This window comes from Allobosea sp. GW822-FHT03F07 (genome assembly GCF_058801345.1).
Genome location: NZ_JBXAND010000005.1, coordinates 341,780 through 385,011 on the forward strand (window position 1 = coordinate 341,780; position 43,232 = coordinate 385,011).

General features: G+C 65.3%; 49 protein-coding genes and 1 tRNA gene (1 of these 50 cut by a window edge). 2 read left to right on the forward strand and 48 right to left on the reverse strand.

Translation table 11 applies throughout. The features are described 5' to 3' along the window. Positions 1-557, forward strand: the end of a protein-coding gene (locus tag AC1RMY_RS17225; RefSeq protein ID WP_492866549.1) for a porin family protein. Its footprint begins 727 nt before the window's first position; only the last 557 of its 1,284 coding nucleotides appear in the window; its start codon lies off the left edge, out of view; it ends in the stop codon at positions 555-557. A gap of 181 nt (positions 558-738) precedes the next feature. On the opposite strand, the gene AC1RMY_RS17230 is transcribed toward AC1RMY_RS17225, so the two are convergent. The 48 genes from AC1RMY_RS17230 to AC1RMY_RS17465 all read right to left on the reverse strand — a co-directional run bounded on the left by AC1RMY_RS17230 (position 739) and on the right by AC1RMY_RS17465 (position 42,749). Then, on the reverse strand, positions 739-915 hold the full coding sequence (locus tag AC1RMY_RS17230; protein ID WP_492866551.1) for a hypothetical protein: 177 nt from the start codon (positions 913-915) through the stop codon (positions 739-741). A 95-nt stretch (positions 916-1,010) separates the two neighbouring features. Beyond that, complete coding sequence (locus AC1RMY_RS17235) at positions 1,011-2,321, reverse strand: replication-associated recombination protein A (protein ID WP_492866553.1); 1,311 nt, start codon at positions 2,319-2,321, stop codon at positions 1,011-1,013. After that, positions 2,318-3,733 carry a DegQ family serine endoprotease gene (locus AC1RMY_RS17240; protein ID WP_492866555.1) on the reverse strand — a complete coding sequence of 472 codons (1,416 nt, stop codon included), beginning with the start codon at positions 3,731-3,733 and terminating at the stop codon, positions 2,318-2,320. Before AC1RMY_RS17240 ends, AC1RMY_RS17235 begins: the two co-directional genes overlap by 4 nt. Before the next feature lie 112 nt (positions 3,734-3,845). After that, positions 3,846-4,799: a tripartite tricarboxylate transporter substrate-binding protein gene (locus AC1RMY_RS17245; protein WP_492866557.1), complete on the reverse strand. Its 954-nt coding sequence runs from the start codon at positions 4,797-4,799 to the stop codon at positions 3,846-3,848. A gap of 137 nt (positions 4,800-4,936) precedes the next feature. Then, complete coding sequence (locus AC1RMY_RS17250; RefSeq protein WP_492866559.1) at positions 4,937-5,917, reverse strand: alpha/beta hydrolase family protein; 981 nt, start codon at positions 5,915-5,917, stop codon at positions 4,937-4,939. A gap of 81 nt (positions 5,918-5,998) precedes the next feature. Continuing rightward, positions 5,999-6,415 carry a 50S ribosomal protein L17 gene (rplQ, locus tag AC1RMY_RS17255; RefSeq protein WP_327527009.1) on the reverse strand — a complete coding sequence of 139 codons (417 nt, stop codon included), beginning with the start codon at positions 6,413-6,415 and terminating at the stop codon, positions 5,999-6,001. Positions 6,416-6,527: 112 nt separating this feature from the next. Then, on the reverse strand, positions 6,528-7,544 hold the full coding sequence (locus AC1RMY_RS17260) for a DNA-directed RNA polymerase subunit alpha (protein WP_492866561.1): 1,017 nt from the start codon (positions 7,542-7,544) through the stop codon (positions 6,528-6,530). Positions 7,545-7,632: 88 nt separating this feature from the next. Further along, a complete protein-coding gene (gene rpsK, locus AC1RMY_RS17265; RefSeq protein ID WP_043237079.1) occupies positions 7,633-8,022 on the reverse strand; it encodes a 30S ribosomal protein S11 in 390 nt (129 codons plus the stop codon). 114 nt (positions 8,023-8,136) lie between these two features. Then, complete coding sequence (rpsM, locus tag AC1RMY_RS17270; protein ID WP_327527007.1) at positions 8,137-8,505, reverse strand: 30S ribosomal protein S13; 369 nt, start codon at positions 8,503-8,505, stop codon at positions 8,137-8,139. 237 nt (positions 8,506-8,742) lie between these two features. Next, the gene (locus tag AC1RMY_RS17275; RefSeq protein WP_492866563.1) at positions 8,743-9,327 is read right to left on the reverse strand and encodes an adenylate kinase; all 585 of its coding nucleotides are present in this window, start codon (positions 9,325-9,327) and stop codon (positions 8,743-8,745) included. Continuing rightward, a complete protein-coding gene (secY, locus tag AC1RMY_RS17280) occupies positions 9,327-10,664 on the reverse strand; it encodes a preprotein translocase subunit SecY (protein ID WP_492866564.1) in 1,338 nt (445 codons plus the stop codon). The genes AC1RMY_RS17275 and secY overlap by 1 nt, the downstream gene beginning before the upstream one ends. Before the next feature lie 231 nt (positions 10,665-10,895). Continuing rightward, positions 10,896-11,375 (reverse strand): 50S ribosomal protein L15, encoded by a 480-nt coding sequence (gene rplO, locus AC1RMY_RS17285; RefSeq protein ID WP_492866566.1) that lies wholly within the window; start codon positions 11,373-11,375, stop codon positions 10,896-10,898. Between the two features lie 13 nt (positions 11,376-11,388). Beyond that, positions 11,389-11,583, reverse strand: a complete 195-nt coding sequence (gene rpmD, locus AC1RMY_RS17290; RefSeq protein ID WP_327527003.1) for a 50S ribosomal protein L30 — start codon at positions 11,581-11,583, stop codon at positions 11,389-11,391. Between the two features lie 10 nt (positions 11,584-11,593). Continuing rightward, positions 11,594-12,157: a 30S ribosomal protein S5 gene (rpsE, locus tag AC1RMY_RS17295; RefSeq protein WP_327527002.1), complete on the reverse strand. Its 564-nt coding sequence runs from the start codon at positions 12,155-12,157 to the stop codon at positions 11,594-11,596. 153 nt (positions 12,158-12,310) lie between these two features. After that, on the reverse strand, positions 12,311-12,673 hold the full coding sequence (gene rplR / locus AC1RMY_RS17300; RefSeq protein WP_492866569.1) for a 50S ribosomal protein L18: 363 nt from the start codon (positions 12,671-12,673) through the stop codon (positions 12,311-12,313). A 5-nt stretch (positions 12,674-12,678) separates the two neighbouring features. Next, on the reverse strand, positions 12,679-13,212 hold the full coding sequence (rplF, locus tag AC1RMY_RS17305; protein ID WP_492866570.1) for a 50S ribosomal protein L6: 534 nt from the start codon (positions 13,210-13,212) through the stop codon (positions 12,679-12,681). Between the two features lie 33 nt (positions 13,213-13,245). Further along, complete coding sequence (gene rpsH / locus AC1RMY_RS17310) at positions 13,246-13,644, reverse strand: 30S ribosomal protein S8 (RefSeq protein WP_056714496.1); 399 nt, start codon at positions 13,642-13,644, stop codon at positions 13,246-13,248. 12 nt (positions 13,645-13,656) lie between these two features. Further along, the gene (rpsN, locus tag AC1RMY_RS17315) at positions 13,657-13,962 is read right to left on the reverse strand and encodes a 30S ribosomal protein S14 (protein WP_327526999.1); all 306 of its coding nucleotides are present in this window, start codon (positions 13,960-13,962) and stop codon (positions 13,657-13,659) included. Positions 13,963-13,998: 36 nt separating this feature from the next. Next, entirely contained in the window at positions 13,999-14,565 is a 567-nt protein-coding gene (gene rplE / locus AC1RMY_RS17320) for a 50S ribosomal protein L5 (protein ID WP_492866573.1), read from the reverse strand. Then, positions 14,558-14,875 (reverse strand): 50S ribosomal protein L24, encoded by a 318-nt coding sequence (gene rplX, locus AC1RMY_RS17325; protein WP_043237098.1) that lies wholly within the window; start codon positions 14,873-14,875, stop codon positions 14,558-14,560. The genes rplE and rplX overlap by 8 nt, the downstream gene beginning before the upstream one ends. Continuing rightward, positions 14,875-15,243 (reverse strand): 50S ribosomal protein L14, encoded by a 369-nt coding sequence (gene rplN, locus AC1RMY_RS17330; protein WP_054144259.1) that lies wholly within the window; start codon positions 15,241-15,243, stop codon positions 14,875-14,877. Before rplN ends, rplX begins: the two co-directional genes overlap by 1 nt. Before the next feature lie 210 nt (positions 15,244-15,453). Beyond that, positions 15,454-15,696, reverse strand: a complete 243-nt coding sequence (gene rpsQ, locus AC1RMY_RS17335; protein ID WP_492866575.1) for a 30S ribosomal protein S17 — start codon at positions 15,694-15,696, stop codon at positions 15,454-15,456. An 11-nt stretch (positions 15,697-15,707) separates the two neighbouring features. Next, positions 15,708-15,920: a 50S ribosomal protein L29 gene (gene rpmC, locus AC1RMY_RS17340; RefSeq protein ID WP_492866576.1), complete on the reverse strand. Its 213-nt coding sequence runs from the start codon at positions 15,918-15,920 to the stop codon at positions 15,708-15,710. A gap of 11 nt (positions 15,921-15,931) precedes the next feature. After that, complete coding sequence (gene rplP / locus AC1RMY_RS17345; RefSeq protein ID WP_492866578.1) at positions 15,932-16,345, reverse strand: 50S ribosomal protein L16; 414 nt, start codon at positions 16,343-16,345, stop codon at positions 15,932-15,934. Positions 16,346-16,363: 18 nt separating this feature from the next. Further along, a complete protein-coding gene (gene rpsC, locus AC1RMY_RS17350; RefSeq protein WP_492866580.1) occupies positions 16,364-17,077 on the reverse strand; it encodes a 30S ribosomal protein S3 in 714 nt (237 codons plus the stop codon). Positions 17,078-17,087: 10 nt separating this feature from the next. Then, complete coding sequence (gene rplV / locus AC1RMY_RS17355) at positions 17,088-17,471, reverse strand: 50S ribosomal protein L22 (protein WP_492866582.1); 384 nt, start codon at positions 17,469-17,471, stop codon at positions 17,088-17,090. Between the two features lie 3 nt (positions 17,472-17,474). Further along, positions 17,475-17,753 (reverse strand): 30S ribosomal protein S19, encoded by a 279-nt coding sequence (rpsS, locus tag AC1RMY_RS17360; protein ID WP_492866584.1) that lies wholly within the window; start codon positions 17,751-17,753, stop codon positions 17,475-17,477. 8 nt (positions 17,754-17,761) lie between these two features. Further along, a complete protein-coding gene (gene rplB / locus AC1RMY_RS17365) occupies positions 17,762-18,604 on the reverse strand; it encodes a 50S ribosomal protein L2 (protein WP_492866585.1) in 843 nt (280 codons plus the stop codon). A gap of 15 nt (positions 18,605-18,619) precedes the next feature. Then, a complete protein-coding gene (locus AC1RMY_RS17370) occupies positions 18,620-18,928 on the reverse strand; it encodes a 50S ribosomal protein L23 (protein ID WP_492866587.1) in 309 nt (102 codons plus the stop codon). Continuing rightward, a complete protein-coding gene (gene rplD, locus AC1RMY_RS17375; protein WP_492866589.1) occupies positions 18,925-19,545 on the reverse strand; it encodes a 50S ribosomal protein L4 in 621 nt (206 codons plus the stop codon). The genes AC1RMY_RS17370 and rplD overlap by 4 nt, the downstream gene beginning before the upstream one ends. Continuing rightward, positions 19,545-20,270, reverse strand: coding sequence for a 50S ribosomal protein L3 (gene rplC, locus AC1RMY_RS17380; protein WP_492866591.1), 726 nt, complete (start codon positions 20,268-20,270; stop codon positions 19,545-19,547). Before rplC ends, rplD begins: the two co-directional genes overlap by 1 nt. A 74-nt stretch (positions 20,271-20,344) precedes the next feature. Then, positions 20,345-20,653, reverse strand: coding sequence for a 30S ribosomal protein S10 (gene rpsJ / locus AC1RMY_RS17385; RefSeq protein ID WP_043237115.1), 309 nt, complete (start codon positions 20,651-20,653; stop codon positions 20,345-20,347). Between the two features lie 67 nt (positions 20,654-20,720). Beyond that, positions 20,721-21,911, reverse strand: a complete 1,191-nt coding sequence (tuf, locus tag AC1RMY_RS17390; protein WP_492866593.1) for an elongation factor Tu — start codon at positions 21,909-21,911, stop codon at positions 20,721-20,723. 53 nt (positions 21,912-21,964) lie between these two features. Beyond that, on the reverse strand, positions 21,965-24,040 hold the full coding sequence (fusA, locus tag AC1RMY_RS17395; RefSeq protein ID WP_492866595.1) for an elongation factor G: 2,076 nt from the start codon (positions 24,038-24,040) through the stop codon (positions 21,965-21,967). 36 nt (positions 24,041-24,076) lie between these two features. Continuing rightward, positions 24,077-24,547 (reverse strand): 30S ribosomal protein S7, encoded by a 471-nt coding sequence (gene rpsG / locus AC1RMY_RS17400; protein WP_305691609.1) that lies wholly within the window; start codon positions 24,545-24,547, stop codon positions 24,077-24,079. Positions 24,548-24,619: 72 nt separating this feature from the next. After that, positions 24,620-24,991 (reverse strand): 30S ribosomal protein S12, encoded by a 372-nt coding sequence (gene rpsL, locus AC1RMY_RS17405; RefSeq protein WP_038358286.1) that lies wholly within the window; start codon positions 24,989-24,991, stop codon positions 24,620-24,622. 431 nt (positions 24,992-25,422) lie between these two features. Continuing rightward, positions 25,423-29,619, reverse strand: a complete 4,197-nt coding sequence (rpoC, locus tag AC1RMY_RS17410; RefSeq protein WP_492866598.1) for a DNA-directed RNA polymerase subunit beta' — start codon at positions 29,617-29,619, stop codon at positions 25,423-25,425. A gap of 115 nt (positions 29,620-29,734) precedes the next feature. After that, positions 29,735-33,856, reverse strand: a complete 4,122-nt coding sequence (rpoB, locus tag AC1RMY_RS17415) for a DNA-directed RNA polymerase subunit beta (protein WP_492866600.1) — start codon at positions 33,854-33,856, stop codon at positions 29,735-29,737. A 255-nt stretch (positions 33,857-34,111) separates the two neighbouring features. Continuing rightward, positions 34,112-34,495, reverse strand: a complete 384-nt coding sequence (gene rplL, locus AC1RMY_RS17420; protein ID WP_492866602.1) for a 50S ribosomal protein L7/L12 — start codon at positions 34,493-34,495, stop codon at positions 34,112-34,114. Between the two features lie 54 nt (positions 34,496-34,549). After that, positions 34,550-35,065, reverse strand: a complete 516-nt coding sequence (gene rplJ, locus AC1RMY_RS17425; protein WP_492866604.1) for a 50S ribosomal protein L10 — start codon at positions 35,063-35,065, stop codon at positions 34,550-34,552. Positions 35,066-35,579: 514 nt separating this feature from the next. Further along, positions 35,580-36,278: a 50S ribosomal protein L1 gene (gene rplA / locus AC1RMY_RS17430; protein ID WP_492866606.1), complete on the reverse strand. Its 699-nt coding sequence runs from the start codon at positions 36,276-36,278 to the stop codon at positions 35,580-35,582. A 10-nt stretch (positions 36,279-36,288) separates the two neighbouring features. Then, the gene (gene rplK / locus AC1RMY_RS17435; RefSeq protein ID WP_492866608.1) at positions 36,289-36,720 is read right to left on the reverse strand and encodes a 50S ribosomal protein L11; all 432 of its coding nucleotides are present in this window, start codon (positions 36,718-36,720) and stop codon (positions 36,289-36,291) included. 342 nt (positions 36,721-37,062) lie between these two features. Beyond that, on the reverse strand, positions 37,063-37,596 hold the full coding sequence (nusG, locus tag AC1RMY_RS17440) for a transcription termination/antitermination protein NusG (RefSeq protein WP_492866610.1): 534 nt from the start codon (positions 37,594-37,596) through the stop codon (positions 37,063-37,065). A 14-nt stretch (positions 37,597-37,610) separates the two neighbouring features. Next, positions 37,611-37,805: a preprotein translocase subunit SecE gene (gene secE / locus AC1RMY_RS17445; RefSeq protein ID WP_492866612.1), complete on the reverse strand. Its 195-nt coding sequence runs from the start codon at positions 37,803-37,805 to the stop codon at positions 37,611-37,613. Between the two features lie 232 nt (positions 37,806-38,037). After that, positions 38,038-38,113 (reverse strand) — tRNA-Trp (locus AC1RMY_RS17450). Positions 38,114-38,249: 136 nt separating this feature from the next. Then, complete coding sequence (gene tuf / locus AC1RMY_RS17455; protein WP_492866593.1) at positions 38,250-39,440, reverse strand: elongation factor Tu; 1,191 nt, start codon at positions 39,438-39,440, stop codon at positions 38,250-38,252. Positions 39,441-39,556: 116 nt separating this feature from the next. After that, positions 39,557-40,834 (reverse strand): nicotinate phosphoribosyltransferase, encoded by a 1,278-nt coding sequence (gene pncB, locus AC1RMY_RS17460; RefSeq protein WP_492866614.1) that lies wholly within the window; start codon positions 40,832-40,834, stop codon positions 39,557-39,559. A gap of 46 nt (positions 40,835-40,880) precedes the next feature. Beyond that, positions 40,881-42,749 (reverse strand): TRAP transporter large permease, encoded by a 1,869-nt coding sequence (locus tag AC1RMY_RS17465; RefSeq protein WP_492866616.1) that lies wholly within the window; start codon positions 42,747-42,749, stop codon positions 40,881-40,883. Positions 42,750-42,904: 155 nt separating this feature from the next. Here AC1RMY_RS17465 and AC1RMY_RS17470 point away from each other — a divergent pair. After that, positions 42,905-43,232, forward strand: a 328-nt coding sequence (locus AC1RMY_RS17470; RefSeq protein ID WP_492866618.1) for an NAD(P)-binding domain-containing protein, incomplete at its 3' end; no start/stop codon positions are given.

Sequence of the window (43,232 nt, forward strand, 5' to 3'; positions counted from 1 at the left end):
GCCGGGTCCCCGACGGCGTGGCGCGCCTGACCTACACCATGGGCGACCTGACGCTGCACCTCGCCGGCGCACTGCGCGACGCGCCGGGCTCGCCGCCGAAGCTCGGCCGGGCCGGCATCATCGGCGCGACCTATGAGCTGACGGTCCTCGGCCGCCCCGGCGAAATCACCGCCCAGATCGCGGGGGCGACCGATGCCGCGGCCTATATCGGCTCCACGCTCGATGCGACGATCGCGAGACAGATCCTGACCGCGGCCGATTCGTCGCGCGGCTTCTCGGCCGTTCTCGCCGCCCGTCGCGAATGGACCGACGAGCTGGCGAGCAACGTCTATATCAGCCGCTACCAGATCACGGTGCCGTTCGTGGACGCCAGCAAGGGCAAGCTCCGCATCGACCGCATGACCGCCAACCTCGTCTGGACGCCGGTGGAAGGCTTCAAGGCCGGAATCGAGGGCTCGATCGCATGGTCGCGGGTCGCGTTCGAGAACCGGACCATCCCGGCGACGCTCGGCGGGCGCCTGCTCTCCACCCAGCTGTTCTTTGAACGGACGTTCTAGAGCTTGCTTCGTTTTGATAGAAGCGCGGGTCATCCCAGGCGACCGCGGGGAGACCCGGGATCCATTCCTGAGCTCTGATCGGTGAGGTTCCGGAACGGGTCCCGGGTCAAGTCCGGGACGACCCTGTGTTTCCGAGAATAATCAGCATGCGCGAGCGCCAGCGGACCGCCCCGCCGAGGGGCTACGGCTCGCGCTTCAGCAGCGGGTGGACATAAAGCTCGAAGACGATGGTCAGGGCGACGAAGACGAGCGCGACCGCAAAGGCGACGACCCAATAGGCGACGTCGTCCTTCGACACGAACCAGCCCGCGATCAGGGAGGGCACGATAAGGAGAAGCCGCGCGATGAGAGAGATCATGGTCGCTCCGGTCGAGATGGCTGAGACAGGCTCGGCGGCACGATAGCGCGACGCCCGCGCCCTGCCCTTGCGATCGATCAACCCCGCTTCGGCGCTCAGCCCTCACCGCGCTCCTGCCGCAGCTTCTCCCAATATTCCAGCCGCTTCCTGATTTCGCGCTCGAAGCCGCGCTCCGGCGGATCGTAGAAGAGCTGGCGGCCGAGTGCGTCCGGCCAGTAGTTCTGACCCGAGAAGGCGTCGGGCGCGTCGTGGTCGTAGGCATAGTCCGCGCCATAGCCCTCCTGCTTCATCAGCCTGGTCGGCGCATTCAGGATCGTCTTGGGCGGCATCAGCGAGCCGCGCTCGGATGCGACGCGGCGCGCCGCCTTGTAGGCCATGTAGGCGGCGTTCGATTTCGGCGCGGTCGCGAGGTAGATCACGGTGTTGGCCAGCGCGAGTTCGCCCTCCGGCGTGCCGAGCTGCTCATAGGTCTCGGCCGCCGCGCGCGCATGCACCAGCGCCTGCGGGTCGGCGAGGCCGATATCCTCGACCGCCATCCGCACCAGACGCCGCGCCAGGAAGCGCGGATCCTCGCCGGCATCGAGCATGCGGGCGAAGTAGTAGAGCGCCGCATCGGGATCGGAGCCCCGGATCGTCTTGTGCAGGGCGGAGATCAGGTTGTAGTGGCCATCCTGCGCCTTGTCGTAGATCGGTGCGCGGCGCTGGATCACCTCGGCCAGACCCGCCTCGTCGAAGACCTCGCCGGGCTTGGCGGCGCGCCAGAGTTCCTCGGCCAGCGTCAGCACGGCGCGGCCATCGCCATCGGCGAAGCGCGCGAGCGCGGCCTTCGCCTCCGGCGTCAGCGGCAGTTCGCGATTCTCGAGCAGCTCGGCCCGGCCGAGCAGGAACAGCAGCGAGCCCTCGTCGAGCGACTTGAAGGTCAGCACGCGGGCCCGCGACAGCAGCGCCGCATTGAGCGCGAAGGACGGGTTCTCTGTGGTGGCGCCGACCAGGGTGATCGTGCCGTCCTCCATCACCGGCAGGAACGCATCGAGCTGCGCACGGTTGAAGCGATGGATCTCATCGACGAAGAGCAGCGTGCCCTTGCCGCCGAGCCTGCGCCCGCGCGCCTGCTCGAAGACCTTCTTGAGATCGGCGATGCCGGAGAAGATCGCGCTGATCTGCTCGAAACCGAGATCGACCTGCCCCGCCAGCAGCCGCGCCACCGTCGTCTTGCCGGTGCCGGGCGGACCCCAGAAGATCAGGCTGCCGAGCGAGCCGGACTGCACCAGCCGCGTCAGCGCGCCCTCAGGGCCCGTCAGGTGCTCCTGTCCGGCGACCTCCGCCAGCGTCGTCGGGCGCAGGCGGTCGGCAAGCGGGCGCGGGCCGGATTTGTCCAGCCCGGAGGCGGCGAAGAGGTCGCTCACCCCGGAAAGACCGAGGTCACGCTCTGGCCGCCGCGCGAGATCGTGACCTCCCAGGCCCGCTTGCGCTCCTTCAGCGCGTTCTCGACATCGCGCGAATTGACCATGCGCTCGCCGTTCAGGGCCTGGATGATATCGCCCTTCTGGAAGCCGACGCGGGCCGCCGTGCTGCCCTCCTCGATCTCGGCAACGACGACGCCGTCCGTGCCGGCGTCGATCGCGAGTTCCTCGGCCAGGGCCGGCGACAGGTTCATCACGGTCAGCCCGGCCAGCGGCGAGCGGCCCGACAACGTCACCGGCTCGCGCGGCCGCAGTTCGGGCGCCGGGATCAGCTTGACCGGGACGGTTAGCCGCTTGCCGCCGCGCAGCACGGTCAGGGACGCCAAACCACCGAGCGGCCTGGTCGCGAAGCGGTAGCCGAAGGATTCCGGATCATCGACGGCGACGCCGTCGACGGCGAGGATCACGTCGGAGCGGCGCAGGCCACCCTCGGCCGCCGGCCCCTTCTCGACGATACCCGCGACGACCGAGCCGGCGGGACGGTCGAGCCCGAGCCCGTCTGCGACATCCGCCGTCAGCGCCTGGAGGCGCGCGCCGAACCAGGGCCGGCGAACCGTCTTGGCGCCGCTCTTGGCGCTCTCCATCACCACCCGCACCATCGCGGCGGGGATGGCGAAGCCGATGCCGTGGCTACCGCCGGAGCGCGAGAAGATCGCCGTGTTGATGCCGATCACCCGGCCCTGCATATCGACCAGTGCGCCGCCGGAATTGCCGGGATTGATCGCAGCGTCGGTCTGGATGAAGGATTGCGCGTCGCCGACGCCGATCTGCGTGCGCGCCAGAGCCGAGACGATGCCCTGCGTCACCGTCTGCCCGACGCCGAAGGGATTGCCGATCGCCAGCACGATGTCGCCGATCTCGACCTTGTCGGAATCGGCCAGCTCGATCGCGGTCAGATCCTTGGCGCTCTTGAGCTTGAGCACGGCGAGATCGGTGCGCGGATCGCGCAGCAGGATCGTCGCCTCGACCTCACGCTTGTCGGCGAAGGCGACCTTGACCTCGCTCATACCCTCAATGACGTGGTTGTTGGTCACCACCAGCCCGCTGGCATCGACGACGACACCGGAACCGAGCGAGCGCTGCACCCGCTCCTGCGGCACGCCGAAGCCGCGATCGCCGAAAAAGCGGCGGAAGAACGGATCATCCATGAAGGGATTGCGCGGCTGCTTCTCGACCCGCGCGCCATAGACGTTGACGACGGCCCCGGCACTCTTCTTCACCACCCCGGCGAAGGAAAGCGAGATTTCCTGGCGGGACTCGGGCACCTGCCGCTGCTGCGCCTGCCCAAAGGCGGGCAGCGCCGTCAGCACGGCAACCGCGAGGGCCCCTCGGAAGAAGGTGGCTCGGCCCAGCATCTGGCATCTCCTCTGCGATCGGCACGACTCAAGGGCAGAGATAGGCCGATGGCAGAGCTATTTCCAGCCGCCCGAGCAGGACGAGCCGGCCAGCCTCAGAGCTGCTGCGGCCTCACTTGTCGCTGAGCAGCACGCGGTATTTCTCGATCTCACCGGGCACCATCGCCGCGACGAAGGCCGGCGTCATCTCGTCCGGGCTCGGAACGACGGAGGACAGCTCCTTGAACCGGCCTTGCAGGTTCGCGCTCGCCAGCGCCGTCCGCAGCGCCCCGTTCAACTTGGCGATGATCGGTTCGGGCGTGTTCTTCGGCACGAAGATCGCGTTCCAGCCCTGCGCCTGGAAGGCCGGCAGGCCAGCCTCCGCCGCGGTCGGCACATCAGGCAGGCTCGCCAGCCGCGACGGCGTCGCGACGGCGAGCGCCTTCACCTTCTCGCCCATGACGGCCCCCGACAGCGAGGTCGCCGCATCGCAGACGCCGTCGATCTGCCCGCCCATCAGATCGTTCAGAGCCGGCCCCGCGCCGCGATAGCTCACCAGCGCCACATCGACGCCCGCGGCCTTGATGAAGTTCCGGCAGATCAGATAGTTCGACGAGCCGACGCCGGCATGGCCGAGGCTGACCTTGCCCGGATTGGCCTTGGCATAGGCGACGAACTCCATCAGCGTCTTCGCCGGGAAATCGAGCTTCAGCGCGATCATCGGCGAGGTCTTGGCGACGAGGCCGACCGGCGCGAAATCCGCCTGGGTGTATTTCAGGTCCGGATAGATCGTGTAGGAGGCGGCGTTGGTGCCGCTGTTCCCGATCACGATGGTGTAGCCGTCCGGCTCCGCCTTCGCCGCGCGCGACAAGGCCGTCGCGCCACCGGCGCCGCCCATGTTCTCCATCACGATGCGCTGGCCGAGCACGCGACCCATCTCGTCGCCGACGAGCCGCGCGATCACATCCGACGAGCCGCCGGCGGCGAAGGGCACGATCATGGTGATCGCCTTGGAGGGGTATTGGTCCTGAGCCTGCGCCGACAAGGGGACGACGGCGGCCAGGAGAGCCAGAGCAGCGCATTTCATACGATTTCCCTCATCGTGCCGGGCTTGCTTTGATGACGGCCTCAAGCCGCTGTTCCCGGTTCGAGCAAGGCTAGCATCCACGCCATGACTGAGAAAGCCGCAGCGTCGGCAACAATCGAGTGTACGAGACAGCCCGATCAAAGGGAAGAGATGCAGCCCCGCGCGACCTCGAACGATGTCCTCACCACGCCGTGATGATCCGGCCCCCGACCTTCCGTTTCGACGACTTCGACGCCGTGCCCGGCCTCCCGAAGCCGCTTCACCCAGTCAAGCTGCATGGCGAAAGGCGTATTCTGATCCCTGGGATCGCCGACCACGACAAGACGACGTGCCGGGTCGCGAACAATGCCCGCGATGTGGTCGATGCTCTCATAGGCGTCGCAATAGCCGGTCACATCGCACCCCGGACGCGACTGTTGGCCGAGCAGCTTGCGCCTGAACTCGGCTCTGGCGCTAACGGCGTAGACGCCCGAGCCCATGACCGCACAGGCGATGCCTCTCGCGCCCAACGTCAGCACCGCGCCAATCGCCGCGCTGCCGCCCGACTGCCCGACAAGCACGACCTTGGGACCGCGATACCGGTCACGAAGAACCTCGATCGCAGTAGCAATGCTGTGGAACTCCTTAGCACGACGGCGCTGCTTGTGATCCCCTGACGATCCGAAGACTCCAGGCCTTGCCAGAAGAAGATAGGTCACACCAGCCTTGAACGATCGCCGACGCATGTTGCGGATCAGCGCCTCCGGCGTGATCGCCTCGTAGTCGCCGATCGGCTTTCGCCCGCTGAGGTGATCCCCGTGCAGGTAGATGACGAGGGTCTCCGGCGGGGCCTGGTCGTGCTTCGGCGCCGGATGAGACGCATAGGTCGCCAGACACTCCGTTCCGAGCTTATGCGAAACCCAGACGGCGCCCTCTTCTTCGGCGCATCTTCTTTCGTCCGCTTGCGTTCCCTCCACAAGATCACGAGGAGGAAATCCTGTGGCTGGATTGTCCCGCTTTTGCGCATCGCCCGGGACGATCCAGCACAACAGGAGAATGGTCGTGACCAGCGAGGACCAAACGAGACGCGAGACGGGCAGACAGCCTCCGCCGCGTGAACCCGAGCCGTAACGCCGCATCCGTTTCCCCCGAAATCTAGGCAAGAAAAAAGGGTGGCCCGAAGACCACCCTTTTAAAATTGATCATTCGACCAAGCCGGCTCAGGCCGCCTCGTCTTCCGCCGTGAAGACTGGGCCCGAATCCTGGCCCTTGGCATCGACGTCGCGATCGACGAACTCGATCACGGCGAGCGGCGCGTTGTCGCCGAAGCGGAAGCCTGCCTTCATGATGCGCAGATAGCCGCCATTGCGCTCCTTGTAGCGCGGGCCGAGCACGGCGAAGAGCTTGCCGACCAGGGCGACGTCCTTGATCTGCGCGATCGCCTGGCGGCGGGCATGCAGGTCGCCGCGCTTGGCAAGCGTCACCAGCTTCTCGACGACCGGACGCAGGTCCTTGGCCTTCGGCAGCGTGGTGGTGATCTGCTCGTGCTTGATCAGGGCCTGGGACATGTTGGCGAACATCGCCTTGCGATGCTCAGCCGAGCGGTTGAAACGACGACCGCGAAAACCGTGACGCATGATATGGCTCCTTCGATGATTACGGCCGCCGTGCCACGGTACGGCCGTTCTTTATGCTCCGCTGCTCATGCACCGGGCGGGAAAACGGCGCGGGACAGTGCCCGCGCCGGGATCAGTAATGCTCCTCGAAGCGCTTCGCGAGCTCTTCGATGTTCTCCGGCGGCCAGCCGGTGACGTCCATACCGAGATGCAGGCCCATGGTGGCGAGCACTTCCTTGATCTCGTTCAGCGACTTGCGGCCGAAGTTCGGGGTGCGCAGCATCTCGCCCTCCGACTTCTGGATGAGGTCGCCGATATAGACGATGTTGTCGTTCTTCAGGCAGTTCGCCGAACGCACCGAAAGCTCGAGCTCGTCGACCTTCTTGAGCAGCGCCGGGTTGAAGGGCAGCTGCGGCGCGGTCGAGACGGCCTCTTCCTTGCGCGGCTCCTCGAAGGTGATGAACACCGCGAGCTGGTCCTGCAGAATGCGGGCGGCCAGCGCCAGCGCGTCCTCGGGCGTCACCGAGCCGTTGGTCTCGATGTTCAGGGTCAGCATGTCGCGGTCGAGATTCTGGCCCTCGCGGGTGTTTTCGACGCGGTAGGACACCTTCTTGACCGGCGAATACAGGCTGTCGACCGGGATCAGGCCGATCGGCGCGTCTTCCGGACGGTTCTGCTCGGAGGGGACATAGCCCTTGCCGGTGTTGACCGTGAACTCCATGCGGATCTCGGAGCCCTCGTCCAGCGTGCAGAGCACGAGGTCGGGATTCAGGATCGAGACGTCGCCGATGGTGTTGATGTCGCCGGCCGTGACGGTGCCCGGACCGGTCTTGCGCAGGGTCATGCGCTTGGGGCCCTCGCCCTGCATCTTGACCGCGATGGCCTTGATGTTGAGGACGATGTCGGTGACGTCCTCGCGGACGCCCGGGATCGACGAGAACTCATGCAGCACGCCGTCGATCTGGACGGCGGTGACCGCCGCACCCTGGAGCGAGGACAAAAGCACGCGACGCAGCGCGTTGCCGAGCGTCATGCCGAAGCCACGCTCCAGCGGACGGGCGATGACGGTCGCCTGACGCTTCGGGTCGTCCCCGACCTTGACTTCGAGCTTGTTGGGCTTTGACAGATCCTGCCAGTTCTTGCTGATCACGACCGCACTCCTGGTGCTTGAATTCAATGGCGGCGGCGGGCCGCCCCGGACAGGCGCCCGCCGGTGCGGACGCCTCAAGGATCACAGATCAGACGCGACGGCGCTTGCGCGGACGGCAGCCGTTATGCGGGATCGGCGTCACGTCGCGGATCGAGGTCACGGTGAAGCCGGCGGCCTGCAGAGCGCGCAGGGCCGATTCACGTCCCGAACCCGGGCCGGTGACTTCGACTTCCAGCGTGCGCATGCCGTGCTCGGCAGCCTTGCGGGCGGCGTCCTCGGCGGCGACCTGGGCGGCATAGGGGGTCGACTTGCGCGAGCCCTTGAAGCCCATCGTGCCGGCGGACGACCACGAGATCGTGTTGCCCTGCGCGTCGGTGATGGTGATCATGGTGTTGTTGAACGAGGCGTTCACATGGGCGACGCCGGAGACGATGTTCTTGCGTTCCCTACGGCGAACGCGCTGGGCTTCCTTGGCCATGGTCTTTTCTCTTGTCCTTCAGGCGCGCCCGTGATGCCAGGCGCTGGGGATGCCGCCCGCCCCGCTGGGGTCAGGCGGCGCAAAGCAGCGGGCCGGAATACCGGCCCGCCGAAATCACTTCTTCTTGCCGGCGATCGGCTTCGCCTTGCCCTTGCGGGTGCGGGCGTTGGTGTGGGTGCGCTGGCCGCGGACCGGCAGCGAACGGCGATGGCGCAGGCCGCGATAGCAGCCGAGATCCATCAGGCGCTTGATGTTCATCGAGACTTCGCGACGCAGGTCGCCCTCGACGAGATAGTCGCGGTCGATCGTCTCGCGAATCTGCAGAACCTCGGCGTCGGTCAGCTGGTTGACCCGGCGCTCGTCGACGATGCCGACCTTCTCGCAGATTTCCTTGGCCTTGGCCGCGCCGATGCCGTGGATGTACTGCAGGCCGATGACGACGCGCTTGTTGGTCGGAATGTTGACGCCCGCGATACGAGCCATGATCGTCTCTCCATGTCGGCCGGTCGACACCCAATGGCGCACCGGCGGTTATCGATGACCTCGCGCCGGTGGAGGCCGGCCCCTGCGAAGCGTTGAGCCCGTCCCATGCGGGAATGCGACGTCGCCCCTTCTCGCGAAGGTAACGGCATCGCTGGCATGAAACCGGAAGTGGGGTCGTTAGTCGCTTGAGCGCGACGAGTCAACCCGCCGCGACCAAGAATCGTGCCAAGGCGGAAATCAGTGTCCCGCCAGCGCCTTCTCGATCTCTGCCGTAACGGCGTCGATCGGCTGCATGCCGTCGATGTCGATGACCTGGCCGCGCGCGGCATAGTACGGCGCGACCACCGCAGTATCGCGGTTATAGGCCTCGAGCCGGGTCTTGAAGACCTCGGGATCGTCATCCTTGCGGACCGGCTGCCCGGCGGCCTTGGCCTCCTCCGCGCGCTTGACGATGCGGTCGACGAGCTTGCTCTGGTCGACCTTGAGCTCGAGCACGGTGTCGAGCTTCAGACCCTTGGAGGCGAGCATCTTGTCCAGCGCCTCGGCCTGCGCCAGCGTGCGCGGGAACCCGTCGAGGATGAAGCCCTTCTTCGCATCCGGCTCTTCGATGCGGTCGGCGACGATGCCGATGACGATCTCGTCCGAGACCAGCCCGCCCGCATCCATCACCGCCTTGGCCTTGACGCCGATCGGCGTGCCGGCAGCGACGGCCGCGCGCAGCATGTCGCCGGTCGAAAGCTGCGGAATGCCATGCTTCGCGACGATGCGCGCAGCCTGAGTGCCCTTGCCCGCCCCCGGCGGCCCCAGGAATATGAGTCGCATCAGCGCTTCGCTCCTCGCAGCTTCGCTTTCTTCACCAGCCCCTCATACTGATGGGCCAGCAAATGCCCGTGAACTTGCGCCACGGTATCCATGGTCGTCGTCACCACGATCAGCAGCGACGTGCCGCCGAGCAGGATGATCGGTATCTGGGCATAGGTGATCATGAACTCGGGGATAAGGCAGACGATAGTCAAATAGCCGGCGCCGAGCACGGTGATCCGCGTCAGCACGCGGTCGATATGCTCCGCGGTGCGCTCGCCCGGCCGGATGCCCGGCATGAAGCCGCCATGCTTCTTGAGGTTGTCCGCCGTCTCGACCGGGTTGAACACGATCGCGGTGTAGAAGAAGCAGAAGAAGATGATCAGCGCCGCATAGAGGATCATGAACAGCGGCCGGCCATGGGCCAGATAGGTCGCGATCGTCGACAGCAGGCCGGTGCCGCCGGAGGCCTGCGAGAAGCTCGCGATCGTGGTCGGCAGCAGCAGCAGCGAAGAGGCGAAGATCGGCGGGATGACACCGGCCGTGTTGAGCTTCAGCGGCAGGAACGAGGTCTGGCCCTCATACATCCGGTTGCCGACCTGGCGCTTGGGATAGTTGATCAGCAGGCGCCGCTGGGCCCGCTCCATGAACACGCAGAAGGCGATGACGCAGATCGCCATGACCAGGATCAAAAGCAGCAGGCCGGTCGAGATCGCGCCCTGGCGGCCGAGCTCGAGGGTCTGCGCGAGCTGCGACGGAAATTCGGCGATGATGCCCGCGAAGATGATCATCGAGGTGCCGTTGCCGATGCCGCGGCTGGTGATCTGCTCGCCCAGCCAGAGCAGGAACATCGTGCCGCCGACCAGCGTGATCGTGGTCGAAAGCAGGAAGAACGGACCGGGTTCGAGCACCAGGTTGCCGGAGCCCTGAAGACCCACGCCGATGCCATAGGCTTGGAACACCGCCAGCACGAGCGTCAGGTAGCGCGTGTACTGGTTCAGGATCTTGCGGCCCTGCTCGCCTTCCTTCTTCAGCGCCTCGAAGGTCGGGATGACGCTGGACAGGAGCTGGATGATGATCGAGGCCGAGATGTACGGCATGATCGCCAACGCGAAGATCGCCAGACGGCCGACCGCACCGCCGGAAAACATGTTGAACAGGCCGAGCACGCCTGACTGCGACTGCTTGAACAGATCAGCGACGGCGTCAGGGTTCATGCCGGGCAGCGGGATATAGGTGCCGAGCCGGTAGATGATTAGCGCACCGAGCGTGAACCAGATGCGCTTCTTCAGCTCGTCCGCCTTGGCGAACGCCCCGAAATTCAGGTTTGAAGCAAGCTGTTCAGCCGCCGATGCCATGCGTCTGGTCCTTGGGTGATGTCGTCATTCGGTCGTCAGACAGTCGAACGGCGGCCAGGGCTTCTGGCCCGGCCGCCGTTCGCGAGTCGTCATGTAAGCGCGAGAGCCGGATGGTTCCAGATAAAAAAGCAAAGCGTTTTTATCTGGAAGCTGAATCCGTCTCTCACTGAAGATCGAGAGCAGGACTCATGCGGAAAACCGGTACCCACTTTTCCGCGTCCTGCTCGCGGCTCACGCCTGTGAAGCGGCAGCCGCCAGGATCTTCACAGAACCGCCGGCCTTCTCGATCGCCTCGACCGCCGACTTGGACGCGCCGAACACCTCGAAGGCGAGCTTGGTCTTGAGTTCGCCCACGCCGAGGATCTTCACGCCGTCCTTGGCCTGACGGGTGATCACGCCGGCGGCGACGAGTGCCTCGATCGTGACCACGCCCTTGGCGTCCAGCTTGCCGGCTTCCACCGCCTGCTGGATGCGGCCGAGATTGACCTCGTTCAGATCCTTGGCGAAGAGGTTGTTGAAGCCGCGCTTCGGCAGGCGCCGATACAGCGGCATCTGGCCGCCTTCGAAGCCCTTGACCGCGACGCCGGCACGGGCCTTCTGACCCTTGACGCCACGACCACCGGTCTTGCCCTTGCCCGAGCCGATGCCCCGGCCGACGCGGATGCGCGACTTGTGCGCGCCTTCGTTGTCACGGATGTCGTTGAGTTTCATCGAACGATACCCCTCACTTCGCGTCGACGACGCGCACGAGGTGCTTGACCTTGTCGATCATGCCCCGCACGGACGGCGTGTCGACCAGGGTCGACTGCCGGCGAATCTTGTTGAGGCCGAGACCGATCAGGGTCTGGCGCTGCGACGCCTCGCGGCGGATCGGGGAGCCGATCTGCTCGACGACGACGGTCTTTTCAGCTTTTGCCATGATCGAGCCCTCACGCTTCGGCCGCAGCATCCGCGCCGGCATCGCGGCGGCGCGTCTGCAGGGCAGAGACCTTGAGGTTGCGGCGCGCGGCGACACCGCGCGGGCTGTCCTCGTTCTTCAGGGCGTCGAAGGTGGCGCGAACCAGGTTGTACGGGTTCGACGAGCCGAGCGACTTCGACACCACGTCCTGCATGCCGACCGCCTCGAAGACGGCGCGCATCGGACCGCCGGCGATGATGCCGGTACCGGCCGGGGCGGCGCGCAGCACGACCTTGCCGGCGCCGTGGCGGCCAGCGACGTCGTGATGCAGGGTGCGGCCCTCGCGCAGCGGGATGCGGACCAGGCCCCGCTTGGCGGCTTCCGTCGCCTTGCGGATGGCCTCGGGAACTTCACGGGCCTTGCCGTGGCCGAAGCCGACGCGGCCCTTCTGGTCGCCGACGACGACGAGCGCAGCGAAGCCGAAGCGACGCCCGCCCTTCACCACCTTGGCGACGCGGTTGATGTGGACCAGACGGTCCACGAATTCGGAATCGCGCTCTTCGCGATCCTGACGGTCACGCGGCTCTCTCGCCATTGTCTTTCCTCTTACTTGCGCAGCGACGGGATCGATGTCCCGTGCCGCTCGCTCGAGCGTTCCTGATGGAACGACGTCTCTTCAAAGATTAAGTCCCGGCCCCTGCCCCGGCGCCTTTCGGCGTCGAGGGAAGGAAAACCGGGTTGGTCGAAATCAGAAGTTCAGGCCGCCTTCGCGGGCTGCTTCCGCCAGCGCCTTGACGCGGCCGTGATACATGTAGGACCCGCGGTCGAAGACCACGTCCTTCACGCCGGCCTTGGCGGCACGCTCCGCGATGAGCTTGCCGATCGCCGAAGCGGCCTCGACATTCGCGCCCGACTTGATGTCGGCGCGGATGTCCTTGTCCAGCGTCGAGGCCGAAGCGAGGGTCACGCCCTTCGCGTCGTCGATGACCTGAGCATAGATCTGCTTGCCGGTGCGGTGCACCGACAAGCGGGCGCGGCCATTGGCGACAGCCTTGATCGCGCGGCGAACGCGGGCCTTGCGGCGCGCAGTGTTTTCGGTCTGCTTGCTCATGGCGCTTACTTCTTCTTCCCTTCCTTGCGGAAGATGAATTCGCCGGCGTACTTGACGCCCTTGCCCTTGTAAGGCTCGGGCCCGCGATATTCGCGGATCTCGGCAGCGGTCTGGCCGACCACCTGCTTGTCGATGCCGGTGATGACGATTTCGGTCGGCTTCGGCGTGACGATCGCGACACCTTCCGGGATCGCGTAGTCGATGTCGTGGCTATAGCCGAGCGACAGCTTCAGCACCTTGCCCGCGACGGCGGCCTTGTAGCCGACGCCGTTGATCTCGAGCTTCTTCTCGAAGCCGGTCGTGGTGCCGACGACGAGGTTGTTGATGCGGGCGCGAGAGGTGCCCCAGAGCGAGCGGGCACGCTTGCTCTGCGAACGCGGCTGGACCGCGATCGCGCCGTCCTCCATGACGACCGAGACATCGTCGGGCACGGTGAAGGAGAGTTCCCCCTTCGCGCCCTTGATCTTGACGAGCTGGCCGGCGACGTTGGCGGTGACGCCAGCGGGGACCGGAACAGGCTTCTTACCGATACGAGACATTGGATTTCTCCTGAAAACGAGCGGCGCGGAAGGTCAGAAGACCTTGCAAAGCACTTCGCCGCCCACGTTCTGCTCGCGGGCAAGATGATCGGGCATCACACCCTTCGGGGTCGAGATGATCGTCACGCCGAGGCCATCGGCCACGCGCGGCATCGTCTCCACCGAAGAATAGACGCGGCGGCCGGGCTTCGACACACGCGAGATCGACCGGATGACCGGCTGCCCCTCGTGGTACTTCAGCTCGATGTCGAACTCGGTCCGGCCATTGCCGAACTCGGTCTGGGTGTAGCCGCGGATGTAGCCCTCGGACTGAAGCACGTCGAGCACGCGGGCCCGGAGCTTCGAACCAGGGGTCGAAACGCGCGATTTGCGACGCATCTGCGCATTGCGGATGCGGGTCAGCATATCTCCAAGCGGATCAATGATCGCCATGATGCGTACTCCTCACCAGCTCGACTTGACGAGGCCGGGAACCAGCCCCTTGTTGCCAAGCTCGCGCAACGCAACGCGCGACATCTTCAGCTTGCGATAGAAGGCGCGCGGACGGCCCGTCACCTCGCAGCGGTTGCGCACCCGGGTCGGAGCCGAATTGCGCGGCAGTTCGGCCAGCTTGAGGCGAGCGAGGAACCGCTCGTCCATGGACTGGCTTTCGTCGTTAGCGATCGCGAGAAGCCGCGCGCGCCGACCCGCGAATTTCTTCACGAGGGCCTTGCGGTGATTGTTGTTCTCGACGGAGCTTTTCTTAGCCATCGATCTCTCCTGGTTTCCGCGTATGAACGCTGAGGTTCACTGCCGGAACGGGAAGTTGAAGTGCTTGAGCAGAGCGCGTGCCTCGTCGTCCGACTTCGCAGTCGTGCAGACGATCACGTCCATGCCCCAGACCTGGTCGACCTTGTCGTAGTTGATCTCGGGGAACACGATGTGCTCCTTGATCCCGAGCGCGAAATTGCCGCGCCCGTCGAAGGACTTCGGGTTGAGACCCCGGAAGTCGCGAACACGCGGCAGGGCGATGGTGACGAGCCGGTCGACGAACTCGAACATCTTGGTCTTGCGCAGCGTGACCTTGCAGCCGACCGCCATGTTCTCGCGCAGCTTGAAGCCGGCGATGGCGAGACGGGACTTGGTGATGACCGGCTTCTGGCCGGCGATCAGGGCGAGGTCGCCGGCCGCGTTGTCGACCTTCTTGCGGTCCGCGGTCGCTTCGCCAACGCCCATGTTGATGACGACCTTCTCGATGGTCGGCACTTCCATGACGTTCTTGTAGCCGAACTCGGCGATCATCGCCGGACGGACGACGTCCTCGTAATGCTTCTTCATGCGCGGCGTGAGGGCCGCCTGCTGATTCTCAGCCATCGATCAGATCCCCCGAACGCTTGGCGAAACGGACCTTGCGGCCATCATCCAGGACCTTGAAGCCGACGCGGGTCGGCTTGCCGTCCTTGGGATCGGCCACGGCGAGGTTCGACAGATCGATGGTGGCTTCCTTGGAGATGATGCCGCCCTCGGACTGAGCCGAAGCCTTGGTGTGCTTCTTGACGAGGTTGACGCCACGCACCACGGCGCGGGCATCCTTCGGCAGGACCTGGAGCACTTCGCCGGCCTTGCCCTTGTCACGGCCGGCCAGCACGACGACCTTGTCGCCCTTCTTGATCTTCGCAGCCATCACAGCACCTCTGGCGCAAGCGAGATGATCTTCATGTGGTTCTTGGCGCGCAGCTCGCGCGGAACCGGTCCGAAGATACGGGTGCCGACAGGCTCTTTCTGGTTGTTGATCAGCACGGCCGCATTGCGGTCGAAGCGGATCACCGAGCCGTCAGCGCGCTTGACGTCCTTGGCGGTGCGAACGACGACCGCCTTCATGACGTCGCCCTTCTTCACGCGACCGCGCGGAATGGCTTCCTTAATCGAAACGACGATGATGTCGCCAATGCGGGCATAGCGCCGCTTCGACCCGCCGAGAACCTTGATGCACATCACGCGACGGGCGCCGGAATTATCCGCGACCTCGAGATTCGTCTGCACCTGGATCATGGCCTTGATCCTTCCAGTGTGTATCAGCGCGGTTTCCCGAAAGCATCAGCGCCTCCGGGACTACGACTGACGGGGGTCGATCGCCCCCTGGCCTCAAAACAAAGCACGATCCGCAAAAGTGGCGCCCACTCTTGCGGCGTAACATGCCCGACTTTCTACCTCGCCCGCCCCCCTGCGTCCGATTGATTCGGACGCGGGAAGCACGTTGACTTACGCCTTGGGGGCGCCGTCGAGCAAAACCCAGCTTTTCAGCTTGGAAATGGGCTTGGACTCCTCGATCCAGACCGTGTCTCCGACCTTGACCACCTGCGCCTCGTCATGGGCGTGATAGTTCTTGGTACGGCGAACCGTCTTCTTGAGGAGTGGGTGCGTATAGCGCCGCTCGACCTTGACCACAACAGTTTTGTTCTGCTTGTCGCTGACGACGACGCCCTGCAGCACGCGCTTCGGCATTGTCTAACTCCTCAGGCGCTCGCCGCCACGGTCTTAGACCGCTGCAGCGTCTTGATGCGGGCGATGTCCTTGCGGACTTCGGTCACGCGGGCGGTGTTCTCGAGCTGGCCGGTGGCCTTCTGAAAGCGCAGGTTGAACTGCTCCTTCTTGAGCTTCAGGAGTTCGTCCTGAAGCAGGTCCACGCTCATGGCCTTCAGGTCGGACAGGCGTTGCAAAGCTTTCATCTCGTCCTCCCTTACTCGGCAATGCGCTGGATGAAGCGCGTCTTGATCGGCAGCTTGGCCGCGCCGAGGCGCATGGCCTCGCGGGCGATATCCTCGGGCACGCCGTCGATCTCGAACATGATCCGGCCCGGCTTGACCTTGGCTGCCCAGAATTCAGGCGCGCCCTTGCCCTTGCCCATGCGGACTTCGGTCGGCTTCTTCGACACCGGCACGTCCGGGAACACGCGGATCCAGACGCGGCCGGCGCGCTTCATCGCGCGGGTGATCGCGCGGCGGGCCGCCTCGATCTGCCGGGCGGTGATGCGCTCGGGAGCCTGAGCCTTCAGGCCGAACTGCCCGAAGTTCAGCTCCGTGCCGCCCTTCGCGACGCCGGAGATGCGTCCCTTGAACTGCTTGCGGAACTTGGTTCTTTTCGGTTGCAACATGGCTCTTCTCGATCAGCCTTACGCAGCCTGCTCGCGACGATCGCGACGCTCACCAGAGCGGCCGCCTTCGTCCGAGAGACGCTTGTCCTGGGCCATCGGGTCATGTTCGAGGATCTCGCCCTTGAAGATCCAGACCTTGATGCCGCACGTGCCGTAGGTGGTGAAGGCGGTGCCGACACCATAATCCACATCGGCGCGCAGCGTGTGCAGCGGCACGCGACCTTCGCGATACCACTCGAGGCGCGCGATCTCAGCCCCGCCGAGACGGCCGGAGCAGTTGATGCGGATGCCCTCGGCGCCCAGACGCATGGCCGACTGAACGGCCCGCTTCATGGCGCGGCGGAACGCGACGCGGCGCTCGAGCTGCTGCGCGATCGAGTCGGCGACGAGCGTCGCGTCGATCTCCGGCTTGCGCACCTCGACGATGTTGATCGTAACATCGGCCTTGGTGAGCTTCATCACCGTCTTGCGCAGCTTCTCGATATCGGCGCCCTTCTTGCCGATCACCACGCCCGGACGAGCCGAGTGGATGGTGACGCGGCACTTCTTGTGCGGGCGCTCGATGATGATCTTGGAGATCGCGGCCTGCTTCAGCAGCTTCATCAGGGCGGCGCGGATCGCCATGTCCTCATGGAGCAGCTTGCCGTACTCGCCCTTCTGCGCGAACCAGCGCGAATCCCAAGTACGATTGATGCCGAGGCGAAGCCCGATCGGATTGATTTTCTGACCCATCGTTCCCTCCTCAGGCTTTCGCGGCCTGGACTTCGCGCACGATGATCGTGATGTTCGCGAACGGCTTCATGATGCGGGCGCCACGGCCGCGGGCGCGGGCGTGGAAGCGCTTCATCACGAGCGCCTTGCCGACGAAGGCCTGGGCCACGACGAGATCGTCGACGTCGAGATCATGGTTGTTCTCGGCGTTGGCGATCGCGCTCTGAAGGCACTTGCGCACGTCGAGCGAGATTCGCTTGCGCGAGAACTCGAGATCGGCGAGCGCGGTGGCGACCTTCTTGCCCCGGATGAGCTGGGCGACGAGGTTGAGCTTCTGCGGCGAGACGCGAAGATTGCGGGCGACCGCAACGGCTTCGTTCTCAGGCAGCGCACGGGGTGCTGATGCTTTGCCCATGGCTTACTTCCTCTTCGCCTTCTTGTCGGCGGCGTGGCCGTGGAAGGTGCGCGTCGGCGAGAACTCGCCGAACTTGTGGCCCACCATCTCCTCGGAGACGTTCACCGGCACATGCTTGTGGCCGTTGTAGACGCCGAACGTCAGACCGACGAACTGCGGCAGGATCGTGGAGCGACGGCTCCAGATCTTGATGACTTCCTGCCGGCTCGCCGTACGGGCGACCTCGGCCTTTTTCAGAAGGTATCCGTCGACAAACGGACCTTTCCAAAGCGAACGCGCCATGACGGACCTCAGTTCTTCTTCTTGCGGGCGTGACGGCTCGACACGATGAACGTATCGGTCCGCTTGTTCGAGCGGGTCTTCTTGCCCTTGGTCGGCAGACCCCAGGGCGTGACCGGATGACGGCCGCCCGAGGTGCGGCCTTCGCCGCCGCCATGGGGATGGTCGACCGGGTTCATCGAGACGCCGCGGTTGTGCGGGCGACGGCCGAGCCAGCGCGAGCGACCCGCCTTGCCGTCGTTCCGGTTCATGTGATCCGGGTTCGAGACGGCGCCGACGGTAGCGTAGCACAGGCCCGAGATCAGGCGCTGCTCGCCCGAGTTCAGGCGGACGATGACATAGCCCTGGTCGCGACCGACGATCTGGGCGTAGTTGCCGGCCGAGCGGGCCAGCGCGCCGCCCTTGCCGATCTTCAGCTCGACATTGTGGACGATCGTGCCGATCGGCAGCGTGCCCATCGGGGCCGCGTTGCCGGGCTTCACGTCGACCGACGGGCCGGAGACGACGGTGTCGCCGACGGCCAGGCGCTGCGGGGCCAGGATGTAGGCCTGCTCGCCGTCCTGATACTTGATCAGGGCGATGAACGCCGTGCGGTTCGGGTCATACTCGAGCCGTTCCACGACGGCAGGGATGCCATCCTTGCCGCGGCGCTTGAAATCGATCAGGCGCAGCGTCCGCTTGTGTCCACCGCCGCGGAAGCGGACGGTGATGCGGCCGAGATTGTTGCGGCCGCCGGAGGACGACTTGCCCTCGGTCAGCACCTTGAGCGGCTTGCCCTTGTAGAGCTCGCTGCGGTCGACGATCACGAGCTGGCGCAGGCTCGGCGTGATCGGCTTGAAGCTTTTCAAAGCCATGATGACGATCTTTCCTTACAGGCCCGTGGTCACGTCGATGGAGTGACCTTCCTCGAGGGTCACGACCGCCTTCTTGACGTCCGCGCGCTGGCCGAGCCGGCCGCGGAAGACCTTCATCTTGCCTTCGGTGACGAGCGTGTTGACGCTCTTCACCTTGACATCGAACAGCTTCTCGATCGCTGCCTTGATCTGCGGCTTGGTCGCAGTCTTGGCGACCTTGAAGACGACCTTGTTGTGCTCGGAGAGCATGGTCGCCTTTTCGGTGATCACCGGGCCACGAATGACGTCGTAGTGGCGCGGGTCCAGATTCTTCGCCGTGCTCATGTGAAGCGCGCCTCCAGCGCATCGACAGCCGCGCGGGTCAGGACAAGCTTGTCGCGACGCAGGATGTCATAAACGTTGATGCCCTGGATCGGCAGGACGTCGACATTCGGGATCGAACGTGCCGCCAGGCCGAAATTCGTGTCGATCTCGGCGCCGCCGATCACCAGCGCGCTGGACAGGTCCAGCTTGCCGAAATGGCCGAGCAGAACCTTGGTCTTCGGCTCGGACAGCTTGGCGTCATCGATGATGATGATGCCGCCGGTCTTGGCCTTGGACGAAAGCGCATGGCGCAGGGCGAGCGCACGGACCTTCTTGGGCAGATCGTGAGCGTGGTCGCGCACGATCGGACCGAAGGCCTTGCCGCCGCCGCGGAACTGCGGAGCCGAAGCCGCACCGTGACGAGCGCCGCCGGTGCCCTTCTGCTTGTAGATCTTCTTGCGGGTGCGGTCGACTTCCGACCGGCCCTTCGACTTGTGCGTGCCGGCGCGGCGCTTGGCGAGCTGGTAGCGCACCATGCGGGCCAGAATGTCGGCGCGCGGCTCGAGGCCGAAGATCGCGTCCGACAGCTCGACCGAACCGGCCGAGCCACCTTCAAGGGTGGTGATATCGAGCTTCATCACGCGTTCTCCTCAGCCTGGGCCGCAGGAGCCTCTGCAGTCGCCTCACCGGCGGACTTGAACTTGCCAGGCAGCGGCGCATCCTTGGGGAGCGGGCGCTTGATGGCGTCACGGACATGGATCCAGCCGCCGGCGACGCCGGGAACGGCGCCCTCGACCAGGATCAGGCCGCGCTCGGCATCCGTCTGGACGACGCGCAGGTTCTGCGTGGTGACGCGCTCGGCACCGAGATGGCCGGGCATCTTCTTGTTCTTGAAGGTCTTGCCAGGGTCCTGACGGCCACCGGTCGAACCGATCGAGCGATGCGAGACCGAAACACCGTGCGTGGCGCGCAGACCGCCGAAGTTCCAGCGCTTCATGCCGCCGGCAAAACCCTTACCGGTGGTGGTGCCGCTGACATCGACGAACTGGCCGACGACGAAGTGGTCGGCGGTGAGTTCGGCGCCGACCGGGATCAGCGCGTCATCGCTGACACGGAACTCGACAACCTTGCGCTTGGGCTCGACCTTGGCGACGGCGAAATGGCCGCGCTCAGCCTTCGAGACATTCTTGACCTTGGCCAAGCCCGTCCCGAGCTGCACGGCGACATAGCCGTTCTTCTCGATCGTGCGATGAGCGACGACCTGGCAGTTATCGAGCTTCAGCACGGTGACCGGGATATGTTCGCCGGCATCGGTGAAGATGCGGGTCATCCCGACTTTCTGTGCAATCACACCGGAACGCATCGGTGCATACCTTCCTTTGGGGTCATGTCCATCCCGCCGATATGCGGGAGACAGAGGACCCGGCTAAAACAGGGTCAGAGCTTGATTTCGACGTCGACGCCGGCGGCGAGATCGAGCTTCATGAGGGCGTCGACCGTCTGCGGGGTCGGGTCGACGATGTCGAGAACCCGCTTGTGGGTCCGCATTTCGAACTGCTCGCGCGACTTCTTGTCGATGTGCGGCGAGCGGTTGACCGTGAACTTCTCGATAAGCGTCGGCAGCGGGATGGGGCCGCGGACCTGAGCGCCCGTCCTCTTTGCGGTCGACACGATCTCGCGCGTCGAAGCGTCGAGAATGCGGTGGTCGAACGCCTTGAGGCGGATCCGGATGTTCTGACCGTTCATGGTCTTATCTTCCTCGTGACGTGAAAGGGCGAAGGCCCGGCAGGGCCTGCGCCCTCACGAAAACGCGTTACGCGATGATGCTGGCGACGACGCCGGCGCCGACGGTGCGGCCGCCTTCGCGGATGGCGAAGCGCAGCTTCTCTTCCATCGCGATCGGCACGATCAGGTGCACTTCCATGGCGATGTTGTCGCCCGGCATCACCATCTCCGTGCCTTCCGGCAGGTGCACCACGCCCGTCACGTCCGTCGTGCGGAAGTAGAACTGCGGGCGATAATTGGTGAAGAACGGGGTGTGGCGACCGCCCTCCTCCTTCGTCAGGATGTAGGCCTCGGCCTTGAACTTCGTGTGCGGCTTCACCGAACCCGGCTTGCACAGGATCTGGCCGCGCTCCACGTCCTCGCGCTTGGTGCCGCGCAGCAGCGCGCCGATGTTGTCGCCGGCCTGGCCCTGGTCCAGCAGCTTGCGGAACATCTCGACGCCCGTCACCGTCGTCTTGACCGTGTCCTTCAGCCCGACGATCTCGATTTCCTCGCCGACCTTGACGATGCCGCGCTCGACGCGACCCGTCACCACCGTGCCGCGGCCCGAGATCGAGAACACGTCCTCGACCGGCATCAGGAAGGGCTGGTCGATCGGCCGCTCCGGCTGCGGGATGTACTCGTCGACCGTCTTCATCAGCGCGATCACCGCGTCATGGCCGATCGCCTTGTCGCCATTGTCCAGCGCGACCTTGGCCGAGCCCTTGGTGATCGGGATGTCGTCGCCCGGGAAGTCGTACTTCGACAGAAGCTCGCGGATCTCCATCTCGACCAGCTCGAGCAGCTCGGCGTCGTCGACGAGATCGACCTTGTTCATGAACACCACCAGCGCGGGAACGCCGACCTGGCGCGCCAGCAGGATGTGCTCGCGGGTCTGCGGCATCGGGCCGTCCGCCGCCGACACAACCAGGATCGCGCCGTCCATCTGCGCCGCGCCCGTGATCATGTTCTTCACATAGTCGGCGTGGCCGGGGCAGTCGACATGGGCGTAGTGACGCGCAGCCGTCTCGTACTCGACATGGGCCGTCGAGATCGTGATGCCGCGGGCCTTCTCCTCAGGCGCCTTGTCGATCTGGTCATACGCCGTGAACGAAGCGCCGCCCGACTCGGCCAGCACCTTCGTGATCGCAGCCGTCAGAGACGTCTTGCCATGGTCGACGTGACCAATCGTTCCGATGTTGCAATGCGGCTTCGTCCGAGCAAATTTCTCTTTGGCCATCGTAGCCTCCGTCAGTCAAATCGTTGTTTCGTTAAAGCAGGTCGGGCTGGTGATCAGGCGTACTTTGCCTGGACCTCGGCGGCCACCGCCGACGGAACCTGCTCGTAGTGGTCGAACTGCATCGTGTAGTTGGCGCGGCCCTGCGAGAACGAGCGGAGCTGGTTCACGTAGCCGAACATGTTTGCCAGCGGCACCATCGCATTGATGACGACCGCGTTGCCGCGCATGTCCTGGCCCTGGATCTGGCCGCGACGCGAGTTCAGGTCGCCGATGACCGAACCGGTATAGTCTTCCGGGGTCACGACCTCGACCTTCATGATCGGCTCGAGCAGCACGGAGCCGCCCTTCTGCAGACCTTCGCGAAGGCCGGCACGCGACGCGATTTCGAAGGCCAGAGCCGACGAATCGACCTCGTGGAAGGCGCCGTCTACCAGCGAGACCTTCACGTCCACGACCGGGAAGCCGGCGAGCACACCCGACGAGATGACCGACTGCAGGCCCTTCTCGACGCCCGGGATGTACTCCTTCGGCACCGCGCCGCCGATGATCTTCGACTCGAACTCGAAGCCCTTGCCGGTCTCGTTCGGCTCGACCACCAGCTTGACGCGGGCGAACTGCCCGGTACCGCCGGTCTGCTTCTTGTGGGTGTAGTCGATCTCGGCCTTCTTCGTGATCGTCTCGCGATAGGCGACCTGCGGCGCGCCGATATTGGCGTCGACCTTGTAGGTGCGCTTCAGGATGTCGACCTTGATGTCGAGATGCAGCTCGCCCATGCCCTTCAGGATGGTCTGGCCGCTCTCCTGGTCGGTCGAGACGCGGAACGAGGGATCCTCGTTCGCGAGCTTCGACAGGGCGAGGCCCAGCTTCTCCTGATCGGCCTTGGACTTCGGCTCGATCGCGATCGTGATGACCGGCTCGGGGAACTCCATGCGCTCCAGGATGACGGCCTGGGCCGGATCGCACAGCGTGTCGCCGGTGCGGACGTCCTTGAGGCCGGCCAGCGCGACGATGTCGCCGGCATAGGCTTCCTTGATGTCCTCGCGGTTGTTCGCGTGCATCAGCAGCATGCGGCCGACACGCTCCTTCTTGTCGCGCGTCGAGTTGATCACGCCCTGGCCCGCCTCGACCTTGCCCGAATAGACGCGGCAGAAGGTGATGGTGCCGACGAAGGGATCGTCCATGATCTTGAAGGCGAGCATGGAGAACGGATCTTCGTCCGTCGGATTACGGGTGGTCGGCTCTTCCGTCTTGAAGTCGATGCCTTCGACCGCGCCGCGATCGACCGGCGACGGCAGGAAGTCGACGACCGCGTCGAGCAGCGGCTGCACGCCCTTGTTCTTGAAGGCCGAACCGCAGAGCACGGGGTGGAAGGCGCGGCGCTGCACGGCCGTGCGGACGAGCCTGCGCAGCGTCTCGGCGTCCGGCTCGGTGCCTTCGAGATAGGCCTCCATCGCGGCGTCGTCCATCTCGACCGCGGCCTCGACAAGCTTCGAACGGTACTCGACGGCCTTGTCGGCAAGATCGGCCGGGATCTCCTGCTCGGAGAACGAAGCGCCGAGCGCCTCGCCATCCCAGACGATCGCCTTCATCTTGATGAGGTCGATCACGCCGGCGAAGTTCGACTCCGAGCCGATCGGGATCTGCAGGCACACGGGCTTGCCGGCGACACGGTCGATGATGTCCTGGACGCAGCGATAGAAATCGGCGCCGATCTTGTCCATCTTGTTGACGAAGACGACGCGCGGAACGTCGTACTTGTCGGCCTGGCGCCAGACGGTCTCGGTCTGGGGCTCGACGCCCTGGTTGCCGTCGAGCACGCAGACGGCGCCGTCGAGCACGCGCAGCGACCGCTCCACCTCGATGGTGAAGTCGACGTGGCCGGGGGTGTCGATGATGTTCAGGCGCATGTCGCGCCAAAAGCAGGTTGTCGCAGCGGAGGTGATCGTGATGCCACGCTCCTGCTCCTGCGTCATCCAGTCCATGGTCGCAGCGCCATCATGGACTTCGCCGATCTTATGCGACTTGCCCGTGTAGAACAGGATGCGCTCGGTCGTCGTCGTCTTGCCGGCATCGATGTGGGCCATGATGCCGAAGTTACGATAACGGTCGATGGGATGGGAACGGGCCATGAGAATGCTCTGTCTTTCGGAAAGTCGCGCGGACGATTACCAGCGATAATGCGAGAAGGCACGGTTGGCTTCCGCCATCCGGTGCGTGTCTTCGCGCTTCTTGACCGCGTTGCCACGGTTGCTGGCCGCATCCATCAGCTCCGAGGAGAGACGCTCGACCATCGTCTTGTCGTTGCGGCCGCGAGCGGCCGAGATCAGCCAGCGGATCGCCAGCGCCTGACGGCGCTCGGTGCGAACCTCGACCGGAACCTGGTAGGTGGCGCCGCCGACGCGACGCGAACGCACCTCGATCGCCGGGGCGACGTTCTCGAGCGCGCTCTTGAAAACGGCGAGCGGGTCGCTCTTCATCTTGGCCTCGATGATGTCGAAAGCGCCATAGACGATCCGCTCGGCGGTCGACTTCTTGCCCTCGTACATGACCGAGTTCATGAACTTGGTCACGATCACGTCGTGGAACTTCGGATCGGGAATGATCTCGCGCTTTTCGGCGCTATGGCGGCGGGACATCGTCTAGTCTCCGGTCAAATCTTCAACGCTGCGAACCGGCCGGGCCTCCTGGCACGGCCGGTCGGGCAGAAATTACTTCGGACGCTTGGCGCCGTACTTCGAACGACGCTGCTTGCGGTTCTTGACGCCCTGGGTGTCGAGAACGCCGCGCAGGATGTGGTAGCGCACGCCGGGAAGGTCCTTGACGCGGCCGCCGCGGATCATGACCACGGAGTGCTCCTGCAGGTTGTGACCCTCACCCGGAATATAGCCGATCACCTCGAAGCCGTTGGTCAGGCGCACCTTGGCGACCTTACGCAGCGCCGAGTTCGGCTTCTTCGGCGTCGTCGTGTAGACGCGCGTGCAGACGCCGCGCTTCTGCGGGCAGGACTCGAGCGCCGGAGCGGTGTTGCGCGCCTTGACGGGCGAACGCGGCTTGCGAATGAGCTGGCTGATTGTCGGCATTCTGGCCTCTCGCTCCCACTGAGCGTTTGGAAATCGCTAAATCCGTTGCCCAGGCCGACTGTTGCCATGACACAAACGAAGCCGCGCCATCGGCTCCCGGCAGGGAGGCCTCAGGCGCGTTCGCCAGCAGAGGATCACGGCTCTCGCCGCGTTCATGCATCTTGCCATGTCGTCAATCGACGCTGGAGTTTCGGTGGAGTTTCGGCCGCGAAATTCGCCAGCAACAAAGGCTAAGGCGACATACGTGTCCGACAACCACCGACAGTGGCGCGCTTATGACTCGGGTCGAGATTCGCGTCAACCCCCAATCTCGGGATTTGACGCCGGAAATGCCCTGCCCCGCGGGTCTTTCGCCGGAAAAGCAACATGGCCGCCCCCTCGCGGGGGCGGCCATGTCCGATTAATCGCATTCTGCGGCTATGCGGAAGCCGTCATTCCGCCGCGGGCAGCGCCGCCTCGACCGCCTTGGCCGCGGAAGCCGCGGCCTTCGCCGCCGCATCCGCCTTCTGCCCGACGATGAGATCGTCGCGACGCGTCGCCACCTGCTTGATGCGGGCGACCTGCGCGCCGGTGCCGGCCGGGATCAGCGAGCCGACGATGACGTTCTCCTTCAGGCCCTCCAGCGTGTCGTACTTGCCGTTGACCGCCGCCTCAGTGAGGACGCGGGTGGTCTCCTGGAACGACGCCGCCGAAATGAAGGAGCGGGTCTGCAGCGAAGCCTTGGTGATGCCGAGCAGCACCGGGACGCCGGAGGCGGGCTTCTTGCCCTCTTCCGCCATCTTCGCGTTGATCTCCTGCAGCTCGATGCGGTCGACCTGGTCGCCGGTCAGGATGTCGGTGTCGCCGCCATCCGTGATCTCGACCTTCTGCAGCATCTGCCGGACGATCACCTCGATGTGCTTGTCGTTGATGCCGACGCCCTGGAGGCGATAGACCTCCTGGATCTCGTTCACCAGATAAGCCGCCAGTTCCTCGACGCCCTTGATCGCGAGGATGTCGTGCGGGGCCGGGTTGCCGTCGAGGATGTAGTCGCCGACCTCTACGACGTCGCCGTCCTGGAGATGGATGTGCTTGCCCTTGGGGATCAGGTACTCGAGCCCCTCGGAACCGTCATGCGGTGTCAGCGTGACGCGACGCTTGTTCTTGTAGTCCTTGCCGAAGCCGATGACGCCCGACTTCTCGGCAATGATCGCCGCATCCTTCGGACGACGCGCCTCGAACAGCTCCGCCACGCGCGGCAGACCGCCCGTGATGTCGCGGGTCTTGGCCGAGTCGGTCGAGACACGCGCCAGAACGTCGCCGGCCTTGATCGCCGAACCCGGCTCCACCGAGATGATGCCGTCGACCGGCAGGATGTAGCGGGCATCGCCGCCACGGGCGAGCTTCGCCACCTTGCCGTCCGAACCGAGAACCGTCAGCGACGGCTTCAGGTCGGCGGTACGGGCCGAACCGCGCCAGTCGATGACGACGCGCTTGGAGATGCCCGTCGCCTCGTCGGTCGTCTCGGTGATCGACATGCCGTCGACCAGGTCCTCGAAGCCGACGGTACCGTCGACTTCCGCCAGGATCGGGCGGGAATAGGGATCCCACTCGATCAGGCGCTGGCCGCGCTTGACCTTGTCGCCCTCGTCGACCCGCAGCTTCGAGCCGAACTGGACGCGGTGCACCGCACGCTCGGCGCCGTCCGGGCCGACGATCACGATGGCGATGTTGCGCGCCATCGCGATCAGGTCGCCGTCCGAATTCCGCGCGACGTTGCGGTTGCGCATCTTGACCGTGCCTTCGAAGTTCGACTCGACGAAGGACTGGTCGGCGATGGTGGCCGCGCCGCCGATATGGAAGGTGCGCATGGTGAGCTGCGTGCCCGGCTCGCCGATCGACTGCGCCGCGATGACGCCGACGGCCTCGCCCATGTTGACGGGCGTGCCGCGGGCCAGGTCGCGGCCGTAGCAGGTCGCGCAGACGCCGTTCTTGGTCTCGCAGGTCAGCACCGAGCGGATCTTCACCTCCTGGATGCCGGCGGCGTTGATCTTCTCGATATGGGCCTCGTCGATCATCGTGCCCTTCGGAACGAGGACGTTGCCGTCGATATCCGTCACGTCCTCGGCCGCGGAACGGCCCAGGATACGGATGCCGAGCGAAGCCACGACCTGGCCCGCATCGATGATGGCGCGCATCTTGATGCCGTTGTCCGAGCCGCAATCGGTCTCGGAGATGATGGCATCCTGCGCCACGTCGACGAGACGGCGGGTGAGGTAACCCGAATTCGCCGTCTTGAGCGCGGTGTCGGCCAGCCCCTTGCGGGCGCCGTGCGTCGAGTTGAAGTACTCGAGCACGTCCAGGCCTTCCTTGAAGTTCGAGATGATCGGCGATTCGATGATCTCGCCCGACGGCTTGGCCATCAGGCCGCGCATCGCCGCGAGCTGCTTCATCTGCGCCGGCGAACCGCGGGCACCCGAGTGGCTCATCATGTAGATCGAGTTTATCGGCTTGTCGCGGCCGGTCTCGTCCTTCTTCACGGTCGAGATGCGGGCCATCATCTCCTGGGCGAGCTTGTCGGAGCACTTCGCCCAGGCGTCGACGACCTTGTTGTACTTCTCGCCCTGGGTGATCAGGCCGTCCTGGTACTGCTGCTCGTAATCCTTGGCGAGCGCGCGGGTGGTATCGACGATCTCCCACTTGTTCTCCGGCACGACCATGTCGTCCTTGCCGAAGGAGATGCCGGCCTTGAAGGCGTGGGTGAAGCCCAGCGACATGATGCGGTCGCAGAAGATCACCGATTCCTTCTGACCGCAGCCGCGATAGACGGCGTCGATCATCCCCTGGATCTCCTTCTTGGTCATCAGCTTGTTGATGACGTCGAAGGTCACGGCCGGGTGCTTGGGCAGCGCGGTCGAGAGGATCACGCGGCCAGGCGTCGTGTCGTAGATCTTGGTGTAGGGCTTGCCGTCCTGTCCGACGCCGGTCCAGCGGTATTTGATCTTCGAATGCAGCGTCACGACCTTCTCGTGCAGCGCATATTCGAGCTCGCCGAAATCACCGAAGATCTTGCCCTGGCCCGGCTCGCCGTCCGAGACGATCGAGAGGTAGTACAGGCCGAGCACGATGTCCTGCGACGGCACGATGATCGGCAGGCCGTTCGCCGGGTGCAGGATGTTGTTGGTCGACATCATCAGGACGCGCGCTTCGAGCTGCGCTTCGAGCGACAGCGGAACGTGCACGGCCATCTGGTCGCCGTCGAAGTCGGCGTTGAACGCGGCGCAGACCAGCGGATGGAGCTGGATCGCCTTGCCCTCGATCAGCGTCGGCTCGAACGCCTGGATGCCCAGGCGGTGCAGCGTCGGAGCGCGGTTCAGCATCACCGGATGCTCGCGGATGACCTCGTCCAGGATATCCCAGACCTCCGGCTTCTCCTTCTCGACGAGCTTCTTGGCCTGCTTGACCGTGGTCGAGTAGCCCTTGGCGTCGAGGCGCGCATAGATGAACGGCTTAAACAGCTCGAGCGCCATCTTCTTCGGCAGGCCGCACTGGTGCAGCTTCAGCTCCGGGCCGACCACGATGACCGAGCGGCCGGAATAGTCGACGCGCTTGCCGAGCAGGTTCTGGCGGAAGCGGCCCTGCTTGCCCTTCAGCATGTCGGCGAGCGACTTCAGCGGGCGCTTGTTGGCGCCGGTGATGACGCGGCCGCGACGGCCGTTGTCGAACAGCGCATCGACCGATTCCTGCAGCATCCGCTTCTCGTTGCGGATGATGATGTCCGGCGCGCGCAGCTCGATCAGCCGCTTCAGGCGGTTGTTGCGGTTGATGACGCGGCGATAGAGATCGTTCAGGTCCGAGGTCGCGAAGCGGCCACCATCGAGCGGCACGAGCGGACGCAAGTCAGGCGGGATCACCGGGATGATGGTCATGACCATCCATTCCGGCTTGTTGCCCGACTGCTGGAACGCCTCGATGATCTTGAGGCGCTTCATCAGCTTCTTGGGCTTCAGCTCCGACGTCGTCGTCGCGATCTCATGCTTGAGATCGGCGTTGATCTGGTCGAGGTCGAGCGCCCGCAGCATCTCGCGGATCGCTTCCGCGCCGATCATGGCGGTGAAGGTGTCGGCGCCATACTCTTCCTGGCAGCGGACATACTCTTCTTCGGACAGAAGCTGACGGTCCTTGAGCGGGGTCAGGCCCGGCTCGATGACCACATACGACTCGAAGTAGAGGATGCGCTCGAGGTCCTTGAGCGGCATGTCCATGAGCAGGCCGATGCGCGAGGGCAGCGACTTCAGGAACCAGATATGCGCGACCGGGGCGGCCAGCTCGATATGGCCCATGCGCTCGCGCCGGACGCGGGCGAGCGTGACTTCGACGCCGCACTTCTCGCAGATGACGCCCTTGAACTTCATGCGCTTGTACTTGCCGCACAGGCACTCGTAGTCCTTGATCGGCCCGAAGATGCGGGCGCAGAACAGGCCGTCGCGCTCCGGCTTGAACGTCCGGTAGTTGATCGTCTCCGGCTTTTTGATCTCGCCATAGGACCAGGACAGGATCTTCTCCGGGCTCGCGATCGAGATCTTGATCGCGTCGAAGGCCTGCTGGACCGGCTGCTGGCCGAAAAGGTTCATGACCTCTTGCTTCATCGCCTGTCTCCTCTCGCCGGCGGGGGTGGAGCACCGCCCTGCCCGGCTTCGTCAATTCAAGGGCCGGCGGCGTCAGTGCCGCCGGCAGATCATGTTCGGACCGGAGTGAACCGGCTTATTCGGCGGCCTCGGCCGGCGGCAGCTCGCCCGGCTTCGGCTTGTTGCTGACCAGTTCGACGTTGAGGCCGAGCGAACGCATTTCCTTGACGAGAACGTTGAAGCTCTCGGGGATGCCCGCCTCGAAGTTGTCCTCGCCGCGCACGATCGACTCGTAGACCTTGGTGCGGCCCGCCACGTCGTCCGACTTCACCGTCAGCATTTCCTGCAGCGTGTAGGCGGCGCCGTAGGCCTCGAGCGCCCAGACCTCCATCTCGCCGAAGCGCTGGCCGCCGAACTGCGCCTTGCCGCCCAGCGGCTGCTGGGTGACGAGCGAGTACGGACCGATCGAACGGGCATGGATCTTGTCGTCGACCAGATGGTGCAGCTTCAGCATGTAGATGTAGCCCATCGTCACCTTGCGGTCGAAGGGCTCGCCGGTGCGGCCGTCATAGAGCGTCGACTGGCCCGAGGAATGCAGGCCGGCCTGCTCCAGGAGCCGCTCGATATCGGCTTCCTTGGCGCCGTTGAACACCGGCGTCGCAATCGGAACGCCGCGACGCAGGTTCTGGCCCATCTCGACCAGCTCGTTCTCGTCCATCGAGGCGATGATCTCGTTGTCCTCGTAGACGGCGTCGAACGAAGCCCTCAGCGCCTTGACGTCATGCGCCTTCTTATAGGCGTCGATTGCTGCGCCGATCTGCTTGCCGAGGCCGGCGGCAGCCCAGCCCAGATGCGTCTCCAGGATCTGCCCGACGTTCATGCGCGAGGGCACGCCGAGCGGGTTCAGGACGATGTCGGCATGGGTGCCGTCCTCGAGGAACGGCATGTCCTCCGCCGGCACGATGCGCGAGACCACGCCCTTGTTGCCGTGACGGCCGGCCATCTTGTCGCCCGGCTGGATCTTGCGCTTCACCGCGACGAAGACCTTGACCATCTTCATCACGCCCGGAGGCAGTTCGTCGCCGCGCTGCAGCTTCTCGACCTTGTCGAGGAAGCGCTGCTCGAGGCGCTTCTTCGACTCGTCGTACTGCTTCCGCATCGCCTCGATTTCGGTCATCAGGGCGTCGTCCGCCGTGGCGAACAGCCACCACTGCGAGCGCGGGAACTCGGACATGCCCTCGCGGGTGATGACCGTGTCCTTCTTGAAGCCCTTCGGACCGGCGAGGCCGGTCTTGCCGTTCAGGATGTCGCCGAGACGCGCGAAGGTATTGCGGTCCAGGATCGCCTGCTCGTCGTCGCGGTCCTTGGCGAGACGCTCGATCTCCTCGCGCTCGATCGCCTGGGCGCGCTCGTCCTTGTCGACGCCATGGCGGTTGAACACGCGGACCTCGACGATCGTGCCCTGCACGCCCGGCGGGACACGCAGCGAGGTGTCGCGGACGTCGGAGGCCTTCTCGCCGAAGATGGCGCGCAGCAGCTTCTCTTCCGGCGTCATCGGGCTCTCGCCCTTCGGCGTGATCTTGCCGACGAGGATGTCGCCCGCAGCCACTTCGGCGCCGATATAGACGATGCCGGCTTCGTCGAGGTTCTTCAGCGCCTCTTCCGAAACGTTCGGAATGTCGCGCGTGATCTCCTCCGGACCCAGCTTGGTGTCGCGGGCCATGACCTCGAATTCCTCGATATGGATCGAGGTGAAGACGTCTTCCGAGACTATCTTCTCCGAAAGCAGGATCGAGTCCTCGAAGTTGTAGCCGTTCCACGGCATGAACGCGACGAGCACGTTGCGGCCGAGCGCGAGCTCGCCGAACTCGGTCGACGGGCCGTCCGCGACAATGTCACCCTTCTTGATGACGTCGCCGACGCGCACCAGCGGACGCTGCGTGATGCAGGTCGACTGGTTCGAGCGCTGGAACTTCTGCAGACGATAGATGTCGACGCCGGGCTTCGTCGGGTCCATCTCGTCCGAAGCGCGGATGACGATACGCGTCGCGTCGACCTGGTCGACGATGCCGGCGCGGCGGGCCGCGATGGCGGCGCCCGAGTCACGGGCGACGACCGCTTCCATGCCGGTGCCGACGAAGGGCGCGTCGGCGCGAACCAGCGGCACCGCCTGGCGCTGCATGTTCGAACCCATCAGCGCGCGGTTGGCGTCGTCGTTCTCGAGGAACGGGATCAGCGCCGCGGCGACCGAGACGAGCTGCTTGGGCGACACGTCCTGGAAGTCGACCTTGTCGACCGGCGTGACGATGACTTCGCCGGCGCGGCGGCAGACGATCAGATCGTCGGTGAGACGGCCTTCCTTGTCGACGGCGGCGTTGGCCTGGGCGACGTTGTACTTCGCCTCCTCCATCGCCGAGAGATAGATGATCTCGTCGGTGACCTTGCCGTCGCGGATGCGACGATATGGGCTCTCGATGAAGCCGTACTTGTTCACCCGCGCGAAGGTGGCGAGCGAGTTGATCAGGCCGATATTCGGGCCTTCGGGCGTCTCGATCGGGCAGATGCGGCCGTAATGCGTCGGGTGCACGTCGCGCACCTCGAAGCCGGCGCGCTCGCGGGTCAGGCCACCCGGGCCAAGCGCCGAAAGGCGGCGCTTGTGAGTGACTTCCGAGAGCGGGTTCGTCTGGTCCATGAACTGCGAAAGCTGCGACGAACCGAAAAACTCGCGCACCGCGGCAGCCGCCGGCTTGGCGTTGATCAGGTCCTGCGGCATCACCGTGTCGATGTCGACCGAGGACATCCGCTCCTTGATGGCGCGCTCCATGCGCAGGAGGCCCAGGCGATACTGGTTCTCCATGAGCTCGCCGACCGAGCGCACGCGGCGGTTGCCGAGATGGTCGATGTCGTCGATCTCGCCCTTGCCGTCGCGCAGGTCGACCAGCGCCTTGACGACCGCGAAGATGTCCTCCTTGCGCAGGATGCGCACGGTGTCCTCGGCGTCGAGATCCAGGCGCATGTTCATCTTGACGCGCCCGACGGCCGAGAGGTCGTAGCGCTCGGCGTCGAAGAACAGCGACTGGAACATGTTCTCGGCGGTCTCGAGCGTCGGCGGCTCGCCCGGACGCATCACGCGGTAGATGTCGAACAGCGCCTCTTCACGGCGCGAGTTCTTGTCCACGTTCAGCGTGTTGCGGATATAGGGGCCGACCGTGATGTGGTCGATGTCGAGCACCGGGATCTCGTCGAAGCCCTCGTCGGTCAGCAGCTTGAGCAGCTTCTCGGTGATCTCCTCACCGGCCTCGGCGAAGACCTCGCCCGTCGCCGGATTGACCAGGTCCTCGGCGATGTACTGGGTGTACAGATCCTCGTCCGTGGCGCGCAGGAACTTGAGGCCCTTCTCGGCGAGCTGTCGCGCGGTGCGGGCGACGAGCTTCTTGCCGGCCTCGACCACGACCTCGCCGGTGTCGGCGTCGATCAGGTCCTCGTTCGCCTTGAAGCCCTTCATGCGCTCGGCGTCGTAGGGAACGCGCCAGCCCTGCTTGTCCTTGGCGTAGGTGATCGTGTTGTAGAAGCGGCTGAGGATCTCCTCGCCGTCCATGCCGAGCGCGAACAGCAGCGACGTCACCGGAATCTTGCGCTTCCGGTCGATACGCGCATAGACGATGTCCTTGGCGTCGAACTCGATGTCGAGCCAGGAACCGCGATAGGGGATTATGCGGGCGGCGAAGAGCAGCTTGCCCGAGGAATGGGTCTTGCCCTTGTCGTGGTCGAAGAACACGCCCGGCGAACGGTGCATCTGCGAGACGATGACGCGCTCGGTGCCGTTGACGATGAAGGTGCCGTTGTCGGTCATGAGCGGCATGTCGCCCATGTAGACATCCTGCTCCTTGATGTCCTTGACCGACTTGGCCTGGGTGTCGGGATCGATATCGAACACGATCAGGCGCAGCGTCACCTTGAGCGGCGCAGAGAAGGTCATGCCGCGCTGGCGGCACTCGTCAACGTCGTATTTCGGCGGCTCGAAGGTGTACTTGACGAACTCGAGCAGCGAGGCACCCGAGAAGTCGCCGATCGGGAACACCGACTTGAAGACCGACTGCAGGCCTTCGTCGCCGCGACCGCCCTTGGGCTCGTCGACCATCAGGAACTGGTCATAGGACGCCTTCTGAACCTCGATGAGGTTCGGCATCTGCGCCACTTCCTTGAGTTTGCCGAAGAACTTGCGGACGCGCCTGCGGCCCTGGAGCGAATTGACCATGTTGTTCCTCGCAATCTCGGACGGCTCACCTGGCGGTCTGCCTGATGAAAGGCGGACAGGCCGCCGGGTGAGCCGCTCGGCGCTTCACCGCGCCGACACCATCTGAATCTCGACCCCGCAACGCAAAGCTGCACCCAGGGTCTTTGCAACCTTTCCGCACTACGGTGCGGAAACGACGCGACAGCCCCGGAGGTGACGAGCACCCCGGGACTGTCTGGTCTTGACTAGGGTCGGACCGGCATCAGCCGGCCCTGCTCACTTGAGCTCGACCTTGGCGCCGACGGCCTCGAGCTGCTTCTTGAGCTTCTCGGCCTCGTCCTTGGCAACCGACTCCTTGACCGGCTTCGGAGCGGCCTCGACCAGATCCTTGGCCTCCTTGAGGCCGAGGCCGGTGATGGCGCGGACTTCCTTGATCACCTCGATCTTCTTGTCGCCGGCGGCGGCAAGAACGACGGTGAACTCGGTCTGCTCTTCAGCAGCAGCGGCGCCAGCGCCAGCGCCAGCGGCCGGACCAGCGGCGACGGCGACGGCGGCAGCGGCCGAAACGCCCCACTTCTCTTCGAGAAGCTTGGCGAGGTCAGCGGCCTCGAGGACCGTCAGGGAGGACAGCTCGTCGACGAGCTTGGCGAGATCAGCCATGATAGGCTCCTATATGGTAAGAGGTTCGAACGATTATCAGGGGTAACGGGCCGTTCAGGCCGCATCCTTGTCGGCATATGCCTGAAACACACGCGCAAGCTTCGCAGCAGGCGCGGTCGAGAGCTGGGCGATCTTCGTTGCCGGGGCCTGCAGGAGGCCGAGCAGCTTGGCGCGCAGTTCGTCGAGCGAGGGCATCGTGGCCAGGGCCTTGACGCCGTCGGGGTTCAGGGCGGTCTTGCCCATCGCGCCGCCGAGGATGACGAGCTTGTCGTTTTCCTTGGCGAATGCGGTGGCGACCTTCGGCGCCGCGACCGGATCGCTCGAATAAGCGATCAGGGTGGGACCCGTCAGCAGCTTGCTGATGGACGCGACGTCGGTGCCTTCAAGAGCGATCTTGGCCAGCCGGTTCTTTGCGACCTTCACGGTGGCGCCATTGGCCTTCATCTCGCGACGAAGCTTCTGGAACTGGGCCACCGTCAAACCCGCATAGTGGGCCACGACAACGACCGACGTGCTCGAAAACACGTCGTTCAGCGTCGCGACGGCATCTGTCTTTGCCGCTTTATCCACTGGGCTCTCTCCGGTAGGCGGCAGGCCTTTGAGGGGCTCGCCGCCGGTTGCACTGCCGCTCCCTTAAAACCCCGGTTGACACCGGCGCTTCATCGGAGCGACGCTCAGTGCCCTGTCCCCTCTCCGGCTCTTAAAGCCGTGATCGGGCGAGATGGTTCGAACCGCCTTCGGGATCTTGCGACCCCGCTTGAGCTCTTGCACCGTCTATGCAGGCCTCTTGGCGAAATTATGCCCTCGGGCGAACCCTCGGAGCACCTGCAGTCTCAGACAGGACTGGATGATTCGGACCCCAGGATTGCTCCGGACGCCCCAAACACCCATCTTTCGGCGGCGAACCGCCAAAAAACGCGAAACGGACCCCTTCGCGACAAGCGCGCCGGAGCCCACATCACTTATGGAAACTGGCAGCGTCATAGCGCCTTCGCCCGCTTCTGCCAAGTGAGATATTGCAAGTGGCATCTCGACCTTGCGGATCGAGATGCCAGCTTCGGCCGGCACGAGCCGGCCGATAGGGTCAGCCGCCGAGGACGGTGTTCGGCTCGATCTTGACGCCCGGACCCATCGTCGACGAGATCGCGACGCGCTGGATATAGGTGCCCTTGGCGCCGGCAGGCTTCGCCTTGGCGACGGAATCGGCGAAGGCCTTGATGTTCTCGGCCAGCTTCTCGGCGCTGAACGAGACCTTGCCGACGGCGGCATGCACGATGCCGGCCTTCTCGACGCGGAACTCGACCGAGCCGCCCTTGGACGCGGCGACCGCAGTGGTCAGGTCCATGGTGACGGTGCCGACCTTCGGGTTCGGCATCAGACCGCGCGGGCCGAGCACCTTACCGAGACGGCCGACCAGCGGCATCATGTCCGGAGTCGCGATGCAGCGGTCGAACTCGATCGTGCCCTTCTGGACGATCTCGACCAGATCCTCCGCACCGACGATGTCGGCGCCGGCCTTCTTGGCCTCCTCGGCCTTGGCGCCGCGCGCGAACACGGCGACGCGTAGGACACGGCCCGAGCCGTTCGGCAGGTTGCAGACGCCGCGGACCATCTGGTCGGCGTGACGCGGATCGACGCCCAGATTCATCGAGACCTCGACGGTCTCGTCGAACTTGGCAGTAGCCCGCTCCTTGACCAGCGAGACGGCGTCCGTCAGCGGGTAGAGCTTGGTGCGGTCAATGCCTTCGCGGCCCTTGACGACGCGCTTTCCGATATGTGCCATGATCGCCCCCTCAGCCCACGACTTCCAGGCCCATCGACCGGGCCGAGCCCTTGATCATGGACGAGGCGGATTCGACGCTGTCGCAGTTGAGATCGGCCATCTTCTTCTCGGCGATCTCCTTGATCTGCGCGGCGGTCACCTTGCCGACATTGCCGCCGCGGCCCGGGGTCTTCGAACCCGAGGTCAGGCCGGCGGCCTTCTTCAGCCAGTAGGACACCGGCGGCTGCTTCATCTCGAAGGTGAAGGAGCGGTCCTGATACGCGGTGATGATCACCGGGATCGGCATGCCCTTTTCCATCTGCGCGGTCTTCGCGTTGAAGGCCTTGCAGAATTCCATGATGTTGAGGCCGCGCTGACCCAGCGCCGGACCGATCGGCGGCGACGGATTGGCCGCGCCCGCCGGAACCTGAAGCTTCACGTAGCCCGTGATCTTCTTTGCCATGATGGCTGCTCCTGCCGCCTGCCCCGATGCCTATCGGAACGACGACGTCCCGCCCGCGGACAGCTTTCGCCCGGGGTCGGGATTGTTGCAGAGCGTGGTGCGGCAGGGAACTCCGGTTGGCGACCGGCCCGCCTCCCACGCAAGTGAGGCGCCGCCTATGACACAAGGCGGCACCGAAGGGAAGCCCGAAAGCCTCCCTGATTGAGGTCGTCCGAGAATTCGCTGGCGTGAGCCGGCTGGCGTGGCGGACGAGATCCGGAGCGGAGCGGACATAAGTCCGTGAGCACCGGAAGCCCGGGCCGTCGCGTCAGACGGCCGCGCCAGTGGAATTCGCGGGCCGCCTCAGAGCTTTTCGACCTGGCCGTATTCCAGCTCGACCGGCGTGGCGCGGCCGAAGATCGAGACGGCGACCTTGAGGCGGGCGCGACCGTGATCGACATCCTCGACGACGCCGTTGAACGAGGCGAAGGGGCCGTCGGCGACCTTCACCTGCTCGCCGATCTCGAAAACGATGGTCGGCTTCGGACGCTCGATGCCCTCGGCGACCTGGCCCTTGATCCGCATCGCCTCATGCTCGGGAATCGGCATCGGCTTGGCCTTGTCGGCGCCCAGGAAGCCGGTGACCTTCGGCGTGTTCTTGATGAGGTGATAGACCTCGTCGGTCATCTCGCACTTCACCAGCACATACCCGGGGAAGAACTTGCGCTCGGCGTCGACCTTGCGGCCGCGGCGAACCTCGACGACCTTCTCGGTCGGAACCAGCACCTCATCGAACTTGTCGGCGAGATTGCGCTGCGCCGCCTGGTCGCGGATCGACTGCGCGACTTTGTTCTCGAAGTTCGAATAGGCGTGGACGATGTACCAGCGGGTGCTCACGTTCTTGATTCCGTTCAACGGGCGCCGAGGATGATGCCGAGCGACCAGCGGATGATGGTGTCGGTGAAGAGGAAGAACAGGCTCGACACGACGACCATGGCGAGCACGAGGCCCGTCGTGATCAAGGTCTCGCGACGCGACGGCCAGGTCACCTTGGACGCTTCGTTGCGCACGTCCTGCAGAAAGCTGAAGGGGCTGGTCTTGGCCATGGATCACCTCGGGTCCCGAACCGGCACGCTGGCTCCTGCCAGGGTGTCGATTCGGCTGTCCTGAAACATTCGCGGCGCGGGGCTCAGGGAGCCGCGCGCCGTGCTGGAAAGCCTCTTACATCGACGGAAGTCTTTAGCCAAGAGACTTTTGGCTAGATGCTCGCCGCAAGAGGCCATTGGAAGGCGCCGCTCCGGGCGGGCTGCGCAGGCGCCCGGCGCCACATCGCGGAACTGGCAGGGGCGGCAGGGCTCGAACCTGCGACACCCGGTTTTGGAGACCGGTACTCTACCAACTGAGCTACACCCCTGTAGTCGCGCGATCCTTTGCCCCAACCGTTCCGGCTTTTCAAGTGCGAAATCGCCGCGCCCGCGAAGCGATCGTGCAGAAACGAAAAGGGGCGCCGAAACCGGCGCCCCTTCCCGAATACCAGCTGATGCGATCGATCAGGCGATGATGCTGGCGACGACGCCGGCGCCGACGGTGCGGCCGCCTTCGCGGATGGCGAAGCGCAGCTTCTCTTCCATCGCGATCGGCACGATCAGGTGCACTTCCATGGCGATGTTGTCGCCCGGCATCACCATCTCCGTGCCTTCCGGCAGGTGCACCACGCCCGTCACGTCCGTCGTGCGGAAGTAGAACTGCGGCCGGTAGTTGGTGAAGAACGGGGTGTGGCGGCCGCCCTCCTCCTTCGTCAGGATGTAGGCCTCGGCCTTGAACTTCGTGTGCGGCTTCACCGAACCCGGCTTGCACAGGATCTGGCCGCGCTCCACGTCCTCGCGCTTGGTGCCGCGCAGCAGCGCGCCGATGTTGTCGCCGGCCTGGCCCTGGTCGAGCAGCTTGCGGAACATCTCGACGCCCGTCACCGTCGTCTTGACCGTGTCCTTCAGCCCGACGATCTCGATTTCCTCGCCGACCTTGACGATGCCGCGCTCGACGCGACCCGTCACCACCGTGCCGCGACCCGAGATCGAGAACACGTCCTCGACCGGCATCAGGAAGGGCTGGTCGATCGGCCGCTCCGGCTGCGGGATGTACTCGTCGACCGTCTTCATCAGCGCGATCACCGCGTCATGGCCGATCGCCTTGTCGCCATTGTCCAGCGCGACCTTGGCCGAGCCCTTGGTGATCGGGATGTCGTCGCCCGGGAAGTCGTACTTCGACAGAAGCTCGCGGATCTCCATCTCGACCAGCTCGAGCAGCTCGGCGTCGTCGACGAGATCGACCTTGTTCATGAACACGACCAGCGCGGGAACGCCGACCTGGCGCGCCAGCAGGATGTGCTCGCGGGTCTGCGGCATCGGGCCGTCCGCCGCCGACACAACCAGGATCGCGCCGTCCATCTGCGCCGCGCCCGTGATCATGTTCTTCACATAGTCGGCGTGGCCGGGGCAGTCGACATGGGCGTAGTGACGCGCAGCCGTCTCGTACTCGACATGGGCCGTCGAGATCGTGATGCCGCGGGCCTTCTCCTCCGGCGCCTTGTCGATCTGGTCATACGCCGTGAACGAAGCGCCGCCCGACTCGGCCAGCACCTTCGTGATCGCAGCCGTCAGAGACGTCTTGCCATGGTCGACGTGACCAATCGTTCCGATGTTGCAATGCGGCTTCGTCCGAGCAAATTTCTCTTTGGCCATGACACCCTGTTCCTGACAACGGCCCTACGCGGCCGGAAAGCGCGGTCGCATTAGGGGGTTTTGGGCGCGGATGCAAGGCGGGCGCAACCAGAACGTCAACTGGCGCGGCAGGAACGTCAGCCGACCCCGAACACCCGCCGGTATCGCGCCACCGCCTCGCCCTCCCCTGAAACCTTTTCGGGATTGTCCGAGAGCTTCACCGCCGGGCGCCCGTTCGCCTTCGTGACCTTGCAGACCAGCGACATCGGGTCGAGCGCGCGCGAGCCGTCGGGCGAGCAGCCGGCGAGATCGTTGGTCAGGTCCGTGCCCCAGCCGAAGGCCATGCGGACCTTGCCGTCGAAATGGTGGTAGACGCGCTCGATCGCATCGACATCGAGCCCATCGGAGAAGACCAGGAGCTTCTCCCTCGGATCGCGTCCGCGCGCGCGCCACCAGGTCATGATCTCCTCGCCGGCCTGGATCGGCGGCGCCGAATCGGGCCGGAAACCCGTCCAGTCCGCGACCCAGTCCGGCGCATGGCGCAGGAATCCCGTGGTTCCGAAGGCGTCCGGCAGCGCGATCAGCAGGTTGCCGCCATAGACTTGGCGCCATTCGTCGAGCACGCGATAGGGGGCGCGCAGCAACTCCTCGTCGCTGTCGGCGAGCGCGGCCAGCACCATCGGCAATTCATGCGCATTGGTGCCGATCGCCTCGAGATCGTTGTCCATCGCCAAAAGCACGTTCGAAGTGCCGCTGAAGGCGGAGCCGAGCCCTTCCTTCAACGCCTCGACGCACCAGCGCTGCCAGAGATGGCCATGGCGCCGGCGCGTGCCGAAATCCGAAAGGCGCAGATTCGGCAGCTTCTGCAGGCGATCGACCTTGTCCCACATCTTCGCCTTGGCCCGGGCATAGAGCACGTCGAGCGAAAAGCGCTTCTGGCCGACCATGACGCGCCGTGCCCGAAGCTCGTTGATGATCGCGAGCGCCGGCACCTCCCACATCGTGGTGTGGGTCCAGGGCCCCTCGAAATGCAGCTCGTATTGCCCGTCGACCTTGCGCAGATCGTATTCGGGGAGCTGGAAATCGGCGAGCCAGGTGATGAACTCCGGCGAGAACATCTGCGTCCGGCCGTAGAATGAGTTGCCCGCAAGCCAGATCAGCTCCTTCTTCGAAAAGCGCACGCTGCGGGCATGGTCGAGCTGCGCGCGCAGTTCCGCCTCGTCGACGATGTCGGCCAGGCGGATATGCCTGGAGCGGTTGATCAGCGAGAAGGTGACCTCGACCTGCGGATGGAAGGCCCGGATCATCTGCAGCATCAGCAGCTTGTAGAAATCCGTGTCGAGCAGGCTGCGGATGATCGGGTCGAGCCGCCAGCCATGATTATAGGTCCGCGTCGCGATATCGGTGACGGTCATGGCAGGGCGGGGTCCAGGCGGTTGGCGGAAGGCGGGTTGGCGCGCATCAGAACAGCGCCTTGAGCCCGAGGGCAAGCCAAGACCCGGCAAGCGCGGGCCAGGCAGCCGCCCCCAGCGACAACACCGCAAGTGCGACCAGGAGCACGCCGAGCAGCGGCAGCACCGCCCGGAACACGGCCCCGGCCGGAACCCGGGTGATGCCGCTGACGACATAGACGAGGATGCCGAGCGGCGGCGTCAGCCCGTGGATCATCAGGTTGACGACGAGGATCACGCCGAACTGGATCGGATCGAGCCCCGCCCCGATCGCAACAGGCAACAGCAGTGGTGCCAGCAGCAGGATCGCCGCGCCGATATCGAGGAAGAGCCCAGCGACCAGCAGCACGAGATTGGCGAGCAGCATCACCGCATAGGGCCCGCCGCCGAGCGCCGTCACCAGCCCCGCCATCCCGTCGGAGACGCGGTCCAGCGCGAGCAGGAAGGCGAAGGGGGCGGATGCGCCGATCAGCAAGCCTATCGCGGCCGTCTCAGTCGCGGTGCGCCGTAGCGCGGCCAGAACGCCCCGGACGTTCAGGCTGCGCAGCGCGAGGCAGGTCACGAGTGCATAGGCCACCGCGAGCGCCGAGGCCTCCGTCACCGTGACGACGCCGAAGCGGATGCCGACGACCACCACGACGCCGAGCCCGATCGCCGGCAGCGCGCCGACGAAGCTCGCCGCCCGCTCGCCCGCACTTGCCTTCGGTGCCGCATCGACCACATTTCGCACCGTCAGATGGATGCCGATGGCCAGCGCCAACGCCAGCACTCCACCCGCCAGGAACCCGCCGACCAGCAGCGACCCGACCGAGAGGCTCGTCGCCGACGCCAGCAGCAGGAAGGCGATCGAAGGCGGGATGATATTGTCGAGCATCGAGACGGCCGCGACGATTCCCGCCGCGTGGGCCGGCGGATAGCCGCGCGCCACCAGGGTCGGCGCCATCACCTTCGCCCCAAAGGCAGCATTCGCGACCGACGAACCCGACGCGCCCGAGAACAGCACGCTGGAAACCAGGGCCGTCTGGGCAAGACCCGCGCGGCGATGCCCGACGAGCGCGGCGGCGAAGCGTACCAGCCGCTCGGCAAGACCACCGGAAGTCAAAAGCTCACCGGCGAGCAGGAAGAAGGGAATCGCCAGCAACAGAAATTTCGAGACGCCGGCGACGGTGTTCTGGACGATCGCCGGCTCCGGCAGCATCCCGCCGAAGGCGCCCGCGACTGAGGCGCCGGCCAGCAAAGCGAGCGGCAAAGGCGCGCCGAGCAGCAATCCGGCAGCCGCGAGCAGCGCCGCTGCGAGGCTCGGTGTGGCCAGGACCAAGCCGGTCGAAAGCTGCGACAACCCGTAGAAGCACGCACCGAGCAGGAGAGCAGCCAGCGCGTCGGGCCATCCCCGCGCGAGAGCCGCATGCAGCGTCAGGACGAGCACGACCATGCCGCCGCCCGCTGCGAAGGCGGCAAAGCGCAGCCATTCGGGCAGGCCGAGTACGGTCGATGTCCCGCCGAGCAGCATGGCGACGCCGGCGCCGCCGAAAGTCAGCACGAGCGCTCCCTGCGCAGCGATGGCGCCGCTCAGCGCATCCGACAGCCGGCGCCAGCCGGGCGGCAGCAGCCGCACGAGCACATCCAGCCGCATCGAAAGCAGCCCCGTCACCGCCAGCGGCGCACCGACTGCGATCAGCGCGACATGAAGCCAGATCGCCAGCTCATCCGACCAGACGAAGCCGCCACCGAACAGGTAGCGCCGGATCACCGCCGCCATCACGACGAGGAAGAGCACGGCCAGGATCGCAGCGCCAAGCCATTGCAGAACGGCTTCGATGGCGGCGAGCGCACGCGCCGACCCGCGCCCGCCCTGTCCGCCCGCCTCCTGCTCCCTCATGCCCGCATCGTCCAATCCCGAATCCTTGCCCGACCAGCTTCCAATCCGTATAGCGCGGGAGCCATCCCCGTCATGCTCGCCCTTGTGGCGAGCATCCACGTCTTGAACTCCGCTCTGGACCGACGACGACGTGGATGGTCGGGACAAGCCCGACCATGACGAAAGGGTGCAAGCTCATGACGGCGCAGGTGCATCGGTTCGTGGAGAAGGTGCGGGACCGCTCGGTGGTGATCGGCGTGATCGGGCTGGGCTATGTCGGCATGCCGCTGGCGCTGGCGGCGCTGCGCCAGGGCATCAAGGTCGTCGGCTTCGACATCGACCAGGCCCGCGTCGAGCAGATCAATGCCGGGCGCGAGACGATCAAGCACATCCCGATGGACCTCGTCGTCGAGGGGCTGGCGCAGCAGCGCTTCGAGGCGACGACCGATTTCGACCGCCTGTCGGAGCCGGACGCCCTGCTGATCTGCGTGCCGACGCCGCTCT

Excerpts from the sequence above, each read along its gene's own strand:
- AC1RMY_RS17465 (WP_492866616.1), bottom strand. The coding sequence starts at position 42,749 with ATGAGGGAGCAGGAGGCGGGCGGACAGGGCGGGCGCGGGTCGGCGCGT.
- rplC (WP_492866591.1), bottom strand. The coding sequence starts at position 20,270 with ATGCGTTCCGGTGTGATTGCACAGAAAGTCGGGATGACCCGCATCTTC.
- rplV (WP_492866582.1), bottom strand. The coding sequence starts at position 17,471 with ATGGGCAAAGCATCAGCACCCCGTGCGCTGCCTGAGAACGAAGCCGTT.
- rpsG (WP_305691609.1), bottom strand. The coding sequence starts at position 24,547 with ATGTCCCGCCGCCATAGCGCCGAAAAGCGCGAGATCATTCCCGATCCG.
- rpoB (WP_492866600.1), bottom strand. The coding sequence starts at position 33,856 with ATGGTCAATTCGCTCCAGGGCCGCAGGCGCGTCCGCAAGTTCTTCGGC.
- rplQ (WP_327527009.1), bottom strand. The coding sequence starts at position 6,415 with ATGCGTCACGGTTTTCGCGGTCGTCGTTTCAACCGCTCGGCTGAGCAT.
- AC1RMY_RS17245 (WP_492866557.1), bottom strand. The coding sequence starts at position 4,799 with ATGAAATGCGCTGCTCTGGCTCTCCTGGCCGCCGTCGTCCCCTTGTCG.
- rpsJ (WP_043237115.1), bottom strand. The coding sequence starts at position 20,653 with ATGAACGGTCAGAACATCCGGATCCGCCTCAAGGCGTTCGACCACCGC.
- rpsK (WP_043237079.1), bottom strand. The coding sequence starts at position 8,022 with ATGGCCAAGGAAGCCCAGCGCGTTCGCCGTAGGGAACGCAAGAACATC.
- secY (WP_492866564.1), bottom strand. The coding sequence starts at position 10,664 with ATGGCATCGGCGGCTGAACAGCTTGCTTCAAACCTGAATTTCGGGGCG.
- rplO (WP_492866566.1), bottom strand. The coding sequence starts at position 11,375 with ATGAAACTCAACGACATCCGTGACAACGAAGGCGCGCACAAGTCGCGC.
- rpsS (WP_492866584.1), bottom strand. The coding sequence starts at position 17,753 with ATGGCGCGTTCGCTTTGGAAAGGTCCGTTTGTCGACGGATACCTTCTG.
- pncB (WP_492866614.1), bottom strand. The coding sequence starts at position 40,834 with ATGACCGTCACCGATATCGCGACGCGGACCTATAATCATGGCTGGCGG.
- rpmD (WP_327527003.1), bottom strand. The coding sequence starts at position 11,583 with ATGGCAAAAGCTGAAAAGACCGTCGTCGTCGAGCAGATCGGCTCCCCG.
- rplB (WP_492866585.1), bottom strand. The coding sequence starts at position 18,604 with ATGGCTTTGAAAAGCTTCAAGCCGATCACGCCGAGCCTGCGCCAGCTC.
- rpsE (WP_327527002.1), bottom strand. The coding sequence starts at position 12,157 with ATGGCGAGAGAGCCGCGTGACCGTCAGGATCGCGAAGAGCGCGATTCC.
- rpsL (WP_038358286.1), bottom strand. The coding sequence starts at position 24,991 with ATGCCGACAATCAGCCAGCTCATTCGCAAGCCGCGTTCGCCCGTCAAG.
- rplD (WP_492866589.1), bottom strand. The coding sequence starts at position 19,545 with ATGAAGCTCGATATCACCACCCTTGAAGGTGGCTCGGCCGGTTCGGTC.
- tuf (WP_492866593.1), bottom strand. The coding sequence starts at position 39,440 with ATGGCCAAAGAGAAATTTGCTCGGACGAAGCCGCATTGCAACATCGGA.
- AC1RMY_RS17370 (WP_492866587.1), bottom strand. The coding sequence starts at position 18,928 with ATGAGCACGGCGAAGAATCTGGACCCGCGCCACTACGACGTCATTCGT.
- rpsN (WP_327526999.1), bottom strand. The coding sequence starts at position 13,962 with ATGGCTAAGAAAAGCTCCGTCGAGAACAACAATCACCGCAAGGCCCTC.
- AC1RMY_RS17275 (WP_492866563.1), bottom strand. The coding sequence starts at position 9,327 with ATGCGACTCATATTCCTGGGGCCGCCGGGGGCGGGCAAGGGCACTCAG.
- rplF (WP_492866570.1), bottom strand. The coding sequence starts at position 13,212 with ATGTCTCGTATCGGTAAGAAGCCTGTTCCGGTCCCCGCTGGCGTCACC.
- rplX (WP_043237098.1), bottom strand. The coding sequence starts at position 14,875 with ATGGCTGCGAAGATCAAGAAGGGCGACAAGGTCGTCGTGCTGGCCGGC.
- fusA (WP_492866595.1), bottom strand. The coding sequence starts at position 24,040 with ATGGCCCGTTCCCATCCCATCGACCGTTATCGTAACTTCGGCATCATG.
- rpsC (WP_492866580.1), bottom strand. The coding sequence starts at position 17,077 with ATGGGTCAGAAAATCAATCCGATCGGGCTTCGCCTCGGCATCAATCGT.
- rpsQ (WP_492866575.1), bottom strand. The coding sequence starts at position 15,696 with ATGCCGAAGCGCGTGCTGCAGGGCGTCGTCGTCAGCGACAAGCAGAAC.
- rpoC (WP_492866598.1), bottom strand. The coding sequence starts at position 29,619 with ATGAAGCAAGAGGTCATGAACCTTTTCGGCCAGCAGCCGGTCCAGCAG.
- rplL (WP_492866602.1), bottom strand. The coding sequence starts at position 34,495 with ATGGCTGATCTCGCCAAGCTCGTCGACGAGCTGTCCTCCCTGACGGTC.
- secE (WP_492866612.1), bottom strand. The coding sequence starts at position 37,805 with ATGGCCAAGACCAGCCCCTTCAGCTTTCTGCAGGACGTGCGCAACGAA.
- rplK (WP_492866608.1), bottom strand. The coding sequence starts at position 36,720 with ATGGCAAAGAAGATCACGGGCTACGTGAAGCTTCAGGTTCCGGCGGGC.
- rplP (WP_492866578.1), bottom strand. The coding sequence starts at position 16,345 with ATGTTGCAACCGAAAAGAACCAAGTTCCGCAAGCAGTTCAAGGGACGC.
- rpsM (WP_327527007.1), bottom strand. The coding sequence starts at position 8,505 with ATGGCTCGTATCGCGGGCGTCAACATTCCGACCAACAAGCGCGTCGTC.
- tuf (WP_492866593.1), bottom strand. The coding sequence starts at position 21,911 with ATGGCCAAAGAGAAATTTGCTCGGACGAAGCCGCATTGCAACATCGGA.
- rpmC (WP_492866576.1), bottom strand. The coding sequence starts at position 15,920 with ATGAAAGCTTTGCAACGCCTGTCCGACCTGAAGGCCATGAGCGTGGAC.
- AC1RMY_RS17240 (WP_492866555.1), bottom strand. The coding sequence starts at position 3,733 with ATGCTGGGCCGAGCCACCTTCTTCCGAGGGGCCCTCGCGGTTGCCGTG.
- rplE (WP_492866573.1), bottom strand. The coding sequence starts at position 14,565 with ATGGCTGAGAATCAGCAGGCGGCCCTCACGCCGCGCATGAAGAAGCAT.
- rpsH (WP_056714496.1), bottom strand. The coding sequence starts at position 13,644 with ATGGCGATCATTGATCCGCTTGGAGATATGCTGACCCGCATCCGCAAT.
- rplA (WP_492866606.1), bottom strand. The coding sequence starts at position 36,278 with ATGGCACATATCGGAAAGCGCGTCGTCAAGGGCCGCGAAGGCATTGAC.
- rplR (WP_492866569.1), bottom strand. The coding sequence starts at position 12,673 with ATGAGCAAGCAGACCGAAAACACTGCGCGCCGCAAGGCCCGCGTTCGC.
- AC1RMY_RS17250 (WP_492866559.1), bottom strand. The coding sequence starts at position 5,917 with ATGCGGCGTTACGGCTCGGGTTCACGCGGCGGAGGCTGTCTGCCCGTC.
- rplN (WP_054144259.1), bottom strand. The coding sequence starts at position 15,243 with ATGATCCAGGTGCAGACGAATCTCGAGGTCGCGGATAATTCCGGCGCC.
- AC1RMY_RS17230 (WP_492866551.1), bottom strand. The coding sequence starts at position 915 with ATGATCTCTCTCATCGCGCGGCTTCTCCTTATCGTGCCCTCCCTGATC.